At 71.8% G+C, this 55579-nt stretch carries 50 protein-coding genes and 1 pseudogene (1 of these 51 cut by a window edge); 21 read left to right on the top strand and 30 right to left on the bottom strand.

Features of this window, described 5'->3' with window-relative positions; all coding sequences use genetic code 11:
* The 7 genes from ACFWZ2_RS02235 to ACFWZ2_RS02205 all read right to left on the bottom strand — a co-directional run.
* Positions 1-675, bottom strand: the beginning of a protein-coding gene (locus ACFWZ2_RS02235) for an MFS transporter (RefSeq protein WP_384540510.1). The gene continues 756 nt to the left of window position 1, outside the view; the window shows 675 of its 1431 coding nt (coding positions 1-675); its start codon is at positions 673-675; its stop codon lies beyond the left edge, outside the window.
* A 10-nt stretch (positions 676-685) separates the two neighbouring features.
* Entirely contained in the window at positions 686-1807 is a 1122-nt protein-coding gene (locus ACFWZ2_RS02230) for a homoserine O-acetyltransferase (RefSeq protein ID WP_384540507.1), read from the bottom strand.
* A 30-nt stretch (positions 1808-1837) separates the two neighbouring features.
* The gene (locus tag ACFWZ2_RS02225) at positions 1838-3442 is read right to left on the bottom strand and encodes a long-chain-fatty-acid--CoA ligase (RefSeq protein WP_384540504.1); all 1605 of its coding nucleotides are present in this window, start codon (positions 3440-3442) and stop codon (positions 1838-1840) included.
* Positions 3439-4182: an O-methyltransferase gene (locus tag ACFWZ2_RS02220; RefSeq protein WP_384540501.1), complete on the bottom strand. Its 744-nt coding sequence runs from the start codon at positions 4180-4182 to the stop codon at positions 3439-3441. Before ACFWZ2_RS02220 ends, ACFWZ2_RS02225 begins: the two co-directional genes overlap by 4 nt.
* A 75-nt stretch (positions 4183-4257) precedes the next feature.
* Complete coding sequence (locus ACFWZ2_RS02215) at positions 4258-5211, bottom strand: 2OG-Fe(II) oxygenase family protein (RefSeq protein WP_384540498.1); 954 nt, start codon at positions 5209-5211, stop codon at positions 4258-4260.
* 61 nt (positions 5212-5272) lie between these two features.
* Positions 5273-6145 carry a CmcJ/NvfI family oxidoreductase gene (locus ACFWZ2_RS02210; RefSeq protein ID WP_384540495.1) on the bottom strand — a complete coding sequence of 291 codons (873 nt, stop codon included), beginning with the start codon at positions 6143-6145 and terminating at the stop codon, positions 5273-5275.
* 4 nt (positions 6146-6149) lie between these two features.
* Positions 6150-6860 carry a CmcI family methyltransferase gene (locus ACFWZ2_RS02205; protein ID WP_384540493.1) on the bottom strand — a complete coding sequence of 237 codons (711 nt, stop codon included), beginning with the start codon at positions 6858-6860 and terminating at the stop codon, positions 6150-6152.
* A 216-nt stretch (positions 6861-7076) separates the two neighbouring features.
* Here ACFWZ2_RS02205 and ACFWZ2_RS02200 point away from each other — a divergent pair, with 216 nt between their 5' ends.
* From ACFWZ2_RS02200 to ACFWZ2_RS02180, 5 genes are all read left to right on the top strand, one after another.
* Entirely contained in the window at positions 7077-8297 is a 1221-nt protein-coding gene (locus ACFWZ2_RS02200; protein ID WP_384540489.1) for an aminotransferase class V-fold PLP-dependent enzyme, read from the top strand.
* A complete protein-coding gene (locus ACFWZ2_RS02195; RefSeq protein ID WP_384540486.1) occupies positions 8297-9232 on the top strand; it encodes a 2OG-Fe(II) oxygenase family protein in 936 nt (311 codons plus the stop codon). The genes ACFWZ2_RS02200 and ACFWZ2_RS02195 overlap by 1 nt, the downstream gene beginning before the upstream one ends.
* A gap of 108 nt (positions 9233-9340) precedes the next feature.
* Entirely contained in the window at positions 9341-10879 is a 1539-nt protein-coding gene (locus tag ACFWZ2_RS02190) for an aldehyde dehydrogenase family protein (protein ID WP_384540483.1), read from the top strand.
* 263 nt (positions 10880-11142) lie between these two features.
* Complete coding sequence (locus ACFWZ2_RS02185) at positions 11143-12129, top strand: ABC transporter ATP-binding protein (RefSeq protein ID WP_384540480.1); 987 nt, start codon at positions 11143-11145, stop codon at positions 12127-12129.
* Positions 12126-12926, top strand: a complete 801-nt coding sequence (locus ACFWZ2_RS02180) for an ABC transporter permease (protein ID WP_384540477.1) — start codon at positions 12126-12128, stop codon at positions 12924-12926. The genes ACFWZ2_RS02185 and ACFWZ2_RS02180 overlap by 4 nt, the downstream gene beginning before the upstream one ends.
* A gap of 41 nt (positions 12927-12967) precedes the next feature.
* Here ACFWZ2_RS02180 and ACFWZ2_RS02175 read toward each other — a convergent pair whose 3' ends face one another.
* From ACFWZ2_RS02175 to ACFWZ2_RS02140, 8 genes are read right to left on the bottom strand one after another with little or no spacing between them, the layout of a single operon-like run.
* Positions 12968-14113: an FAD-dependent monooxygenase gene (locus ACFWZ2_RS02175; RefSeq protein WP_384540474.1), complete on the bottom strand. Its 1146-nt coding sequence runs from the start codon at positions 14111-14113 to the stop codon at positions 12968-12970.
* A complete protein-coding gene (locus ACFWZ2_RS02170; RefSeq protein ID WP_384540471.1) occupies positions 14110-15336 on the bottom strand; it encodes an FAD-dependent monooxygenase in 1227 nt (408 codons plus the stop codon). The genes ACFWZ2_RS02175 and ACFWZ2_RS02170 overlap by 4 nt, the downstream gene beginning before the upstream one ends.
* Positions 15333-16256, bottom strand: a complete 924-nt coding sequence (locus ACFWZ2_RS02165; RefSeq protein WP_384540468.1) for a thiopeptide-type bacteriocin biosynthesis protein — start codon at positions 16254-16256, stop codon at positions 15333-15335. The genes ACFWZ2_RS02170 and ACFWZ2_RS02165 overlap by 4 nt, the downstream gene beginning before the upstream one ends.
* Positions 16257-16271: 15 nt before the next feature.
* Positions 16272-17816 carry a hypothetical protein gene (locus ACFWZ2_RS02160; RefSeq protein WP_384540466.1) on the bottom strand — a complete coding sequence of 515 codons (1545 nt, stop codon included), beginning with the start codon at positions 17814-17816 and terminating at the stop codon, positions 16272-16274.
* Positions 17813-19750, bottom strand: a complete 1938-nt coding sequence (locus ACFWZ2_RS02155; protein ID WP_384540464.1) for a TOMM precursor leader peptide-binding protein — start codon at positions 19748-19750, stop codon at positions 17813-17815. The genes ACFWZ2_RS02160 and ACFWZ2_RS02155 overlap by 4 nt, the downstream gene beginning before the upstream one ends.
* Entirely contained in the window at positions 19740-21527 is a 1788-nt protein-coding gene (locus tag ACFWZ2_RS02150) for a hypothetical protein (protein WP_384540461.1), read from the bottom strand. Before ACFWZ2_RS02150 ends, ACFWZ2_RS02155 begins: the two co-directional genes overlap by 11 nt.
* A complete protein-coding gene (locus ACFWZ2_RS02145) occupies positions 21524-24142 on the bottom strand; it encodes a hypothetical protein (RefSeq protein WP_384540458.1) in 2619 nt (872 codons plus the stop codon). The genes ACFWZ2_RS02150 and ACFWZ2_RS02145 overlap by 4 nt, the downstream gene beginning before the upstream one ends.
* Positions 24139-25263 (bottom strand): hypothetical protein, encoded by a 1125-nt coding sequence (locus ACFWZ2_RS02140; protein WP_384540456.1) that lies wholly within the window; start codon positions 25261-25263, stop codon positions 24139-24141. The genes ACFWZ2_RS02145 and ACFWZ2_RS02140 overlap by 4 nt, the downstream gene beginning before the upstream one ends.
* 224 nt (positions 25264-25487) lie before the next feature.
* Here ACFWZ2_RS02140 and ACFWZ2_RS02135 point away from each other — a divergent pair, with 224 nt between their 5' ends.
* Complete coding sequence (locus ACFWZ2_RS02135) at positions 25488-26078, top strand: hypothetical protein (protein WP_384540453.1); 591 nt, start codon at positions 25488-25490, stop codon at positions 26076-26078.
* 137 nt (positions 26079-26215) lie between these two features.
* Here ACFWZ2_RS02135 and ACFWZ2_RS02130 read toward each other — a convergent pair whose 3' ends face one another.
* Both ACFWZ2_RS02130 and ACFWZ2_RS02125 read right to left on the bottom strand, forming a co-directional pair.
* Entirely contained in the window at positions 26216-26392 is a 177-nt protein-coding gene (locus tag ACFWZ2_RS02130) for a thiazolylpeptide-type bacteriocin (protein WP_384540450.1), read from the bottom strand.
* A 133-nt stretch (positions 26393-26525) separates the two neighbouring features.
* Positions 26526-27956: a SagB family peptide dehydrogenase gene (locus ACFWZ2_RS02125; RefSeq protein WP_384540447.1), complete on the bottom strand. Its 1431-nt coding sequence runs from the start codon at positions 27954-27956 to the stop codon at positions 26526-26528.
* 433 nt (positions 27957-28389) lie between these two features.
* Here ACFWZ2_RS02125 and ACFWZ2_RS02120 point away from each other — a divergent pair, with 433 nt between their 5' ends.
* The 3 genes from ACFWZ2_RS02120 to ACFWZ2_RS02110 are packed head-to-tail and all read left to right on the top strand — an operon-like array spanning position 28390 to position 31917.
* Positions 28390-29994 carry a class I adenylate-forming enzyme family protein gene (locus ACFWZ2_RS02120; RefSeq protein WP_384540444.1) on the top strand — a complete coding sequence of 535 codons (1605 nt, stop codon included), beginning with the start codon at positions 28390-28392 and terminating at the stop codon, positions 29992-29994.
* A complete protein-coding gene (locus tag ACFWZ2_RS02115) occupies positions 29991-30836 on the top strand; it encodes a 2-amino-3,7-dideoxy-D-threo-hept-6-ulosonate synthase (protein WP_384540442.1) in 846 nt (281 codons plus the stop codon). The genes ACFWZ2_RS02120 and ACFWZ2_RS02115 overlap by 4 nt, the downstream gene beginning before the upstream one ends.
* On the top strand, positions 30808-31917 hold the full coding sequence (locus ACFWZ2_RS02110; protein ID WP_384540440.1) for a 3-dehydroquinate synthase II family protein: 1110 nt from the start codon (positions 30808-30810) through the stop codon (positions 31915-31917). The genes ACFWZ2_RS02115 and ACFWZ2_RS02110 overlap by 29 nt, the downstream gene beginning before the upstream one ends.
* Positions 31918-31971: 54 nt before the next feature.
* On the opposite strand, the gene ACFWZ2_RS02105 is transcribed toward ACFWZ2_RS02110, so the two are convergent.
* A complete protein-coding gene (locus tag ACFWZ2_RS02105; protein WP_384540437.1) occupies positions 31972-32529 on the bottom strand; it encodes a DNA-binding response regulator in 558 nt (185 codons plus the stop codon).
* A gap of 390 nt (positions 32530-32919) precedes the next feature.
* Positions 32920-34047, bottom strand: a complete 1128-nt coding sequence (locus ACFWZ2_RS02100; RefSeq protein WP_384540435.1) for a serine hydrolase domain-containing protein — start codon at positions 34045-34047, stop codon at positions 32920-32922.
* A 156-nt stretch (positions 34048-34203) separates the two neighbouring features.
* Here ACFWZ2_RS02100 and ACFWZ2_RS02095 point away from each other — a divergent pair, with 156 nt between their 5' ends.
* Complete coding sequence (locus ACFWZ2_RS02095) at positions 34204-34863, top strand: TetR/AcrR family transcriptional regulator (protein ID WP_384540432.1); 660 nt, start codon at positions 34204-34206, stop codon at positions 34861-34863.
* A 185-nt stretch (positions 34864-35048) separates the two neighbouring features.
* Here the strand turns inward: ACFWZ2_RS02095 and argG are convergent, their stop codons facing one another.
* Positions 35049-36497 carry an argininosuccinate synthase gene (gene argG / locus ACFWZ2_RS02090; RefSeq protein WP_384540429.1) on the bottom strand — a complete coding sequence of 483 codons (1449 nt, stop codon included), beginning with the start codon at positions 36495-36497 and terminating at the stop codon, positions 35049-35051.
* 107 nt (positions 36498-36604) lie between these two features.
* Here argG and ACFWZ2_RS02085 point away from each other — a divergent pair, with 107 nt between their 5' ends.
* Both ACFWZ2_RS02085 and ACFWZ2_RS02080 read left to right on the top strand, forming a co-directional pair.
* On the top strand, positions 36605-37225 hold the full coding sequence (locus ACFWZ2_RS02085) for a TOPRIM nucleotidyl transferase/hydrolase domain-containing protein (protein ID WP_384540427.1): 621 nt from the start codon (positions 36605-36607) through the stop codon (positions 37223-37225).
* Positions 37226-37342: 117 nt separating this feature from the next.
* Positions 37343-37609 (top strand): hypothetical protein, encoded by a 267-nt coding sequence (locus ACFWZ2_RS02080; protein WP_384540424.1) that lies wholly within the window; start codon positions 37343-37345, stop codon positions 37607-37609.
* 32 nt (positions 37610-37641) lie between these two features.
* Here the strand turns inward: ACFWZ2_RS02080 and ACFWZ2_RS02075 are convergent, their stop codons facing one another.
* Positions 37642-38502 carry a DUF4239 domain-containing protein gene (locus ACFWZ2_RS02075; protein WP_384540422.1) on the bottom strand — a complete coding sequence of 287 codons (861 nt, stop codon included), beginning with the start codon at positions 38500-38502 and terminating at the stop codon, positions 37642-37644.
* Between the two features lie 37 nt (positions 38503-38539).
* Here ACFWZ2_RS02075 and ACFWZ2_RS02070 point away from each other — a divergent pair, with 37 nt between their 5' ends.
* The 5 genes and pseudogenes from ACFWZ2_RS02070 to ACFWZ2_RS02050 all read left to right on the top strand — a co-directional run.
* Positions 38540-39868 (top strand): enolase C-terminal domain-like protein, encoded by a 1329-nt coding sequence (locus tag ACFWZ2_RS02070; RefSeq protein WP_384540419.1) that lies wholly within the window; start codon positions 38540-38542, stop codon positions 39866-39868.
* 68 nt (positions 39869-39936) lie between these two features.
* On the top strand, positions 39937-40257 hold the full coding sequence (locus ACFWZ2_RS02065) for a DUF6191 domain-containing protein (RefSeq protein WP_384540416.1): 321 nt from the start codon (positions 39937-39939) through the stop codon (positions 40255-40257).
* A 170-nt stretch (positions 40258-40427) separates the two neighbouring features.
* Positions 40428-41588 (top strand): serine hydrolase domain-containing protein, encoded by a 1161-nt coding sequence (locus ACFWZ2_RS02060; protein WP_384540414.1) that lies wholly within the window; start codon positions 40428-40430, stop codon positions 41586-41588.
* 94 nt (positions 41589-41682) lie between these two features.
* Entirely contained in the window at positions 41683-42021 is a 339-nt protein-coding gene (locus ACFWZ2_RS02055) for an NAD-dependent epimerase/dehydratase family protein (protein ID WP_384540411.1), read from the top strand.
* A pseudogene (locus ACFWZ2_RS02050) lies at positions 41925-42299 on the top strand (RNA polymerase subunit sigma-24); the annotation flags it as partial. The gene ACFWZ2_RS02055 and the pseudogene ACFWZ2_RS02050, both read left to right, overlap by 97 nt.
* Here the strand turns inward: ACFWZ2_RS02050 and ACFWZ2_RS02045 are convergent.
* Entirely contained in the window at positions 42299-42775 is a 477-nt protein-coding gene (locus ACFWZ2_RS02045; RefSeq protein ID WP_384540409.1) for a (2Fe-2S)-binding protein, read from the bottom strand. The pseudogene ACFWZ2_RS02050 and the gene ACFWZ2_RS02045 sit on opposite strands and share 1 nt — an antisense overlap.
* Positions 42776-42790: 15 nt before the next feature.
* The gene (locus ACFWZ2_RS02040; protein WP_384540406.1) at positions 42791-45097 is read right to left on the bottom strand and encodes a molybdopterin cofactor-binding domain-containing protein; all 2307 of its coding nucleotides are present in this window, start codon (positions 45095-45097) and stop codon (positions 42791-42793) included.
* 159 nt (positions 45098-45256) lie between these two features.
* On the opposite strand from ACFWZ2_RS02040, the gene ACFWZ2_RS02035 reads away from it, so the two are divergent.
* A complete protein-coding gene (locus tag ACFWZ2_RS02035) occupies positions 45257-45715 on the top strand; it encodes a pyridoxamine 5'-phosphate oxidase family protein (RefSeq protein ID WP_384540404.1) in 459 nt (152 codons plus the stop codon).
* Positions 45716-45774: 59 nt separating this feature from the next.
* Here the strand turns inward: ACFWZ2_RS02035 and ACFWZ2_RS02030 are convergent, their stop codons facing one another.
* The 6 genes from ACFWZ2_RS02030 to ACFWZ2_RS02005 form a co-directional block, all read right to left on the bottom strand.
* The gene (locus ACFWZ2_RS02030; protein WP_384540401.1) at positions 45775-46842 is read right to left on the bottom strand and encodes an acyl-CoA dehydrogenase family protein; all 1068 of its coding nucleotides are present in this window, start codon (positions 46840-46842) and stop codon (positions 45775-45777) included.
* Positions 46842-48014: an acyl-CoA dehydrogenase family protein gene (locus ACFWZ2_RS02025; protein ID WP_384540398.1), complete on the bottom strand. Its 1173-nt coding sequence runs from the start codon at positions 48012-48014 to the stop codon at positions 46842-46844. The genes ACFWZ2_RS02030 and ACFWZ2_RS02025 overlap by 1 nt, the downstream gene beginning before the upstream one ends.
* A gap of 53 nt (positions 48015-48067) precedes the next feature.
* A complete protein-coding gene (locus ACFWZ2_RS02020; protein ID WP_384540396.1) occupies positions 48068-49261 on the bottom strand; it encodes a CaiB/BaiF CoA transferase family protein in 1194 nt (397 codons plus the stop codon).
* A gap of 135 nt (positions 49262-49396) precedes the next feature.
* Positions 49397-50884 carry a CoA transferase gene (locus tag ACFWZ2_RS02015; RefSeq protein ID WP_384540393.1) on the bottom strand — a complete coding sequence of 496 codons (1488 nt, stop codon included), beginning with the start codon at positions 50882-50884 and terminating at the stop codon, positions 49397-49399.
* Between the two features lie 44 nt (positions 50885-50928).
* The gene (locus ACFWZ2_RS02010) at positions 50929-51666 is read right to left on the bottom strand and encodes a helix-turn-helix domain-containing protein (RefSeq protein ID WP_384540390.1); all 738 of its coding nucleotides are present in this window, start codon (positions 51664-51666) and stop codon (positions 50929-50931) included.
* Positions 51667-51715: 49 nt separating this feature from the next.
* Positions 51716-52615 (bottom strand): YihY/virulence factor BrkB family protein, encoded by a 900-nt coding sequence (locus tag ACFWZ2_RS02005; protein WP_384540388.1) that lies wholly within the window; start codon positions 52613-52615, stop codon positions 51716-51718.
* Between the two features lie 307 nt (positions 52616-52922).
* Between ACFWZ2_RS02005 and ACFWZ2_RS02000 the strand changes: the two genes are divergently transcribed.
* The gene (locus ACFWZ2_RS02000; RefSeq protein WP_384540385.1) at positions 52923-53621 is read left to right on the top strand and encodes a pentapeptide repeat-containing protein; all 699 of its coding nucleotides are present in this window, start codon (positions 52923-52925) and stop codon (positions 53619-53621) included.
* A gap of 46 nt (positions 53622-53667) precedes the next feature.
* Here the strand turns inward: ACFWZ2_RS02000 and ACFWZ2_RS01995 are convergent, their stop codons facing one another.
* Positions 53668-54192 (bottom strand): cupin domain-containing protein, encoded by a 525-nt coding sequence (locus ACFWZ2_RS01995; RefSeq protein ID WP_384541242.1) that lies wholly within the window; start codon positions 54190-54192, stop codon positions 53668-53670.
* A 125-nt stretch (positions 54193-54317) separates the two neighbouring features.
* Between ACFWZ2_RS01995 and ACFWZ2_RS01990 the strand changes: the two genes are divergently transcribed.
* Positions 54318-55169: a LysR family transcriptional regulator gene (locus ACFWZ2_RS01990; protein ID WP_384540383.1), complete on the top strand. Its 852-nt coding sequence runs from the start codon at positions 54318-54320 to the stop codon at positions 55167-55169.
* A gap of 191 nt (positions 55170-55360) precedes the next feature.
* A complete protein-coding gene (locus ACFWZ2_RS01985) occupies positions 55361-55558 on the top strand; it encodes a hypothetical protein (protein WP_384540380.1) in 198 nt (65 codons plus the stop codon).
* The last annotated feature ends 21 nt before the right edge of the window (positions 55559-55579 follow it).

Raw genomic sequence — 55579 nt, 5'->3', positions numbered from 1 at the left:
GAGCATCGCCAGGGCCCAGCCCGGCCAGCCCACCGAGCGGCCGACCGTCAGGGGCAGCACGAGGAGCACCATGGCCACGGCGCACAGCGCGACCCCGGTGCGGTCGATGCGGCGGCTGCCGAGCCGGTCCGTCGCGGGCAGCAGGCGCGGGGCGAGCAGCAGCGCGAGCACCCCGATCGGCAGATTGATGAGGAACGCCCAACGCCAGGTCAGGCCCAGCCAGTTGAGGGTGATCAGGGCGCCGCCGAGGAACTGTCCCATGGCCATCGCGCTGCCGAGCGCCAGGCCGTAGACGCGCATCACGCGGGGGCGTTCCGCGGGCGGGTAGTGGATCTGGATGAGCGCGAGGACCTGCGGGAAGAGCACGACGGACGCGCCGCCCTGGAGGGCCCGGCCGATGATCAGCCACCAGACGTCCGGGGCGAAGCCGCACACCGCCGAGGTCGCGGTGAAGAGCGCGATGCCCACGATGAATGCCTTCTTGGGCCCCCAGTAGTCGCCGATCCAGCCGCCGAGCACCAGGAAGCAGGCGTAGACGATGGCGTAGGCGGCCACGACGAGCTGGGTCTCGCCGCCGGTCGCGGTGAGGTCCGTGCCGATGGACGGCACGGCGACATTGACGATGAAGAAGTCCAGGGTGGGCATGAAGGCGCCCAGGAGCAGCACGGCAAGCACCGGTCCGCCCCTAACCGAGCGCGAGCCGGAGCTGAGGATCCATCAGCTCGGGTGCGAACAGGAAGCCGTAGTGCCCCAGTTCCGACTCCTCGATGTGCAGCCGGGCGCCCCGGATGCCCTCGGCCAGCTCGCGCTGCGTCTCGCACGGGTAGGCGCGGTCGGTGGTGAAGCCGATGACATGGGTGGGGCAGGTGATCCTGGCGAGCGCCGCGCCGATGCTTCCTCTGCCGCGCGCCACGGTGGCCCGCAGCGCCGTCTCCGCGAGCACCAGATAGGAGTTGGCGTCGAAGCGCTCCCAGGCCTTCTCGCCCTGCGCGAAGACGTAGTCGCGGAACTTGGTGTGGCAGCCGTCCGAGTCGTCGTACCAGGCCTGCCCGCCGAACCGGCCCTGCCAGTACGCCTCGGTGCCGTAGCGGATGTGCGCGAAGTTCCGGGCGAGCGCGACACCGGCCCGGGGCCCGCAGCCCTCGGGCAGGTCGTAGAACTCGCCGCCGTGGAAGTGGGGGTCCTGGCGGATCAGCTCCAGTTCCAGATGGGTGTGGCCCGCCTGTTCGACGCGGGTGGCCGCCGCCACGGCGATCAGGAACAGCTGCCCCACCCGCTCGGGACGGGAGACCGCCCACTCCAGGGCGCGCGCCCCGCCGATGGACATGCCGATGACGGTGTGCCAGCGCTCGATCCCCAGCGCGTCCGCGAGCGCCGCCTCCGCGTTCACCTGGTCCACCACGTCGAGCGCGGGGAACCGGGAGGCCCAGGGCCTGCCCTCCGGGTCGAGACCGGTGGGTCCCGTACTGCCGTCGCAGCCGCCGAGATTGTTGGCCACGATCACATGGAAGCGGTCCGTGTCGACCGGCTTCCCGGGGCCCACCAGGGCGTCCCACCAGCCCTCCGCGCGATGCCCGGGACCCGTGGGTCCCGCCGCGTGGCTGCTCATGCTCAGCGGCGGCAGGACGAGCACGGCATTGCCCCGTTCCGCGTCGAGTTCGCCCCAGCTCTCGTACGACATCGTCACCGGGCCGAGGCGCCGGCCGCTGAGGAGTGCCAGCGGTTCCTCGGCCGAGTGGGTCCGGACGAAGTGCCGGTTCCCCGGAGGGTCACCGGGTTGCCATGCTCCGGTGTTGTGCAGTCGCATGCGTGTTCCCTCCGTGGTCTTCGCCGGGCGTCACTGATCCGCGTAGCGGCTGCGCAGCACCTTCTTGTCGAACTTGTTGGTGGCCGTCTTCGGCAGCTCGGCGACGAACTCGAAGCGGTCGGGCACCCACCACTTGGGCAGCTCGCCGCGGAGGAAGGAGCGCAGGTCGTACGCCGTCACCGAGGTACCGGCACGGGTCACCACCACGGCCAGCGGCCGCTCCTGCCACCGGGAGTCCGGCACGGCGACGACGGCCGCCTCGCGGACGTCGGGGTGCTCCATCAGCGCGGACTCGACGGCGATCGAGCTGATCCACTCGCCGCCCGACTTGATCAGGTCCTTGCTGCGGTCGGTGATGCGGATGTAGCCGTCCGGCTCGATGGACGCGATGTCCCCGCTGCGCAGCCAGCCGTCGTGGAACTTCGTGGTGTTGCTGTCGTCGCCCGGGCGTTCGTAGCGCACCGCACCCCACAGCGAGCGGACCTCCAGCTCGCCCTGCGTCACCCCGTCGTGCGGCAGGACGCCCCCCGATCCGTCGACCAGGCGCAGCTCGACACCGGGCACGGCGAGGCCCTGCGTGTGGTGCAGGTCGAGCTGCTTCTCCGCGGGCTGGGAGGCACGGCTGCTGCGCACGTTCGTCAGGGCGACGAGCGCCATGTTCTCCGTCATGCCGAGCCCCTGCTGCATGGTCACGCCGCGGTCGGCGTACCGGCGCACCAGGCCGGAGGGGATCGCGGAGCCGCCGCAGACGATCCGCTCCAGGGACGCGAAGACCTCCTTGGGCGGATCCAGTTCGTCCAGCGCGAGCCAGAACGTGGGCACGCCCGCCGACAGGGTGACCTGCTCCCGCTCAAGCGTCTCGGTGATGGCACCGGGCTTGAGATGCGGTCCGGTGAACACCAGGCCCGCGCCCGCCATCGCGGCCGCGTAGGGCAGGCCCCAGGCGGCCGCGTGGAACAGCGGCGTCAGCGGGAGGATCACATCGCTCTCCCGGATCGCGAAGGCGTCGGCCGTGCACACCGCGAGGGAGTGCAGGGCCAGCGACCGGTGCGAGTGGGCGACGGCCTTGGGATTGCCCGTGGTGCCGCCCGTGTAGCACAGGCAGGCGATGCGGTTCTCCGCCACGTCGCGCGGCTCGACGGGATCAGCACCGGCGAGCAGCTCCTCGTAGGAGAGCGCGTCGGTGAACGCCGGGTCCACGGTGCCGCCGTCGGGGATCACGACGAACCTGCGCACCGAACCGAGCCGGGGCAGCAGCGGCGCCAACTGCCCCGTCAGGGAGGCGTCGACGACCATCACCTCGGCCCGGGCGTGGGCCACGACCCAGGCGATCTGCTCGTCGGAGAACCGCACGTTGACCGGCGCGAGCACGGCGCCGGCCATCGGGACGCCGAAGAACCACTCCAGGTGCCGGGTGCTGTTCCAGGCGAACGTGGCCACCGCGGTGCCCTGGCCGACGCCCAGCCGGGGCAGCGCCCCGACCAGGCGATGGACCCGTCGGCGCAGGGCGCCCCAGGACGTGCCCGTGGGCCGCCCCGCGAGGTCCGCCTCACGTATCTCCTTGTCGGGCGCCACCGCGGCGGCCCGCCGCAGCAGCGTGCCGACCGAGAGCCCGATCCCGCCCTGGGCGGTCATGAGGCAAGCTGGACGAGGGTCATGCCGTCGTGCACGGTGAGCAGGGCGGCACGTACTCGCGGGTCCTCGGCGATGTGCTTGTTGAACTTGACGACGTCGTGCGCCCAGTTGGCGAACATCCGCTCCATCCACTCCTCGCCGGTGGTGGCCTCCTCGGCCGGCGGCAGGGTGCGCGGGTTGAGGACCTCGCCGCCCCACATGGTGTTGTCGACGACGAGCAGGCCGCGGGGGCGCAGCAGATTGCGGGCGAGGATGGTCTCGAAGTACGTGATGTAGTTCGGCTTGTCCGCGTCCAGGAAGATGAGGTCGAAGTCCCCCTCGACGTTGCGCAGACCGGAGAGGGCGTCGTCGAGGACGGGCTTGATCTTGTGCCCGTGCGCGCTGAGCGCGAACGACTGGGTGGCCACCTCCTGGGCCCGCGGGTCCGTGACATAGCTGTCGACGGTGAGGATCTCGCCGTCGTCGGGCAGGGCCGCGGCCATCGCGACGGTGCCGTGGCCGGTGAAGGTGCCCACTTCGAGCACCCGGTTCATGCGGCCGGTGGATATCAGCATCTGGAGGAAGGTCACCTGGACCGGCGCGGTCGAGATGTCCGCCCATTCGGGGGCGGACTTGGTGGTCTTCTCTGCGATGTCGACGAGTTCGGCGGAGACCGGCGTGGAGGAGCGCTCCGCGTAGTCCCGTACCCCTTCCCGGAAGATGGAGGGCTTCTCGAAGGTGGCGTCAGACCTGTATTCCATGGATTCATCCCTCGCTGTGTAACGGACGTCCGACACGTGCATCAGCGGGACCGGTGGCCGTGGGCCGCGGTCGGTTCAGCGCTGCCCGCCCTGTGACTCCTGGACCGAATGCATGGTCACGTAGTTGGTTCCGATCCACTCCCCGAACGTCGCGGTCTCGGCGTCCAGGCTGACGTCGAGTCCGTACTCCCTGGCCTTGGGCACCGAGAAGGTGAAGTCGGTCGAGGGGCGCAGGAAGAAGACGCTCGACGTGCGGTCGCTGCCCGCCCGCAGCCCCGCGCCGGGGGAGCGGACGTGGTGCTTGGGGGCGGGCACCGCACCCTGCGTGGCCAGCGGCGCGATGGCGCCGCACAGCACGATCACCGCGTCCGGCACGACGGGCAGGCTCACCATCTCCCCGCCGATCTCGGCCTGCAGGCTCACGAAGCCGTTGGCGCACGGCGTCTGGTGGATGAACGTCATGATGGACAGGTCGTAGTGCGGGGCCATCCGGCGCGGCTCCTGCTCGGCGGCGCGGTCCTCGGGGACCTCGGGGAAGTACCGCAGCCGCAGCACGGGATCGCAGTCGAGGAGGGTGTCCATGTCACCGGCGTCATAGGTGCCGGTCGACTCGAGGATCAGCCGCGCGGTCTCCTGCGCCGAGGCGTAGAGACGGTCGAAGTAGTCCGTCCACACCGTCTCGAACCGCTGCGAGGGGAAGAGGTTGTCCGAGATCCCCATCGAGAACGACATCGAATAGTCCGTGTACGTCCCGGTGTTCGTCACCTGGGCCGTGCTCTCCGCCCCCAGGGCGGAGTATCCGCGGCGCATGGTCGGGACCTTCGTGGTCACCGCCTGCTTCTCCTCGGGAGTGCCGTGCGTGAAGAAGTCCGTCGCCGTGTCCGTGGCGAGCCGGTGGTCGCTCTCCGACACCCCGGAATCGGTGAGATAGAAGACTCCCATCTCCGTCACGCACGCGCGGAACTGCTCCTGGTCGATGCCTTTTTTCAATGCGGCGAGGCTGAAGATAGGTACCGTCGTGTCCGCCATGCTCACCTGCTCCTTCGCGACGTGCTGGCACGGATGTGGTCCTCGGCTGCCGGGTCTGCGATCAGCCGTAGAAGAGTAGAGCGCGCATTTCGAGGGACGTTCGCAAATGCCCGGTGCTCGGCCCGTTCTCGTCGAGGAACGCCGTGTGCGGGCAGAGCCAGGCCACGTCGAGCAGATCGCTCCGGTCGGCGTCGCCGGTGAGGAGCGCCAGGTCCCGGCTCGCACTGTCATGGCATTTGAAAAGTATCGCTTCGTCGGGTGTCAGCGAATCCCAGTAGTGCCAACGGTGGTTGGGATTGTGCTTCACGGAATAGCTCTCGCGGTCCTTGAGCCACTCGGGAAAGTCGAGCCGGGTCGCCACCAGATCGGCCGCGAGATCGAGCGAACGGTAGTCGCACACGGCGAGCGGGAAATTGCGGACCGGCTCGACGAGGGGCCGCCATACGTTGATGATCTGGAACCTGCTGAATTCCCGTTCCCGGTCGCCGTGGCCGGCGGCGCGGTCGCGGGCGCTCCTCGGCGTCTGGTCGACGTGCACGCGCATGTGCGGGGACTGATAGGGAGAACCGGCACAGACGGCCGCGTCCTTGCTCCGCAGCGTGGTGTCGAAGAACCGCACCGTGTCGGCACCGGTGCGGGCGCGCAGCAGCTCGGCGGTCTCCTGCTGATAGCGCTCGATCGCCGAGGGCGAACTCTCCGCGAGGGCCCGGTGGTCCACGCCGGTGGGGGCGGCGACCTTCTCGAAGCCCATGGTGTCGAGGGTCGGCCCGACCGCCGCCCCGCGCAGATCGGTGACGGTCATCTCCTGGGCGACCAGGCGGAAGTTGAGGACCACCTCGGGCGGATTGGACAGCGCGTCGATGCACCAGTCGTCGTCCGCCTCCGCCGTGGCGAGCGGCGCGCCGTAGTGCAACTGCGTCGATACGGACGGCATGCCGCTACTCCTTCATGTCCGCCCGGCGGAAGACCCCGCGGTCCAGCTGGGAGCTGGCGTTGGCGTACACCATGTCCATGCTCAGCACATCGCGGAAGGCGGCGAGGTACTCGGCGAGATGCTTGGGGCTGTACCGGTCCCAGTACGGAATCATGTCCTCGATGATGAAGTAGTCGCCCTGTTCGAGGAGATGGTCGACCGCCCACTTCATGATGTTGAACGTATTGCTGTGCGCGTCGTCGATGAAGACCAGCGGGTGGGCCGCGCCGCGCAGGGGTTCAAAGGTCGCAAGGTCCGAGCAGTCGGCCTCGTACAGGGAAATGTTCGACTTCTCGGAGTCGGGGATCTGGCACCGGGAAAGGTCCTTGTCGATCCCGATGACCTGGCAGTCGATCCCCATGAGTTTCGTCAGATCACGGAACCAGACGAGGGAACCACCGCCGTACACGCCGAGCTCGACGATCGTCCGCGGCCGCAATTCACACAGCAGATCGTGCAGGGCCGCCTGCGTGTCCGGGTCCTTGAGCATCCGGAGCCCCCGCCACTGATAGCGGGAGAAATCCGAGAAACCGAGATCACGCGGTGCGTCGGTCCACCGGTCCAGCGGCCAGTCGCGCGGCCGGTCCGTCAGAACGGGAGGCTGATAGGCGGGGTCTTCTCCCAGGCCCCGGAATGTATTCAAATCCAGGAAATTTTCACGAGAGTAGTCGCTCATTACGCTCTCCCTTGAGTTCATGACTGGCTCGTCATTGTGCATCCTGCCCGGCACACCTCTTGGGGTCCTCTTCCGGCTCTCTCGGGCTTCTCTTCGCAGAGCCAAACGACAGGAAAGCACCTCTTCGAGATGGCGCGACGGCTGCTACTGTCCTGCACGTCGACCGAATGCTGACGGCCCCCCCCTTTCTTTTTCTGAATTCCGGGAGATCACGACATGGTCGTAGCCGACTGGGATGACGCCCGCGGCCACATGCTCCTCGACCCCACCGTCGTCAACCTCAACACCGGCTCGGGCGGGCCGCTGCCGCGCGGCACCTTCGAACGCGTCACCGACCTGCGGGCCCATCTCGCCGCGGCGCCGATGGACTTCCTGCTGCGCGAGGTGCCCGCGCTGCTGTGGAAGGCACGCGAGCGCCTGGCCGGCTTCCTCGGCGGCGACCCGCACCGGCTGGCCCTCGCCACCAATGTGACCGGGGCCGTCAACCTGGTCGCGGCCGCCCTGGAAACGGCCGCACCGGGCGAGATCCTGCTGACCGACCACGAGTACACGCCGATGCGCTGGTGCTGGGAGCGGGCCGCCCGGCGCGGGGGCCACGAGCTGACGACGTTCCGGCTGCCGGACCTGCCCACGGACCCCGGCGAGATCGTGGCGGCCGCCGTCGCCGCGATGACCCCGCGCACCCGGGTCCTCTTCTTCAGTCACGTCGTCTCGTCGACCGGACTCGTGCTGCCCGCACGGGAGTTGTGCGAAGAGGCGCGTCGGCGCGGCATCGTGACCGTGATCGACGGCGCCCACGCACCCGGCTTCATCGACCTGGACCTGTCCGGCATCCCCTGCGACTTCTACGCGGGCAGCGGCCACAAATGGCTCCTGGCCCCGACCGGCGTCGGCTTTCTGCACATCGGCCCCGGACAGCTGGAACGCCTCGAACCGACGCAGGTCAGCTGGGCCTACCAGCCCCCGGCGGACGGCGGCCCGCCGGACGAACGCGACCGCTACGGCAGCACCACGCGGCTGCGCAGGCTCGAATGCGAGGGGACGCGGGACCTCTGCCCCTGGCTCGCGACACCGGAGTCGATCGACTTCCAGGCGGAGCTCGGATTCGACCGGATCCGCGCCCGCAGACGGGAGTTGGCGCACCACGCGCGCCGCCGCCTGACCGGACTCGGCCTCGCCCCCGCCACGCCCGAACCGGCCGCCCTGTCCGGCGGGATGGTGGCCTTCCATCTGCCAGGGGGGACCCGGACCGACGCGCTCGACCAGGAACTCTGGGAGCGTTTCCGTATCGAGGTGGCCGTGGCGGGCGGCCCGGAGCGGCCCCTGGTGCGGGTCTCCATGAACTTCTACAACACCGAGGCGGAGATCGACCGCCTCACGGACGCGCTGCGAGAGCTGTTGCCGACCACCGGTTTCGAGAGGAGTAGTGAGTGTTGATGGACACGACGGTGCCGACGTTCAGTCTGACCGAGCTTCAGGAGGGCCTGCGCCAGGACGAGTTCCGCAGCTGCCTCGCCGACCTCGGCGTCTTCTATCTGACGGACTCCGTCCTTTCGGAGGCCGACCAGAAGTCCGCGAAGGACGTCGCGGTGGACTTCTTCGAGCACGGCACCGACGAGGAGAAGCGGGCCGTCACCTCGACGGTGCCCACCATCCGGCGCGGGTTCACGGGCCTGGAGTCGGAGAGCACGGCACAGATCACCAACACCGGTACGTACTCCGACTATTCGATGTGCTACTCGATGGGGACCTCGGACAACGTGTTCCCCACGGCGGACTTCGAGCGCATCTGGACGCACTACTTCGACCGGATGTACGAGGCGACCAGGGACGTGGCCCGGCAGGTCCTGCGCGCCACCGGCACCGAACCGGCGGGCGGCACCGAGGCGTTCATCGACTGCGAACCCCTGCTGCGGTTCCGCTACTTCCCCGAGGTCCCCGAGGACCGCAGCGCCGAGGAGCAGCCCCTGCGGATGGCGCCGCACTACGACCTGTCGACGGTGACGATCATCCAGCAGACGCCCTGCGCGAACGGCTTCGTCAGCCTGCAGTGCGAGGTCGGCGGGACCTTCGTGGACCTGCCCGCGAGGCCGGACGCGGTCCTGGTCTTCTGCGGCGCCATCGCCACCCTGGTGACCGGCGGCCAGGTGAAGGCCCCCCGGCACCACGTCGCGGCGCCGGGCCGTGACCAGATCGCGGGCAGCAGCCGCACCTCCAGCGTCTTCTTCCTGCGCCCCGACGCGGACTTCACGTTCTCCGTGCCGCTGGCCAAGGAGTGTGGATTCGACATCAGCCTGGAGGGCGAGACCGCCACCTTCCAGGACTGGATCGGCGGCAACTACGTGAACATCCGCAGGAAGTCCGAGGCATAGCGGGCCCGGCGGCCGACCAGACTCAGAGGGCGACCAGATCAACCGGCCGGCCGTATCCACCGGCCGGCCGGGCACAGGGGCCGAGCAGTCACGGAGAGTGCAATCACCATGAGTACAGCAGCAGTCAGCACCACCGACGGCATACGCGCCACGGCGGAGTCCGCCCTGACGCGCTGCGGGGTCGACCTCGCCGCGTTCAAGGGCGATGCCGTCACCGCCCGTACGCCGATCACCGGCGCCGCCCTGTTCGGGCTGCGCGCGGACACCCCGCAGGACGTCGACCGGGCCGTCGACACCGCGCGGGCCGCGTTCCACACCTGGCGGACCACCCCGGCACCGGTGCGGGGCGCGCTGGTCAAACGGCTCGGCGAACTGCTCACCGAGCACAAGCAGGACCTCGCCGACCTGGTCACCGTCGAGGCGGGCAAGATCCGCTCCGAGGCGCTCGGCGAGGTGCAGGAGATGATCGACATCTGCGACTTCGCCGTCGGCCTCTCCCGCCAGCTCTACGGCCGCACCATGCCCTCCGAACGTCCGGGCCACCGGCTGATGGAGACCTGGCACCCGCTGGGCGTGGCCGGAGTGATCACCGCCTTCAACTTCCCCGTCGCCGTCTGGGCGTGGAACACCGCGGTCGCCCTCGTCTGCGGCGACACCGTGCTCTGGAAGCCGTCCGAGCTCACCCCGCTCACCGCCCTCGCCTGCTCGGCGCTGCTCGACCGCGCCGCCGCCGACAGCGGCGCACCGGCCGGACTCAACCAGGTCGTCCTCGGCGCGGCCGACGTCGGCGAACGGCTCGTCGACTCGCCGCAGGTCGCCCTGATCAGCGCCACGGGATCGACCCGTATGGGCCGCGAGGTGGGCCCGCGCGTGGCCGCGCGGTTCGGCCGCAGCATCCTGGAGCTCGGCGGGAACAACGCCGCGGTCGTCACCGCCTCCGCCGACCTCGAACTCACCGTCAACGCGGCCGTGTTCGCCGCGTCGGGCACGGCGGGCCAGCGGTGCACGACGCTGCGCCGCCTCATCGTGCACGAGGACATCGCCGACACCGTCGTCGAGCGGCTCGTCCGCGCCTACGGCCGACTCCCCGTCGGCGACCCGTTCCAGGACGGCACCCTGGTCGGCCCGCTCGTCAACGAAGCCGCCCACACCGCGATGCGCGCCTCCCTCGAACGCGCCGAGGCGGAGGGCGGCACGCTGTGCGCGGGCGGCGAACGACAGCTGACCGACGCGGCACCCGGCGCCTACTACGTGCGGCCCGCCATCGTCCGGATGCCCGCGCAGACCGCCGTCGTACGGGAGGAGACCTTCGCACCGATCCTGTACGTCCTCACCTACCGCGACCTCGACGAGGCGATCGCGCTGCACAACGACGTGCCGCAGGGCCTCTCGTCCGGGATCTTCACCGCCGATCAGGCAGAGGCCGAGCGCTTCCTGGCCGCCGACGGCGCGGACTGCGGCATCGTCAACGTCAACATCGGCACCTCGGGCGCGGAGATCGGCGGCGCGTTCGGCGGCGAGAAGGAGACCGGCGGCGGCCGCGAGTCCGGCTCCGACGCCTGGCGGGCCTATATGCGCAGGGCGACCAACACCGTGAACTACTCGGGGCAGGTGGCACTCGCGCAGGGCGTGGACTTCTCGGCCTGAGCGCTCCGCGGGGAGGGGGAGGGGAGTGCGTCATCCGCGGGCCGGTGGGGCCTGGTCGCGCGGTTCCCCGCGCCCCTGCGGGGCACGATCCCGCGGCCGTGGCGGGCTGACATGTGTCCCCGCTTTCATGACGGAGGTCATCGCCCGCCCCGACCGGCCCCGGAACACGGCCGGGCCGCCCTAACGTCGTGCGTGCCTCGCGGTCCCCGCGAGGCACCCGACGTCGCGGGGAGCGCGGCGGTGAGGATCATGGGGCGAGCTCGGTGACAGCGGTGACGGCGGAGCGCCTGCGGAAGAGTTACGGACAGCAGGAGGTGCTGCGCGGCGTCGACTTCACGGTCGCCGAGGGGGAGATCTTCGCCCTCCTCGGGCCGAACGGCGCGGGCAAGACGACCACACTGGAGATCCTGGAGGGTTTCCGCGCACGGGACGGCGGCCGGGTCGAAGTGCTCGGCCTGGACCCCTCGGAGCGCAAGGACAGCCGCCTGCTGCGCGAGCGGATCGGCCTGGTCCTTCAGGACATCGCGGTGGAGCCCTACCTCACCGTGCGCGAGACCCTGGAGCGCAATGCCGGCTACTACCCGGCGCCCCGGCCCGTCGGCGAAGTGATCGAACTGGTCGGCCTCGAAGAGAAGCGGACCGCCCGCGTCAAGGACCTCTCCGGCGGCCAGAAGCGCCGCCTCGACCTCGCCCTCGGCGTCATCGGGGACCCCCGCCTGCTGTTCCTCGACGAACCCACCACGGGCTTCGACCCCAGCGCCCGGCGCGGCGCCTGGGACGTCGTGCGCAATCTGCGCGACACCGGCACCACCGTCGTCCTGACCACCCACTACATGGACGAGGTGCAGGCGCTCGCCGACTCCGTGGCGGTGATCGCGGGCGGCAGGATCGTCGACTCGGGCACGCCCGCGACGCTGGGGGGACGCGACAGCGCGTACACCCGCATCCGCTTCCTGCCGCCCGACGGATGCGCGCCCGGCGACATTCCCTGGCGTACGGCGTCCCGCGACGAGGCGGGCCTCGTGACCGTCGAGGTGCGGGCCGACGAGACGACCGCCGCCCTGCACCGGATCACCGGCTGGGCCCTGGGCCTGGGCGCGGAGCTGCAAGGTCTTACCGTCGAGCGCCCCTCGCTCGAAGACATCTATCTCGGCCTGACGCGCTCGTACGAGGAACACGGGACGGCCGCGCGACAGGACGGCACGACCGGCCGCACCCCGGCCACGACCCCCACCCGGAGCACGTCATGACGTCCCACCCCACCACGGCCCTCGCACACGGGCGGCGCGAGCGTCCCGTACTGCGGCTGATGCTGCATCAGATCCGATACGAGCAGCTGTCGTTCTGGCGCAACCCGCAGGCGATGATCTTCACGTTCCTGCTGCCCGTCGTCGTGGTGGTGATCTTCGGGGCGGTGTTCGGGGCCGACGACGACCAGGACTTCTTCTTCGGCCTGAGCGGCATGCAGTACTACACGCCGACCATCGCCGCGGTCTCCGTACTCGGCGCCTGCTACGCCCAGTTGGCGATCGTCCTCTCGCAGCGCCGCCAGTCCGGCATGCTCAAGCGGCTGCACGCGACGCCGCTGCCCGCCGCGGTCTACTTCACGGGCCTGCTGGTGCACTGCGTCCTCGTCAGCCTCATCGACGTGGTGCTCGTCATCGGGGTCGGCTCGCTCTACGGGGTCGAACTGCCCGCGCACTGGACCGCGATCATCCTGACCCTGCTGCTCGGGGCCGCCGCGTTCTGCGCCCTGGGCGCCGGGGTCGCCTCGCTCATCAAGAACGCGGAAGCGGCCCCGGCCGTCGTGCAGTTCATCCAGTTCCCGCTGGTCTTCGTGTCCGGCAGCTACTTCCCCATCCACGCGGACACGCTCAACACCATCGCGGGCCTGCTGCCGGTCAAGCCGTTCAACGACGCCATGCTCGCGTCCTTCGCGCACGACGGCGGCATCCAGTGGAAGGACCTCGGGGTGCTCGCCGCCTGGGGGCTGATCGGCGCCGTGGTCGCCGTGCGGCGCTTCCGCTGGGACCCGCGGCCCGAATAGCCCCCGGGCGCAACGGCTGACGGCCCACCGGGGGACGGCCGTCAGCCGTACAGCCACTCCAGATGACCGAGATCGCGATGCCCGCCCAGCAGGGCGTCGCGACGGCGCTGGAGCGGCCCGTCCGCGAAGTGGAACATGGTGGCCCTGATCCGCGACTGCCGGTGCACCTCGGCGGTGCGGGCGATGCGCTGCTTCTCGTACTGGCGCAGCGCGCTCGGCAGATCCGCGCCGGACACGACGCAGTCGGCGAGCGCGAGCGCGTCCTCCAGGGCCTGCCCCGCGCCCTGCGACAGGTAGGGGAGCATGGGGTGGGCGGCGTCGCCCATGAGCGCGACCCGCCGGTCGCAGTACCGGTCCGCGAGGTCGCGGTCGAAGAGCCCCCAGCGCGTGACGTTCCCCGCCGCGGCGAGCACATGACGCACCTCGTCGTGCCAGCCGTCGAACTCCGCCATCAACTGCCCGGTGTCCACGGCACTGGTGCGCGGCGCCGCCCCGTCCGGGTCGGCGCACACCGCGCTGAAGTGGACCGTGCGTCCGGCGGCGACCGGATAGTAGGTGATGTGCCTGCCGGGCCCGAGCCAGAACATGACGCGCGGGTCGGCCGCGAAGGAGGGCACCGCGTCCGCCGCCACCAGACCCCGGTAGACCGAGTGCCCGGAGAAGCGGGGGGCGTCCCGCACCACGGCGGCGCGCAGCGCCGAGTGGACGCCGTCGGCACCGATCACCACGTCGGCCGTGGCCGTCTCCCCGTCGGCGAGCCGCAGTTCGACATGGTCCTCGTGCTGGACGACACCGTGCACCGCACGGCCCAGGTGCAGGGCGCCGGGCGGCAGCAGCTCCACGAGACAGGACTGCAGATCGGCCCGGTGGATCAGGTAGTACGGGGCCCGGAAACGCTCCTCGCAGGCCTGGCCGTGGGGAACGCGCGACAGCAGGGAGCTGTCGTCCCAGCGCCGCGTCTCGATCGCCCGCGCCGCGATGCCGCGCCGCCGCACCAGGTGCTCGGCGCCCAACTCGTGCAGGACGCGCGCCCCGTTGGGGGCGAGCTGGATGCCCGCGCCGACCGCGCCGAGCGCCGCCGACTTCTCGTACAGATCGCAGCGCACGCCCCGGCGCCGCAGCAGGATGGCCAGGGCGAGACCGGAGACCCCGGCGCCGACCACGGCGACGCGCGTCTGCCCGCTCATGCGCTGTTCCTCTTCATCGTCGTGCTCATTTCGCTGTGCTTCGTCAGATCGGGTGCGGCCCTGTGCCCGTACAGCCAGGCCCGCTGCCGCAGCCCGGCCAGGCCCGAGGACTGGCGCAGGGCCAGGTCGCGTTCCTGGCGGCGCGGGCCGTCGGGCAGGTGCATGCTTGCGGAGTGGCCGCGCGCGCCGTGCTGGATGGCGGCGGTGCGGGAGCCGCGCGCGGCCTGGTAGGCGGCGAGCGCGGCGGGGATGCCGGACCGGTCCGTGGCGGCCAGGCGGCAGGCCAGGTCGACGGCGTCCTCGACGGCCTGGTTCGCGCCCTGCGCGAGGAACGGCAGCATCGGGTGGGCGGCGTCGCCGAGCACCGTGACGCGCCCGGCCGACCAGACGGGCAGCGCCTCCCGGTCGTACAGCGCCCATCGGCGTACGGAACGGGCCGCGTGGATCACGTCGTGGATCAGCCCGCGCCAGCCCGCGAAGTCCGCCGCGAGGTCCGCGGGGCTGCCCTCGGCCGACCAGGACTCGACGGGGGCGTCGTGCTGCGGGGCGATCGCCGCGAAACTGATCAGCCTGCCGCCGCGGACCGGATAGCACACGAAGTGCCGCCCGGGACCGAGCCACATGCGGATCAGGGGCTCGCGCGCCGCGGCGGGCAGCTCGTCGACCGGGACGAGGCCGCGGTAGACGCCGAGACCGGAGAAGACCGGGGCGTCGGCGACGAGCGTGCGCCGCACCACGGAGTGGATCCCGTCGGCACCGACCACCAGGTCCGCGTGCCGGGTGGAGCCGTCGCCGAAGTCGAGGCGGACCGATTCCCCCTCGGGCTGCACGCTCTGCAGCGTCCGCCCGAGGTCGAGCGGACCGGGCCCCACAGTGTCCAGCAGCGCGCTCTGCAGGTCGGCGCGGTGAACGGCGTAGTAGGGAGCGGCGAACAGCTTTTCGCAGGCCTGCCCCAGCGGTGTCCGGGCCAGGGGCTCGCCCGCCCAACTACGGGTCTCCATCGCCTCGATGGCCACCGCGCTCTCCTGGAGGCGTTCGCCCAGGCCCAGTTCACGAAGGGGCCGTACGGCGTTCGGCGCGAGCTGTACGCCCGCTCCCACCTCGGTGAGATGCCGTGTCTGCTCGAAGACGCGGCAGGGTACGCCCCGTTCGCGCAGGGCGGCCGCGAGGGTGAGGCCGCCGATTCCGGCGCCGATCACGGCGATCCGCGGGCTCGCGCTCATCGCCCGGCTCCGGCGCTCCCCGTGGCGGGGAAGTGGTGGGCGAGCCAGGCGTAGGTGCGCAGCTCGTCGAAGAGGCTGCGGCCGAGCCGGTTGTGCAGCATGTGCACGTGCGAGAAGACGATCTGCGCGGGATGCACCGCCGTGGTCCGGCGTATCTCGCCGACGAGGTCGCCGAGTGCCGCGTGCCAGGAGGCGAAGGGCCCGTGCCGTCCGGGATCGGTCGCCGTGGCGCCGCCGGTCCCTGCCACGGAGCAGAGCCGGTCGAGCTGTTCGGGCGTGCAGCCGAAGCCCGCGGCCCAGGCACGCCACGCCACCACGCTGTTCGCGTAGTACGCCGCCTGCTCCTCGGGACCGCCGAGCGCCGCTGCCGCGGACATCGTGGCGCGCAGCGCCAGGGCGGAGCGGGCGCCCGCCGACGTGATGTGGGGGAGCAGCGCGATGACCAGCTCGCTGGAGAGCTGGAACAGCTCCTCGGTGCGGGGCATCAGGGCCGCGCCGCCGTAGCGCTCCGTCTCGGGCTCGTACGTGGCGGGGTGCACGCCGGGCGGACGCAGGTCCTGGACATGCCGGTCCACTCCGCTCTCGTTCGCCGCGAACCGCGTCGCGTCGGCCCGGTAGTCGCTCTCGCCCAGCGGTTCCTCACCGGCCCGCAGCCGCCCGGCCGCCGCGAGACGCCGCGTCAGTTCGGCCTCGACGCGGGGCAGTTCCGCCGCGTCGAGGTCCGCGAGCCGCAGCCGTACGTGCGGACCGCCCTGCCAGTAGCGGATGAAGAACCAGGGCCGGCCGCCCGCCACCGGGCCGACGGCCTCGGCCACGACCCGGTCGACGACGGACTGGGAGTTCGAGGCCACATGCAGATGGAAGGACGTCCAACGGGAGTGGCCGACGGGGACCGCCGCGGACGGCGCCGGAAGGGTCATGCTGATGTTCCTCGCTCACAGTCTGATGTCCAGCAGCGCCCCGGTGGCGTGGCGCGGAGTGCCGACCACGGCCGCCAGGGTGATCATTTCGTCCTCTTCGAGGTCGAGGAGGCCTTGCACCGGGATCTCGTTGAAGGCGCGCACGGGCCTGGCGAACATGCCGAAGGCGGCGGCCGACAGCGAGAGGCCGTGCAGCGCCCAGCCGCAGGCGTACTGCAGCGCGCTCCAGCCCGCGGGCCCGAACCGGTCGACGACCTGCCGGGGGCGCGCGGTCAGGAACCACAGGCCGGAGGCGTGCCGGATGTCGCACCCGGCGTCCGGACCCAGCGGATACCCGTACTCGCGCTCCAGGGACGCCGCGACCGATGGATCACGGCGGTGCAGCTCGGCCCGCCCGGCACGGATCCGGTAGATCCCGTCGTCGTGACCGTCGACGGCCTGCACGACGGCGGTGACGCGGACCGCGTCGAACGCCGCCCGGGCCGTCGCGCCGGGCGGCGGCACGCTCAGCCAGTCGACCGCGTCCCGCAGCGCATCGGCGGGCGTCCTGCGCAGCCGTCCGTTCATGCCGAGGAGTCCGCGCGGCATGCGGCCCGAGTTCCGCTGCCACATGAGGTCGGCCCAGGACGGTGTCCTGGCCGACGGGCGGGCCCCGGGGGCGATGCCGGTGCCCAGGCGCGCGGGGGGATCGGGGAAGAGCTGGCTGCGGTTGAGGCGTACGAGGTCGGTGAGGGACGCGTCCGCGCGGGCCGGGCCCCCGGTGCCGGGCGGTGGTGCGGCGGGCGGGGCGTCCCGGCGTACGTCCGTGTCGAGGTCGATGACCAACGGGAGCGACCATTGCGCTGTCTCGCCGAGGCCCAGCTCGGCGAGGAGCGCGGGGGATCCCGCGTCCGGCAGCCGCAGTCGGGCCTCGATCCCGAAGAGTTCGAGGGCGATCGCCAACGACCGCAGCACGAAGCCGAGTTCGATGCTGACCAGCGAGCCGCGGAACCACTTGTAGCCCCGGGGGATGCGCGTGTACCGGCCGGTCAGGATGATCCGCCGCCCCTCGCGCGGGGTGCTCGGCGGGTCGAGGTCGACGAGGGCGTGCGTCTGCGGGGAGACGAGCTGTCGGCGCCCGTCGCGCTCCAGGAACGCCTGCACGGGATACAGGCACCGCGGCGACGCATAGCCGCGGTGCGGGTTGTAGGCGTTGTCGGGGTCGACCCACTGGGCGCCGAGCGCGGCGACCAGTGCGTGCCCGAGCGGGTCGAACTCCGCTGAGGTGTCGGCGAGTTGCTGCCGGACGGGTCGGCCGTCGGGGTACCGGGCCGCCGTCAGGAGTTCCGTGGTGCCGAAGGGCAGCGGCGTGCGCGCGCCGCGGCGGACCGCGTCGGGCGCGGGCGGATGGGTGTGCTCCGTCATCGGCGGCTCGACCGTCCAGGTCCACGGCGGGACCGGCGGCTGATCGTCCCCGGCGGCGAACGCGTACCAGAGGGGCTCGCGTTCGATGTTGTTGTCGCCGTGCGGCGCCGGCAGGTCGACCGGGGCGCGCCGCGCGGGAAGCGGGGCGCGCGTCACGGGAACGGGTGGGGGTCGTAGGGGGCACGCCGGGACGCCTGCGGGGTGCCCGCGAGAGCCGCGGTGAGCCGCGGCAGGTTCGTCAGACGCTGCTGGGCGTGGCCGAAGCACATCGGCAGGATGCCGGGGACGACCGCCTTGGCGACCGAGATCCCGGCGTCCCGGTGCTCGCGCGTGCTCTGGTCGACCAGCACGATCCGGTCGAGGCCCGCCGCCGCGTACAGGCCGCGGACGTGGTCGAGCGCGCCCTTGACGTGGCCGCCCGCCGCCCGGCGCAGCGTGTCCGGCCAGCCGGGGAAGGCCTCGGCGAGGGTGACGCGCGGCCCGCCGAGGGCCGCGGTGGCCCGCTCCAGGTTCTGCGGCAGTGTGTACAGCCGCAGATGGTGTTCGAGTTCTTCAAGGAGCCACGGGTCGTCGGCCATCGGCTCGACGTCCGCCCGCTCCCACTCGGCGTTGTTGGTGACCAGCTGCGCGACCTCGCGCAGCGCGCCGCGCACGGCGGTGTCCGGGTCGGCGCCCGAGCCTCCCGACGAGTACGTGGCGGGGAACGGGTTCTCCCGGTTGACCACCAGGACCCACACGATGGGCAGCGCGATGTCCTGCGTCGCCACCAGCACATGGACGTCGAAGCCGCGGGCGCGGACGAGGTCCACGAGCGCCCGGCTCTCGGCGTCGGCGAGGGAGTCGGGGTCGACGGACGGCAGGGGCCGCGCCCGGTGCCAGGCGAGCAGGAACGCGTCGCGCTCCGCCAGTTCGAGCAGCGAGTGCAGGGCGGCCTCTTCGAGGCTCGCGCCCGCCGCGCAGCCGCTGGAGGAGTCGTGGAAGAACTTGCGGAACCGGCCGGGTCCCGCGGACTTGTCCGCGCGGGCCCGGTGCCGGTTGAGCCGGTACCGGTACTCGTACTGGAAGAAGCCGATCTCCGCGGGGACGAGCAGCGGAGCCCCCGTGTCCAGGTCGTGCCCCCACACCCAGTCCATGGCGGTGCTCGCCGAGAACGGCTCGACCTTGCAGCTGGGATGGGCGAGTTGCTCCTCGGTGAGCAGCCCGAACGAGGCCGGGTCGAGCGCGTGCCCGCGCACCTGCTCGGCGGACCTGTCCATGAGGACCGGGGCCTCGAAGGGGAAACCGCCGAGCCGCTCGTACGCCTCGATGATCGCGACCGGCTCGGTCTCCGCGAACGTCCTCGCGCGCCCGTGCCCCATGGCGGGGGCGTCGAGCTCCAGGGCCATGCTCATCGCGAACGGCACCGCCGACTCCCGCATGATGGTCTGGACGGGCCCGAAACGGGCGTCGACCAGTGAGCGGCGCAGCGCGCCGGGTGCCACAAGCGCGGCGCCGTCCGTGCCGCGCGTGGGATCGCGCGGCGACGCGGGCAGCGGCCGCAGGTCGAGCGGCTCGGGCCGCCACAGGTCGTCGGGCTCCCGCCGCTCCGGCGCACAGACGGGACAGTGGAAACTGCGCGCGATCCGGTGGCGCCGGGTTCCTTCACCGCCCACCGCGTACAACTGCCCGGGCTCCAGCGGACGTTCGGCCAGGTGGGCCGCCGCCGCGTCCAGGAGTTCGGGCAGCAGGGGGTGCTCGGCTCCCGGCCGGGTCCGCGGCCGTGCCACGAACTCGACCAGCGGGTGTTCGAGGCTCGTGCGCTCGCGGACCTCGGCGCACCCCGCGCACCCGGAGTCGGTCCCGGGCGTCCAGCGCGGACCGATGAGGACCTCGTCGTCATACAGGCGTACGGAGATCAGCCCGCGGCCCTCGGCGGCGCTGTGCCGCCACCGCTGCCGCTCCCAGGCGAGCTCCCAGCCCCGGTTGACCGCGATGTCGCAGTCCGTGGCGCGGGCGAGGTCCGTGAGTCCCACGGGCAGGGCCAGGGGAGGCCCGTCGGTGAGGGCGGGGCTGAGCAGCAGGGCGATGTCGGTGTCGATGTCAGTGCTCATGGTTCTCCTTGGCCGCCGACGGACGCGCGGAACCGGCCCGAACCGGTCCGTGCCAGAAGGGGAGTTCACCCAGGACGGGGTCCTGGCGCAGGGGCCGTCCCTCGTAGCCGATGCGGTGGGCGTGTGCGTGCGCGGTGACCTGGGCGTGCAGCGCGGTGAGAGCGTCCGCGTCGGCCAGGAGGAGCGCGTTCGTGCACAGCGCGGCGACCGGGCTCTCGCCGTCGGCGCCGGGGACCTGCGCCCTGGCGATGGCGGTGCTGACGCCGTCGCGCACCGCGCCGTCGGCGTCCGGCGCCCAGGCGGCACCGAGAAGCGCGCCCGTGGCGGTGTCCGTCACCGTGCTCAAGTACCAGGAGATGCCCGGCACGTGGAGCAGGCGTGGATGGTGGGATGCGGGCAGCAGCCCGTCGAGTATCGCGCGCAGGCGCGACGTCTCGGGCCGCAGTACGTCGTCGGCCGCGAGGTCCGACTCCGTGGCCAGGTCGACGAGGATCCGCAACGCGCCGTCGAGGAGCCACTGTTGCTCACCGATACCGGCGGCGGGCATCTCGTCGACCGCGTCGTGCGCCGTCGGGCACGACCCCCGCAGCGCTTCCAGGGCCGCCGCGAGGGTGGCCGCCTGCTGATGCGGGGCCCAGACCGTGATCGGTCCCATGTCCCGCTCCACGGCGGTCAGTTCGCGCAGGGACAGCGGCATCTGCGGCAGCTGATCCTCGCGCGGGGTGCGCTCGAAGAGGCCCGTCCAGCGCCGCGTGAGGACTCCGGCGGCTTCGACGGCGTCGTCGAGTTCGGGGGGCGGGGGCGTGGCGGCTCCGGGCTCGACGAGGCGTACGAGACCCAATTCCGGTGCGGAATCCGCCCGTGCGACCGAGACGCGGTCGCTCCGCAGTTCGGCGCCGTGGACGACGTGCGCCGTGCCGTCGTCGTCGAGACCGGCGAGGACGTCGAAGGCCAGCTGCGCGGCGAGCGCCCCGGCCAGCGCGTCGGCGACGGGCCGTGCGGCAGGACCCGCCTGGGCCGACCCGGCCCAGGAGTGCGCCCGGTCGAACAGCGCCGAGCAGGCGTCGGGCCCGCACCGGCGCGCACCGGACCCGATCGCGGGACCGACCAGCAGCACCTGATCGTCGAGGCGCACCGGAAGCACGACGGTCCCGGTGCGGGACGCCTCGGCAGCGAGGTCCCGCAGCCGCGCCGCATGCTCCGCGCGGTCCCCGGGCGCCGCACACCAGATGACGACGTCCATGTCACCGGCTCCCACCACGGCCTCGACCGTGGCGTCGGCAGCCGTCCCGTCGGCGCCCGGGGCGACCACGCGCCCCACACCGGCCCGCGTGAGGCCGCGCAGCGCGGGCCGCAGCGCCGCATCGGGCCCGAGCACGGCCACGCCCCCGGACCGCACCCGCGCGAAGGCGGCGTACGGATCGGGGTGCACCGACTCCAGGTGGGCGAGCTGCCCCGCGTACCGCTCGCGCACCGCGTCGCCCGGCGCGGGCACCGTCCACCGCGCGGGGTCGAGGAGCATGCCGTGGGCGCGCAGTCCGTCGACCATGCGGCGCACCACGGGCCTGGCCCGCTCGGAGCCCAGGGCCGACACCAGTGCGTCCTCGCTGGTGCCGTCCTCGAGGAGGGGCACGCAGACGTCGGCGACCTGGAAGAGCCGGTCCCAGCCGCGCAGCGTGAACTGCGCGCGGGCGCCGCTGAAGTAGACGCCGTCCGGCAAGGGCGCACAGTGCAGGTACGGCTTGGCACGGAGCGGCGAGTCCGCCGTGAGCGTCATGATCCGAAATCCCCCTCGTAGTGGAAGAGCCCGCCGGGGCTCCGGCCGATCTCCACCACCCATTCGTATGCGTGCGTGCCGTCCACGACCGCGGGCAGCGCTTCTTCCAGGTAGTTCACGGCGCGCTCGTCCGTCGTCCTGCGGTCCAGCATCCGGGGCAGCACACGGGTGCCGAGCGCGCTGGTCAGGTCGACGTACTGCGGCTTGAACTGGTGGCGGCGCGGCAGCATGTCGGCGGGGTCGAGCGTGCGCGGCGACACCTGCTCGAAGGCGGTCTTGACGACGACCTCCTCCGGTACGCCGTGCCGGCCGCGCCACTCGGTGAGGGCCGTCAACCGCTCGTGCTCCGCGCCCGGTTCGAGGGCGGCCGTCAGCTCCGCCCCGCCGTACCAGCGGCGCCGGGCGAGCACCACGTCGCCGACGGAGATGCGGGGCGCCGTGCGGGTGGTGCGTGCGTCCCACGGCAGCGAGCGGTGCCACCCGTCGAGCAGGTCGTTGTTCAGGCGCCCGCCGGTGGCCAGGCACGAGGCCAGGGACAGTGGCGGGGGGAACAGGCCGGGGTGCCCGGTGCCGAGCGGCAGGATGCGCAGGGGCGTGCCGTCGGCGTCCTCCACGCGGAGCTGGTCCGTGTCCGTGTCGTGCGCGAGGCTCAGCGAGAACCAGTCGTCGGGGTGCAGGCCGTGCGGCAGGATCCGCGGGTGGGCGTTGACGTTCAGACGGTGCAGGCCGAGGTCCTCGACGACCCGGCTGCCGTCCCAGCCGTACCGGTCGGTGAGCCGCTCGGCGAGGCGGGCGACCGCGTCCCCGCCCAGGCGCCGGTCGGCGTCCAGGAAGCGGGCGTAGAGCATGCCGTGGCCGGGCAGCCCGTCGTTGAGGACGACCCGTCCTGCGCCCGCGGACTGCACGAGGACGCCGTAGCTCAGCGGGTCCCGCCGCAGCCGCTCGGGCAGTGCGCGCGTCAGCTCCCGCGCCTCGTCGACGGGCAGTCGTACGTCGGGGTGCCCGTCGGCGGCCGCGATGTGCCGCTGGGTGGCGTCGATGATCGTGCGGCGCAGGGCGTGCAGCCGCTCCAGGCTGCCGTCGGCGGGGCCGAGACCGGTCAACGCCGTGGCGTCGCCGTCGAGATACACCTCGCCCATGACGGCGGCGCGCCGCGACACCTCCTGGACGAGGGCCTCGGCGTGCTCGGCCAGGGGCACCCGGGCGCCCGCGCCGAACCGGTCGACGAACGCGGCCGTCGTGATCACCCGGACGTCGTGCAGCCAGTCGAAGACGGACAGCAACTCCACGACGGGGCCGAGGTCTTCGAGCGGTTGCCGCCAGTCGTCCGCGGCCACCCGCGCGGGGGAGAGGACGAAGTCCTCCTCGACGGTGACCTTGGCGGGCCGCCGGGCGATCCGGCTGACCTCCGCGAAGTCGTCGCGCAGGGCGGCCAGTTCGGCGCCGCGCGCCGCGGCGGGCGCGGCACCGAGCCGGGGCAGCCGGTCCCGCACGTCGTCGAGGGCGTCACCGGCCGCGGGGGCCGAGCGTTCGAGGAGCCCCGCGAGGTCGGCGGCGCCGTCCTCCGCCTCGTCGTAGGTGCACAGCATGCCCTGGCGCACCGCGCCGACGACGGCCTTCGCGGCGTCCTCGGGGGTGCGGCCGGTGCGTGCCGCGAGGTCGCCGATGACGGAGCGGACCGGGCGCGGGCCCATGACGGTGGCGTCCACGAGGGCACGGACGGTGCCTTTGACCGGGGCGGCAAGACGCTGGAACCCCGTCTCGGTCGGCTTGAGGAAGAACAGCCTGCCGTCCGGCTCCAGCGCGGAGGTCGGGGAGAGCCCCACCCACGCGTCGAGGATCCCGGCGCCGACGGGCGGACGCAGCCCGCCGAGGACGTACCCCAGCATGACCCGGTCGAGCCCGGTGAAGGACGTGGCAGGGGTGTAGTGGGGGTCCTCGGGGGACGCGCCCGCCGGGTCGGGCACCGCGATGCCGACCGCGGTGAAGCGGGCCAGCGGACTGGTGCGGACCATGGCGCGCGTCACGTACTGCACCAGGCCGCGCTCCGACTTGCGGGCCCGCGCCGTCAGCGGCTTGCCCGCGGCCGTCGCGGAGCGGTAGCGCAGGGACTCCTGGTAGACCTCGGGGGAGACCAGGGCCAGGGACCGGGCGAGCTCCTCGTCGCCGAGCAGCCCCGCGAGCGTCCCGCGCTCCCGGTCGGCCGCCGCCGTGTACGCCCCGGCCACCTCGGTCCGCAGCGCGGCGCGGTGCTCACGCGCGGCGTCCCACTGGGCGACGGCCGGGGTGGCGGCGTCCCAAGGGGCCTTGGGCGTGCGGTCGTTGTGGATGGCGCGGCGCAGCGCGACGAGCCGGCGCCTGCTCTCCTCGTCGGCGGCCGCGCCGATCGCGGCGTAGAGCTCGTCGGAGCAGCGCAGCGCGGCCTCGCGCACGGCGCGTTCCGCGTCGGCGAGTTGCCCGAGGAGCCCGCGCAGTGTGCCGTCGCTGAGCCGGGCGCGTTCCAGCGGGTTGATCCGCAGGACCCACAGGGGCCCTGCGGTGTGCCGCTCGGCGGACGGGGCGAGGAGCGCACCCGTGGCGGTCCCGGTCGGCCGGAGTGCGGACGGCGTGCTCATACGAACTCCCCACGGGCCATGCGGGCCTGACCGTCCGCCAGGCGCTGCTGCCAGGTCTCGCCGAGCACGTCGTCGACCGTCTCGGCCAGGGCGTAGCACATGTAGTAGCGCTGCATCGGCGGCACGGTCAGGAGCGGCAGCTGCTCGTAGAAGAGATTGATCAGCATGCGGTACGAGGCGAACCACGGCGTGGGCGTGTCGATGACGCCCGACGCCACCACCGCGCGGTGGAAGTCCGAGTCGGGGTGCGCGCCCTGGGGGACGTCCCGGACCGCTCCGGGCGGTCCCATGCGGGTGTTGTCGACGGACGCGGTGACGGAGTCCAGCATCGGCACGGTGAGCCTGCCGTCCCTGACCGCGCCGTCCAGGGCGCCGGTGGCGTACGCGAACGCGGTGCGCCAGGACCCGGCGAGCGCGCCGACGCGACCGGAGAGCCGCTCCTCGACGACCTTGCGCATCTGGGGCGCGTCCTTTTCGAGGCGGGCGGCGAAGGCCGGGCGCACGTCCTTGGTGGGGGCGGCCCAGGAGAGGAACGCCTCGGCGTGCGAGCGGAAGGAGTACACGCCGTGCGCGAGCCCGAGGAAGTACGAGTCGGCGAGCGCGGCGAACGCCTCGGCGAGCCGCACGGTCGCCTCGCCCGGCCGCTGCGCAAGGGCTTCGACCGTGTCGAGGAGCGGTACGCACAGGGCGCTGTTGACGACCTCGATCTCCCGCAGATCGCGCAGGAGTTCATCGCGGGGCAGCACGTCGGCGGCGCCCAGATACTCCACCGTGCCGTGCTCGCGCAGCGGCAGATAGGGCGGGGCGACGTTCTCCAGACGCCCGAACTCCCGTGCCTGGGCGAGGTACTGCTCCTCGGAGAGCGCCCCCGCCGCGCCCTGCGGACCCGCGTCGAACTGCTCGGCGAGCCGGTCCCACAGCGGGGACCTGCCCATGCCGCCGTGCGCCAGGAGATCGACATGCGGGCCGTGCAGCCACCCGCGGCGCAGCCGCACGACGGCGCCGTCCTGAGCGCGTACGGCTCGGGCCATCGGGATCACGGATCGCGAGAGCCACGGCAGTGTCACGGGGTTCCTCGTGAAGAACCGCAGACCTGCCACGTCGGCCATTTCAGCCCTCATGCTCACACATCTTTCGAAAATCGAGGACGGGTCCAAATGGGACGGAGACTTGTCCCGAATTATTGGCAGCCGGGCACACCGATGACAATGTCGGCGGGCGGTATTCCTGACATGTGTCACGGACGGCGTGACATCGGTGGGGATGGCTGCGCGGGTCCACGCTCCGGTAGGCTCGCGAAATGATGCAAGAAGCTGGAAACCCGCGGCCGCGCCGAGGCGGGCTCATGATCGGCGTACTCATTCTTACCGTATTCGCGACGCTGTGGGCCGCGGTCGGAATTTCTGGGATTCAAGGCGGCCCCGCCCTGGTGACGGGCGCCGCGGTACTCGCCGCGGGTGTCACCGCCGCCGTCGTCGTGCTTTCCCGTCGTTCCGTACGTCAGGCCGGGGCGCGGCCCGTTGCGTACGAAGAGCAGGCGGAAGAGCAGGCGGCGGACCCGGAACCGCATGCAGGACCGGAATCGGCGGGCGGCCGGGGCGATGAAGGCGCGGGCAATTACCGGCGCTTCGGTCTCATCAATATCGCCCAGACGGTGGCGATCGTCGCGGCCGTCATGATTCTCGGCCGCCTCGGCGAGTGGATTCTCGTGCCGCCCGCCGTCTGTCTGATCGTGGGCCTGCATTTCCTGCCGCTCGCCGGGGTGTTCGGACAGCCGCCGTACCGCTGGGCGGGACTGCTCCTGGTGGCCGTCGCGGCCGCCGGGATCCTTGCCTTCGCCGTCGGCTCCGCCCCGGGCACCGTGCGCGCCCTGGTGGGCATCGGGGCGGCCCTCGTGCTGTGGGCGACGGCGCTGCGGGTGGCCCGCAGCCGCTGACCAGGGGGCTGTCCCCGACCCCTGGCCAGCAGTTCTGTCAGGACGGCACCCGCGGTGTCGTCACGACTGCGCCCGCCCAGGTGCGGACGGGCGGGCGCAGTCGTCCCGGCGCGCTGCCGGTCAGTGCGGTGACCTGGTCAGCAGGTGCAGGACGAGCAGGTCGAGGAGGAGGACGAGGTGCCGGAGTTGCCGCCGGACGCGCCCATCTCGGGCAGGGCGACGCCCTGCGAGACCTCGAGAACCTCGAGCTCGTCGATGTCGAAGCCCTCGAAGATCTGCTCGACGTCGCCCATGTTCATCGTGTCGATGCTCATTTCATTTCCTTTTCTCGATGTATACGGTGCGGCCGGTCGACCGCACCGCTCATGATTCCGAATTCTCCCGCGCATGGCCAGGGGTAAATGCCATTGCTTGACATTTGTCATGCCTGAAGGGAATTCGGAAGAATTAGTTCCCGTTCAGCCGGGAACCCGCCCAGGCGGCCCATTCCGCGTCGTTGACGTAATTCCAGCCCTGCGCCGCATCCCAGATGCCGGGATCCCCGCCCGGACGGCTGCCGATGATGAAGTCGCCGACGGACGACTCCCGCAGATAGTCGAGGCCGAGCACCCGCGCAGCGAGATCGGCGTTCCCGATCCCCAGCCCGCACGGGGCGAGCCGCATCGCCGCCGCGACCAGGTACATCGTCTGGTAGAGCACACCGGTGTGCCGCAGCGTCGTGGCGTACGCGATGCCGCTGTACTTCCACGACATGCGCTGGAACCGCGACGTCATGGTGATGAGCACGTCCGGGTCCGTGGCAAGGCCCGCCGAGAGGGCGGCGACGGTGAGCATCGCCTGCCGGTCCCCGGGGTCCGTGTTGACGAGGATCAGCCGGTGGCCCACGGGGTCGTAGTAGTAGATGCCGGGAGCCACCCCCTCGCACCGGCGGATCGTGAGGTACAGCTCAAGCTCGTACGCCGAACCGCCGTTGGGATAGGGCCGGCCGACGATCTCGCCGCCCGGCTGCTCACCGGGCGCGGGCTCGAAGTGCACCCGCACCCGGCCCGTCCGGTAGAGGAACTCGCCGAGCTGCTCCGCGGTCGGCGGGCTCTCGCCGTACTCCCGCAGGGACCTGCGCCCCTCGATCGCCGCCGTCAGGACCGGGTCGCGGGCGGCGATGTCCTCCAGGGACGGCCGGTGCAGGGGGACCACGGGGCCCTCCGGCACGGGCTTCACCGCGGGCTGCGGGTCGAGCTCTCCCAGATGGGGGAAGACGCCGCCCACCGGGGCGTCGTCGCGGCCCGTGCGGATCCGCGAGTGGAACAGGAGGTCGTGGAAGTCCCACTGCCGCAGCGTCGGATCGGCGTCCTCGCCGAAGCCCGCACCGGGCGCGCCCACCTCCACGAACCCCGCGCCGACCAGATGCCCGAGGAGCCCGGCGAGCTCGGCGACCGCGTCGGCCGAGAGCCGCTCGGCCCTCAACTGCCCGAGCGCGGACGGCGAACCGAGGGTGGTCACCAGTTCCCGGGCCTCGGCCGTGACCAGGAGCATGCGCACCTTGCACAGCGGGGACTCGAGGACCAGCGTGTCCGCGCGGGAGCGGCAGAAAGCGAAGCGGGAGAGCCGCAGCAGGCTGTCGGCCGGAAGCCCGGACAGCTCCGCGACCTCGTACGCGGCGTCGCGCGCGGTGTCCTCCACGCGCAAGACCTCACGTCCGCCGATGACGACGCCGCGCGCCAGGAGGTGTCCGATCCGGCCGAGGACCGCGTCGAACTGGGGCCGCTCGCCCGGGGCCAGGGCCCGCGTCACCTCGGCGAGCGGCACAGGCCCGGTGGCCAGGCGCCGCAGGGCGTCGCGCACCCCTTGGCGCACGCCGCGCAGGGTGAAGGTGCTCACGGGGCTCGCCAACGTGACCGACGCGCCGTCGACTTCGAGGCGGACGTCGTCGCGGAAGGCGAGCCGAACGTCCGGGGAAGAGCGAGTGTTTCCTTGCCGCATACTGCTCCCTTTTCGCGCACTGCTTTCGCACACCGATTTCGTGTGCCGCTTTTCGCGCAGTGCCGTCGGATCGCAGCAACGGTAGGCATTGCCGAGGCGTCTCTGTCACCCCGTGACGACAGGTGTATGACATTCATCAGGTGACCGGTGACGGCAGTCACCGGGCGGCGCCGAATGACGCTTGTTGCGCACTCGATGATGAATGTCACGGCCATGCCCGACAGGGGTTGTCCCCTTCGCGGCGTACGGCGCAGCATGCGTGTGTTCCCGTATTTCCGCAACAGGCGGATACGGGTCGAACCACAGGCACACGCATGTCGATTGGACGGTCATGCCCTCCGCGAACCCTCCGCATGACCACTACGCGCAGCGCATCGTCGACGCGCTCCTGCGTGAACCGGAACGCGTCGTGATCCGTACGCCGGACACCGCGATCACCGCCCATGACTTCCTGGCCTCCGTGGCGGGAACGGCCGGGGCGCTGCGCCGCGCGGGTGCGACGCCCGACGACACCGTCGCGATCATGACGGAGCCCAACAGCCCTGCCCTGCTCGCCGCGCGCTACGCCGCGCATCTGCTCGGCGCGGCCGTCACCCACATCCGCTCCATGAACGCCCGCTCCGACAGGGAGAGTCTGTCGCGGGCCGCGCAGGCGGACGTGCTCAGGCGGACCGGCGCCCGGTTCCTCGCGGTGGACGCGGCCGACGCCGCGCGCGCGGAGCAACTCCGGGGCGACGTCGACGGGTTGACGCTGGTCGACGTCCCGTCACCCGGCGAGACGCCCCAGGCGGCGCACATCCCCACGGCCGCGCCCTACGCCCCCGACCGCCCCGCCGTCATTGACCTCACCAGCGGCACGGGCGGCGAACCCAAGCTCGTCCGGCGCTCGTTCCGGGCGCGCGGCGCACAGATCGACCTGTCGGCGGGGGCCGCACGGCCCGACCGCCCCCTGACCCTCCTCGCCGTCACCCCGATCAGCCACGCCACCGCCACCATGGTCGACTCCGTGCTCGCCCACGGCGGCACACTGGTGCTCCACCAGGACTTCGACCTGACCGCCGTGCTGCACGCGCTGACCCAACAGGACGTCACCGACGTGTACTTGGCGGTCCCGCACCTCTATCAGCTCCTCGACGAACCGGGCATCGAACGGCGCCACTTCCCTCAGCTGCGCCAGGTCCTCTACAGCGGGACGGCGGCCGCCCCGGCCCGGATCCAGCAGGCCGCCGACCTGTTCGGCGGCACGCTCACCCAGCTGTACGGCAGCACCGAGGCGGGCGGGATCTGCGCGATGACGCCCCTGGACCATCAGGAGCCCGAACTGCTCGGCTCCGTGGGCAGGCCCTTCCCCTGGGTGGGGATCGAGATCCGCGACCCGGACACCGGCGCCGAGGTGCCGCGCGGCGAGGTCGGCGAGATCTGTGTGCGCTCGCCCACGGTCATGGACGGCTACGTCGACGACGCCGCGCTCACCCGGAGCGTGCTGCGCGGCGACGGCATGCTGCGCACCGGGGACCTCGGCCACTGGGACCGGTACGGCTACCTCCATCTCGTGGACCGGATCGGGAGCATCGTCAAGAGCCACGGCCTGAAGCTGTATCCCGCCACGATCCAGCGCGTCCTGCAGTCCCACCCGCTGGTCGCCGACGCGGCCGTGTACGGCGTGCGCGACAGCGGATACGCCGAACACGTCCACGCGGCCGTGCAGTTGCGTACCCGGCCCGGACCGGTCGACGACCAGGCCGACCCGGACGTACGCAACGACCTGGACGCACGCAACGACCCGGACGTACTGAACGACCTGAAGTCCTACGTCGCCGCGGCGCTCTCCGACGCGCACGTGCCCGCCGCCCTCCACCTCTGGCCGGCGCTTCCGCTCAACGAGTCGGGAAAGCCCGACCTCGCCATCCTGCGAAACCGAAAGGGCGCATCATGACCTCGGCAGGACACTTCGCGCGGTCGCTGCGGCTGCGCCGGCTCTACCACCACGGCACGGCGGGCCTGATGGTCACGCCGCTCGACCACTCGATCAGCGACGGGCCCGTCATCGCCCGGGGCACCTCCATCGACGCGCTGGCCGGGCAGCTCGCGGCCGGCGGCGTGGACGCCGTCGTGGTCCACAAGGGCAGCGTGCGGCACATCCGCCCGGACCGCTTCGCCGACATGTCGCTGATCGTCCACCTCAACGCCAGTACGGCACAGGCGCCCGACCCCGACGCCAAGTACCTCGTCACCGGGGTCGAGGACGCCCTGCGCATCGGCGCCGACGCGGTCAGCGTGCACGTCAACCTCGGCTCGGACGACGAGCGTCGGCAGATCGCCGACCTCGGCAAGGTCGCGGACGCGTGCGACCGGTGGAACCTGCCGCTGCTGGCCATGATGTATCCGCGCGGCCCCCGCATCGCCGACCCGTACGACCCGGCCCTGATCGCCCACGCGGTGACGGTCGCCGTCGACCTCGGCGCCGACCTGGTCAAGACGTACTTCCCGGGGACCGTCCCCGACATGCTCGACCTCGCCGCGTCCTGTCCCGTGCCCGTCCTGGTAGCCGGGGGACCGGCGCGCGCGGACGAGGCGGCGGTCGTCGACTTCGCCGGCGCGGCGCTCGACGGCGGCGCGGGCGGGGTCGCGATGGGCCGCAACATCTTCAGGTCCGCCGACCCGCGGCGGCTCGCCGCGCAGGTGGCCCGCCTCGTTCACCGGCATCCCGCCGCGGAACTCGACCACACGATCAGGGGACAGCTCCACCATGACGGACAGCAAACTGTGCTGGCTTGACATCCGCACCGCGGGCACCGCGACGCCCGCCATCCTGGAGGAGGCGGTGCACCAGCGCATCGACGGCATCGTCACCGACGACCCGGCCCTCCTCGCCGATCTGCCGCCGACCGTGCGCAAGGTGCTCGTGCACCGCCCCGGGGGCGGCACGGAGGGCTTCGACGCGTCGGACCTGGTCCTGACCGGCGCCGACCCCACCGGGCGGGCCGAGCTGGTCAAGGCGTACCCGGGCGTCGAGTTCGGCCGGTACGTCGAGATCGTCGACGCCGACTCGCTCGACGTCGCCTGCGAGGCGGCGCGGACCGAGGAGTGGAGCCTGCTCGACTTCCGGGACCCCACGAAGATCCCGCTCGAGATCGTGCTCGCCGCCGCCGCGGGCGCCAAGGGCACCATCGTGACGATGGCCGCCGATGTCGAGGAGGCCCAGATCGTGTACGGCGTCCTGGAGTTGGGCTCGGACGGGGTGCTGATGCCCGCCAGGGCCGTCGGCGACGCCACCGCGCTGCGGCGTGCGGCCGGGTCGACGGCGGGTGCCATCGCCCTGGTGGAACTCGAGGTCACCGCCACCTCCCACATCGGCATGGGCGAGCGGGCCTGCGTGGACACGTGCAGCTATCTCGGCAAGGACGAGGGGATCCTGGTGGGGTCCCACTCCAAGGGCATGATCCTCTGCGTCAGTGAGACGCATCCGCTGCCGTACATGCCGACGAGGCCCTTCCGGGTCAACGCGGGGGCCATCCACTCGTACACGATCGCCGACCAGGGCCGTACGCATTACCTGAGCGAACTCACCGCGGGCAGCAAGGTCCTCGCCGTCGACACCCAGGGCAGGACGCGGGTGGTGAGCGTGGGCCGGGTGAAGATCGAGACCCGCCCGCTGATCTCCGTGGACGCGGTGGCGCCCGACGGCCGCACGGTGAACCTCATCCTCCAGGACGACTGGCATGTGCGGGTGCTCGGACCGGGAGGTGCGGTCCTCAACAGCACCGAACTCGCCCCGGGGGACAAGGTGTTGGGCCACATGCCCCTCGCCGACCGGCATGTCGGCTATCCCATCGACGAGTTCTGCCGCGAGCAGTGAGGCACGTCCCTCGGTCCGGGGCGTCGTCGTCCGCCCCGGACCGGGAACCGTGGCTCAGATCCAGGACTGCTCCCTGGCGATCCGCACGGCGTCGTACCTGTTGCGGGCCTCCAGCTTCTTGATCGCGGCCGAGGCCAGATTGCGGATGGTCCCCGCGGAGAGGAACAGGTTCTGCGACATCTCCTTCACCGAGGCCCCCGACGCGGTCAGCCGCAGCACATCCGCCTCGCGTTCGGTCAACGGGCCGCCGGGACCGCCCGCGAGCAGCCGCGGGTCCATGATCACGTGGCCCGCGGCGGCCGCGCGCACCGACTCGACGAGCGTGCGCAGTCCCGCCGACTTCGGCACGATGCTGAGCACGCCCGCCTTGAGCGCACGGTCGACGAACACCCGGGTCGGCATGTCAACGGTCAACGCCACCCCGCAGGTTGGGCGCACCCGTCTCACCTCGGCGGCCAGCGCGACGGCGTCCTCGTCGAGGCGTTCGGTGTCCACCAGGGCGAGCGCGGGGGCCCGGTCCGTGACCGCGGCGATGAAGTCATGACGGTCGCCCACCACGGGGGCCACACTCAGCCCGGCCACATGCCGCAGTGACTCGGCGAGGGTCTCCACGGTCAGCTGACACCGGCCGGTTATGACGACGTGACTTTCCAATGTGCTGCCCCCGTTGAGCTGTGGTGAGTTGGTGCCGCCGTGCGCACCTGATGGATCTTGTGTAAGTACGCCAGCATATGCACCTTATGCACGTTTCCTTCATAAGTGATCTCTCGCGGGCAAACTTGGGAAAGTCTTTCCGTGCCGCGAGGCGTGAAGTCGCCGTACGTGCATGCCTGATCGCGGCAGGCTCCCGGCCTGCCGATCGGGCTGCGGCGCGTCGGGGCGGCCCCAGTGGCTTGAATTCTACAGCAGTGTAGATTCTGCGAAAGTCGGGGACGCCGTGCGCTCAACGGGGAAGAGCGGCAACCGACTTGGCCCACGTCGCAGCAGCCCGTGGGGGTCCGCTCAGCCGTACATCGCCACCCGGTACAGCGCCGCGAGCGCCTCGTCGATGGGGTGGGGCTGCGGCGTGCCCGAGGCGTCGAGCCTGTGCCACCTCTGCAGGTTCACCGCGACCGCCAGCTGCCGCCGGCCGTCGGCGCGGATCATGGCAAGCGCTCCGCCGCCCCAGACCGTGCCGCCGTGGCCCCAGAAGGTGTCCTGGCCGGGAGCCTCCATCGGGTACAGGCCGAGGGCGTAGCCGATCAGCTTCTCCTCCTGGGAGATGATCGGGACGGTGCGCCGCATCTGCGCCAGCGACGACGGGTTGACGATCTTCCCGGCCAGCAGCATCCGGTAGAAGCGGTTGAGGTCCGCGACGGTCGAGACCAGCGAGGCCGAAGGGCCCACGAACGACATGTCGTAGACGCTGAAGTCGCGCGGCGGGTCGATCGTGCCGAACCATGCCTCGTAGAGCCGCGAGTGCGGCCCGTCGATGTGCGGCTCCGTGGGGAATCCGGTGTCCCGGAGCCCGGCGCGCTCGATGACGTTCCGGGTGATGCACTGCTCCGCCGTCATGTCGGTGACCTCTTCCAGGAGTTGGGCGAGGAGCAGGTAGTTGGTGTTGGAGTACAGCCCTGGAGTGCCGCCCGGGGTGCCGACGGGAGGTGCGGTGACCCCCATCTCGATCAGCTCGATGGGGTCGAACCGCGTGAACCGGTGCTCGTCCAGGCTCTCGGGCCGGGTGTCCGCGGGGGAGGGGAACCCCTTGAGCGACGGATAGGCGTAGGGCAGGTACTCGGGGAGTCCGCTGGTGTGGTTGATCAGCATCCGGACCGTGATCGCGTCGCCGCGCTCCCCGGGAACCAGCTTCGGCAGGTACCGGCCGATCGGTGCGTCGAGACCGATCCGGCCGCTCTCGGCCTGCTGCAGGACGGCGGCGGCGGTGAAGGTCTTGGTGATGCTGCCGACGCGGTGCCGCAGGTCGGCGGTGACGGGGCGGCCGGTGTCGACATCGGCGACCCCCGCGGCGCCGCTCCAGACCTGGTCGCCGTCCCGCACCTCGGCGAACAGGCCCGGTACACCGGCGCGATGGACGTTCTCGACGGCCTCGTCCAGCGCCGCGGAATCCAGTGAGGTCAGTGGGTTCGTCACGTCATGCGTCCTCTCGTCTCCCCCCGAGGCATGCTCTTGCCCTCATTATGCACGCGGTGCGTGCATCACCAAGTGCATAGTCGGGTGCATTGCTGGGCGCACCGTCGGGTGCCTGGGTTAGGGTGAGATCGGGAAAGACCCGGTGAGAGGGGCGAAATGGCAGGCCGAAGGCGCTGGACGACCGACGAGATCCTGGACGCGGCGGCGGAGTTGCTGCGCACGAGCGACGCGGATTCGTTCAGCGTGCGCAAGCTGGCCGTGGCCCTCGGGACCGATTCCTCCAGCCTCTACCGGCACTTCCGCAGCAAGACCGAACTGCTGCGGGCGGTCGCCGACCGGGTCCTGCTCGCCGCCATGGAGGGCCACCGCCCCGAGGGCGACTGGAAGCAGCGCATCACGGCCCTGGCCTTGTGTGCGCGTGACGCCTTCGGGCAGCAGCCCCAACTCGCGGCGGTCTGGGGGCGGTACGCGTCGAGTGGTGCCGGTTCCCGTCTCGTCATGGAAGAGGTGCTGCAGGCGCTGCGCGCGGCGGGGCTGCCCGACGAGAAGATCCCCGTGCGCTACCACCGGCTCGTGGTCCTCATCGCCGCGCTGATCGCCTCCGAGGCCGGGGTCAGCACCATCACCCCCGAGGAGTACGAGCAGGGCATGGAGCTGTTCCGTGTCGCGGTCCTGGGCGCCGACCCCGAACGCTTCCCCGCCCTGGCCCACTTCGCCCGCGACGTCCGCCCCCTCGGCGTGGACCGCCGCGCCGCGTTCGAGGAGATCCTCGCCGCCCAACTCGCCCAGATCGAGGCCGAGATCGACCCGACCTGAGCGGTGCCCCGAAGGGGTGCGGGGAGCTGCGCGACCGGCCACGAAGTATCCGCAGACGTAGTCCGTTGTCCCGCGGGGTGCTGAGCCGCACGGCACGGATGGGCCACGCCCGGAAACGGGAAGACCCCGTGCCCGGCATGTCGGGCACGGGGCCATCACCGTGGGGACGGTGGCGCATGCGCCGCTCAGTCGGTGCCGGACTCCATCGCGGCGCGGTCCAGGAGCTCGTCGTCGCCGGAGACCTCGCCGCGGGACGCGATGGCCTCGGCGCCGCCCTCCGGCATGGTGCCGATCAGGCCGGTCGCCGCGGCCTGGGCGGCGCCGATCAGTTCGGGGTGGGTGGTGCCCACGATGCCGAGGCCCGCGTACTGCTCGAGCCGGGCGCGTGAGTCGGCGATGTCGAGGTTGCGCATGGTGAGCTGGCCGATCCGGTCGACCGGGCCGAACGCCGAGTCCTCGGTCCGCTCCATAGACAGCTTGTCCGGGTGGTAGCTGAACGCCGGGCCCGTGGTGTCGAGGATCGAGTAGTCCTCGCCGCGCCGCAGCCGCAGCGTCACCTCGCCGGTGACCGCCGAACCGACCCACCGCTGCAGCGACTCGCGGACCATCAGCGCCTGCGGGTCCAGCCAGCGGCCCTCGTACATCAGCCGCCCGAGGCGCCGACCCTCGTTGTGGTACTGGGCGAGGGTGTCCTCGTTGTGGATCGCGTTGACGAGCCGCTCGTACGCGGCGTGCAGCAGGGCCATGCCGGGCGCCTCGTAGATGCCGCGGCTCTTCGCCTCGATGATCCGGTTCTCGATCTGGTCCGACATGCCGAGGCCGTGCCGTCCGCCGATCGCGTTCGCCTCCATCACCAGGTCGACGGCGGTGGCGAACTTCGTGCCGTTGATCGTCACCGGGCGGCCCTGCTCGAAGCCGATGGTGACGTCCTCGGCGGCGATCTCCACTGAGGGGTCCCAGAACCGCACGCCCATGATCGGGCTCACGGTCTCCACGCCGGTGTCGAGGTGTTCGAGGGTCTTCGCCTCGTGGGTGGCGCCCCAGATGTTGGCGTCGGTGGAGTACGCCTTCTCGGTGCTGTCGCGGTAGGGCAGGTCGTGGGCGACCAGCCACTCCGACATCTCCTTGCGGCCGCCGAGCTCGGTCACGAAGTCGGCGTCGAGCCACGGCTTGTAGATCCGCAGCTGGGGGTTGGCGAGCAGGCCGTAGCGGTAGAACCGCTCGATGTCGTTGCCCTTGAACGTCGAGCCGTCGCCCCAGATCTGGACGTCGTCCTCGAGCATCGCCCGGACGAGGAGGGTGCCGGTGACGGCCCGGCCCAGGGGAGTGGTGTTGAAGTAGGCGCGGCCGCCGGAGCGGATGTGGAACGCGCCGCAGGCCAGCGCGGCAAGGCCCTCCTCGACCAGTGCCGCTCGGCAGTCGACCAGGCGCGCGACCTCGGCGCCGTAGGACTTGGCGCGACCGGGCACCGACGCGATGTCGGGCTCGTCGTACTGGCCGATGTCGGCGGTGTAGGTGCACGGGACGGCACCCTTGTCGCGCATCCACGCGACCGCGACGGAGGTGTCGAGGCCGCCGGAGAAAGCGATGCCGACGCGCTCGCCGGTGGGCAGGGAGGTGAGAACCTTGGACATGGGAAGAGTATGTATCGAAGCGCATGATTATGCAAGCCGGGTCCGTCGGCGGACACGAGTGTCGAAAATTGAGTGCCGTACCGTCGGCGGCCGTTCAGACTCGCCCCATGGCGGACATGCGAGCGTTCCGGGACGAGGTCATACGGTGGGCGGCCGGTGGCCCCGGCGAGACGGCGGGTGAGCTGGCCGCGCAGGTGGGGGTGCGGACGGCCGTGCTCCTGGAGGGGCCGAGTGATCTGGCGGCCGTCGACGCGCTCGCCGCCCGGCGCGGCAGGGACCTGGCCGCCGAAGGCGTCTGCGTGGTGCCGATGGGCGGGGCGATGAGCGTCGGCCGCTACGCCGGTCTCCTCGGACCGACCGGCCTCGGCCTGCGCCTCGCGGGGCTGTGCGACGTACGCGAACAGGGCTTCTACGACCGGGGCCTGGAGCGGGCGGGGGCCTCGCGCGAGGACGTCTTCGTCTGCGCCGCCGACCTGGAGGACGAACTCATCCGCGCCCTCGGCGCGGCACGGGTCGAGGAGATCGTCGAGACCGAGGGCGACCTCCGCGCCTGGCGGACCCTGCTGCGTCAGCCCGCCCACCACGGCAGGCCCAGGGAACAGTCGCTGCGGCGCTTCCTCGGCACGAAGAAGGGCCGCAAGATTCGCTACGGCCACCTCCTGGTCGAGGCCCTCGGCCCCGACCAGGTCCCGGCCCCGCTCGACGGCCTCTTCGCGAGCCTGTCTTGAGACGTCGTTGAGGTTCGGGTGCGACTTCAAATGTTTCCCGATGGGATGGTCAACTCGGCCATGGAACAGGGCGGTTCGGGAACTCTCTCCCCGTTGATGCGACCCGGGGGAGGACACATGGCAGAGGCCGACGCGGGATCGGTGCAGCGGTGCGGTGCGGCTCATGAGGAGGATCGGACGCCCTGCGAGGGGCCGTTGATGGCGGCGACGATCGTCACCCGTGACGGAGAGGAGATCACCGGATGCGTCAGGCACAGCGCGCGACGGCTCGCGAGCCTTCCGCAGGCCAGGCTGCACCCGCTGTGCTGCCTGTCGCCCTGGGCGGTGGCGATCTACTGCCAGGCGGCGACCCTGCCCCCGTTCGCCTGGGAGGCGGGGCTCTGAACGGTCGCGGTGAGGCCCGTGCGACCGTACGGCTAGTTCAGTGATCTGATCCGGTCCAGGGCGAGTTCGAAGGCCGTGGGGCTGACCTTCAGGGGGCCGCTGAAGGGGTAGTTGAACTCATAGACGATCAGCAGCATCACGCCCACGGTGGCCGAGAGGGAGAAGACGACCCCGGCGTGCGCGCGCACGCTGTCCATGCCGAAGAGCTGTGCGAAGCCGATGGTGACCAGGGCGCCCACGAGGAGTGCCACCCACAGCAGGGTGGGCACTCCCGCGGTCGCCGCCTCGTTCACGCGTTCCCTGCGGGCGTCGCCGAGCGACGCGACGGCGTCGAGCGCGCCCTGGTAGCGGGCCGCGTCGGCGTCGCCCGTCGGCTCCTGGGTGTTGACGAGTTCCCGGATGGCGGTGAACTCCCGCCAGGCGGCGGGGTCGTCGTGCTGCCGCGCGAGGAGCGGCCACTCGTGGCGGATGACGGTCTCGGTGTACTGCTCGACGAGCCCGCCGAGCCGGTCCCTGTCGGGCTGCGGGAGGCTGCGGGCGTACCAGGTCAGCTGGAGCAGGGCGTTGGTCTCCGTGTATGTGTTCTCATGGGCCTGCGCGCGGGTGTCCCACACGCCGACGACGACCATGGCGAGCACGACGGCATAGATCACCCCGATCTCCGCGTAGACGAAACCCAGTACGTCGTTGTGGGCCTTGCGCTTCTCGACGGGGACGACGCGGACGACGGCGAGCAGCACACCCGTCAGGGCCACGGCGCCGAGCAGGACCAGCAGACTTCCGATGAGCGGCACCACAGCAGTGTCCAGGGCGACGGCGACGGTGATCCATTCCCCGGGAGAGTGATCGGGCCATTGACCCGCCAGGTCCGCCGACTTAGCCTCCATCTGCATACATAGACAGCATTCGCATACAGGGACTTCGACCAGAATGAGCCAGCCGATCGTCACCCGCTTCGCGGTCTATCCCGTGGCCGGCCGCGACTGCATGGAGTTGAACCTCTCCGGCGCGCACGGCCCGTACTTCACCCGCAACGTCGTCGTACTCGAAGACTCCGAAGGCCGTACGGGACTGGGGGAGGTGCCCGGCGGCGAGAAGATCACGCAGACGCTCCGCGACGCCGAACCCCTCGTCGTCGGCGCGCGGTTGGGCGACCACAAGCGCGTCCTGCGCGCGATCGGCGACCGGTTTGCCGACCGCGACTCCGGTGGCCGCGGCGCCCAGACCTTCGACCTGCGCACCACGGTGCACGCGGTCACGGCCGTCGAGTCGGCGCTGCTCGACCTGCTCGGCCAGCACCTCGACGTGCCGGTCGCCGCACTCCTCGGGGACGGTCAACAACGCGATTCCGTACGGGTGTTGGGCTATCTCTTCTACGTCGGCGACCCCGGCCGCACCGACCTGGAGTACGTCCGTGAACCCGAGGCGGACGTCGACTGGTACCGCCTGCGGCACGAGGAGGCCCTCACGCCCGAAGCGATCGTGCGCCGGGCCGAGGCCGCCCACGACCTGTACGGCTTCCGCGACTTCAAGCTCAAGGGCGGCGTCCTCGCGGGCGCCGAGGAGGTCAAGGCCGTACAGGCGCTGAAGGACCGGTTCCCCGAGGCACGGATCACCCTCGACCCGAACGGCGCCTGGTCGCTGCGCGAGGCCGTCGAGCTGTGCGGTCCCCTCGCCGGCACGCTCGCCTACGCCGAGGACCCCTGCGGGGCGCAGGACGGCTACTCGGGGCGCGAGATCCTGGCCGAATTCCGCCGCGCCACCGGCCTCCCCACCGCGACCAACATGATCGCCACCGACTGGCGCCAGCTCACGCACGCCCTGGCCCTGCAGTCGGTCTCCATCCCGCTCGCCGACCCGCACTTCTGGACCATGCAGGGCTCGGTGCGCGTGGCCCAGCTGTGCAACGCGATGGGCCTGACCTGGGGCTGCCACTCCAACAACCACTTCGACATCTCACTGGCCATGATCACCCACTGCGGCGCCGCGGCCCCCGGCGACTACAACGCCCTCGACACCCACTGGATCTGGCAGGAGGGCCTGGAACGCCTGACGACCGCCCCGCCCCGCATCGTCGACGGCGAGATACCCGTCCCCGACGCCCCCGGCCTCGGCATCACCCTGGACATGGACCGCCTCCTCGCGGCCCACGACCTCTACCGGACCAAGGCCCTGGGCGCGAGGGACGACGCCATCGGCATGCGCTACCTGATCCCCGACTGGACCTTCGACGCCCACCGCCCCTGCCTGGTGCGCTGACCGGGCGCGCGGCCCACGGCGTACGACGGGAACGCGGACATACGACAGGGGGCGCGGATACTGGAGTCATGGAGTTCACCGTGTTCATGACCCTGCCCGGACTGGTCATCCTGCTGACCGTCATCGCCTTCGTGGACCAGCTGCTGCTCCGTGCCGGGCGTGCCGGGCTGCTGCCGTGGCGCAACAGCGCGCGGCAGGGCCAGATATCGGCGACCGGGTTCGAGCAGCTCCACGCGAGCTTCTCGCCCGGCAAACAGAACGAGCTCAAGGAACGCCAGTCGGCGCTGGTCCTGCGCGACGACGAGGAGGACGGGGCGCCGCCGCACCGGACATCCGTGGACCTCGAAGGAGGCGTCGCGGTGGTGCGGATGCCGCAGGCCGACCGGTAGCAGCTCCTCCACCGCCTTGGACAGCCATCCGGTACGCCCCTCTCAACCATGACGCCCCGTTTGCGGTCTCGGTCCACAAGCGGCCCTTCCGGAACGCGGCCCACCGCACCCGCAGTTGACACCGCGCCGCACGGGCAGGGGCCGACATGGACGACCGTGAGGGGCACGGAATGGCGTTACGGAAGAGCACACAGGTCGGCATGGCCGGGATCGCGGCGGCGGTACTGGCGGCCACCGCCCTCGCCGCACCCGCAGGGGCGGCGTCGGACACCTCGTCCGCGGCGACGGGCCACCGGGCCACGCAGCGCGCGATGGATGCGGCCGTGCGGGCGGGCATCCCCGGCATCACGGCCCAGGCGCGCGACTCCGCGGGGGTCTGGAAGGCCTCGTCGGGCGTCGGCGACCTGAACAGCGGTGCGCCGCGCGGCAAGGACGACAAGTTCCGCGTCGGCAGCATCACCAAGACGTTCGTGGCGACCGTCCTGCTCCAGATGGAGGCGGAGGGCAGACTCGACCTCGACGACACCGTGGAGACCCATCTGCCCGGCCTGGTGAAGGGCAACGGCAACGACGGCGGCAGGATCACCGTCCGGCAGCTGCTCAGCCACACCAGCGGTCTGTTCGACTACCTGTCCGACGAGGAGTACGCCAGGACATACCTGGGCGAGGGCTACCTCAAGCACCGCTACGACACGCTGCCGCCCGAGAAGCACGTGAAGGTGGCGCTCTCCCACAAGCCCCTGTTCGAGCCCGGCAGCAAGTTCTCGTACTCCAACACCAATTACATCCTGGCCGGTCTCATCGTCGAGAAGGTCGGCGGCCGGACGTACGAGAAGGAGGTCAGGGACCGCATCATCAAGCCGCTGGGCCTGAAGAACACCACCAACCCCGGCAACAGCGTCCACCTGCCACGGCCCAGCAGCCGCGGCTACGCCAAGCTGTTCGAGGCGAGCCCCGACCGGATCGACGACATCACCGAGATGAACGGGTCGCAGGGCTGGGCCGACGGCGACATCATCTCCACCGCGGGCGATCTGAACCGCTTCTACAGGGCCCTGCTGCGCGGCAAGCTCCTGCCGCCCGAGCAACTGAAGGCGATGAAGACCATCGCGGCCCCCGGGACCTCCACCACGTCCTACGGCCTCGGCCTCACCCGCTTCGACACGAGCTGCGGCACCACCCTCTGGGGCCACGGCGGCGGCATGGTCGGCTGGCTCTCCCTGGCCGTGACCACCGCGGACGGCCGCCATCAGCTCGCCTACAACTTCAACGGCGACTGGGACGCGGCGTCCATGCCCAAGATCATGGAAGCCGAGTTCTGCGGCAAGTAGCCACGAAGCACCCCCGGCCCCGCCATGCCACAGACGCGCGGGCTGTCTCGTCTCCGGCCCGAAGAGGCAGTTCGCGAAGAGGAGAGTGACGGTGATGCGCGTGTTCGTGGCGGGCGGGACCGGGGTGTTGGGACGGCGGCTCGTGCCGCAGCTCGTGGCCAGGGGGCACTGGGTGACGGCCACCACGACGAGCGCCGCCAAGCCCGGGCCGCTGGAGCGGCTCGGCGCGGAAGCCGTCGTGATGGACGGCCTGGACGCGCTGTCGGTCGGCGAGACGGTCGCAGCGGCCCGCCCCGACGCGATCGTGCACCAGATGACCGCGATCTCCCCGGCCCACGCGGGCAAGCCCGATCTGAAGCACATCGACTGCCCCGCTTCGAGGCCGACCGGCGCGAGCGCGAGGAACTCGCCGGGCGGTTCTTCAACGTCTTGAGGGAAGGCGACGTCGACGGGCTGCGGGACCTGCTCGCCGCCGACGCGTCGCTGCTCGGCGACGGCGGCGGCAAGGCCCCGCAGTGGGCCAAGGGCATCTTCGGCGCGGCGGACGTGGCCCGGATGCTCGCGGCGACCGCCGCGCCGTTCGCGAGGATCGGCATCGTCCTCGACGGACGGATCCAGACGATCCGCTCGGTGATCAACCCGGACAAGCCCGGGCACGTGGGCCTGGTAGCGGACGCCTGGTCGGTGCTGCGAGAGGCACAGCGGGCCCGTCACATCTTCTCGGCGCCCACCCTGATCGCCTCCCGTATGCGGAAGTACGTGCCGCAGCGGCAGATGTTGCGGATGCCGTCGAGGTCCTCGTCGGTGACCTTGCGGCCTTCCTCCGCGACCCGGCGGACCAGGGCGACGGCGGCCATGATCTGCCCGGGCTGGCAGTAGCCGCACTGCGCGACGTCCTGTTCGAGCCAGGCCTCCTGCATGGGGTGCAGGTCCGCGCCGACGGTGGCGGGCAGCCCCTCGATGGTGGTGACCTCGTCGGTAGGCTTCAGGTCCCCCACGGGGATCGCGCAGGGATTGGCGGCCCTGCCGTTGACATGGCTGGTGCAGGCCTTGCAGACGTTGATGCCGCAGCCGTACTTGGGTCCGGTCACGCCGAGGATGTCCCGCAGGACCCACAACAGGCGCTCGTCGTCCGCCGCGTCGACGGTGACCTGTTCGCCGTTGAGTCGGAAGGTGTGCTTGGGCACGGGTTCTCCAGGAGGTCAGCGGACGTGGTCCAGGCCGTCGGTGGGCGACGGGGGGATGGGCGGGACGGTCGGCTTGGGCTCGAAGGAGAGCGTGCCGTGGTTGATGGGGAAGTCGGTCGGCATGGTGCCGGTGGCCCGGCCGTAGGCGCAGGCGACCGCGGCCATGGAGGCGGCGACCCCGAGTTCACCGGCGCCGCCGGGCTTTCCGGTGGTCGTCGGCATGACGATGATCTCCAGCTCGGGCGGTGAGTTCCACTGCCGGGTGTAGAAGTAGTTGTCCCAGCTGGCCTCGAGGAAGTGGCCGTCCTTCAGGTGCAGGCTCGAGGTCAGGGTCTGCGCGATGCCGTCCATGACGCAGCCCATCATCTGGGCCTCCAGGCCCCGCGGGTTGACGGCGAGACCCACGTCCACGGCGAACACGGCCTTGGTGACGCGCGGCCCGGCCACGCCGTCGCGGATGGGGCGGTTGACGGTCTCGGGGCGGCAGTCGATCTCCATGAGCACGGCGCTGGTGGCGCGGTACTCGGAGTGGAAGGCGATGCCCTGCGCGGTGCCCGCGGGCATCTCCCTGCCCCACTTGCCGACCTCGGCGACCTTGTCGAGGACAGCCCGCGCCCGTTCGTCGCGCAGGAAGTCGCGGCGGAACCGGTAGGGGTCCTTGTGCATCTTCTCGGCGAGCCGGTCGACGATCAGCTCGCGGGCGCACGTGACGTCGGGGGAGTAGACGTTGCGCATGCTGCCGGTGTTGAAGCCCTTGTCGGTCTCGTTGAGCAGCCGGCTGTGCAGGCCGAAGTCGTACGGCATCGACTGGGTGAGATGGAAGAAGGTCTGCGAGAAGCCCATGTCGCCCACCGGCAGCTTCGCCGCGAGGGCGGTGAACACCTCGCCGAGCCCGTGGCTGAAGTCGGTGGAGACGCTCGTGTGCCGCTGCTTGTAGGCGAGCACGGAGCCGCCGAGGTAGTCGGCGCGCACCCGCGATGTGGCCATGGGGTGGGCGCGTCCCTGCCGGGAGTCGTCGGCCCGGTGCCACATGAGCTTGACGGGCTTGCCGACCTTCTGGGAGATCTCGGCGGCCTCCAGCGCGGCGTCGAAGAACAGCTTGCGCCCGAAGGAGCCGCCGCCCTCGACGACATGCACGGTGACCGCGTGCTGCGCAAGCCCGAGCCGCGCTGCGATGGCCTGCCGTGCGACGATCGGCGCCTTGAGGCCGCACCAGATCTCCGCGCGGTCGGAACGCACGTCCGCTATCGCGCAGTTGGGCTCCAGCGCGCTGTTGCTGCGGAAGCGGAAGGTGAACTTGGCCTCCACCGACGGGGTCACCGCGGGGAGTCCCATGGGCGGTTCGGCGGCCCGCAGTTCCTGGAGCACGGACTCGTCGGACTTGCCCTCCGCGCTGCCGGGCCGCCACGTCACCTTCAGGGCGCGTACGGCGTCGATGCACCGGCCGAAGGTCCGCGCGCGCACCGCGACGCCGGTGGAGATCTCCACGACGTCGGTGACGCCGTGCATGGCGCGCACCTCGTCGAGGTTGGCGACGGAGCCGACCTTGCCGTTGATGGTCGGCGGACGGCACACCATGGTCGGTGCGGCGTCCGGGACATCGAGGTCCATGGCGAACTGCTTGCGTCCGGTGACGGCGGCGCGGGCGTCGATGCGGTTCTGCGGCGTGCCGATGACGGTGAACCGCTCGCGCTCCTTGAGTTCCACGGACACCTGCCGCGGCTTCTCACTCGCGGCCTTCTCGGCGAGGGCCCCGATGTCGATGTGACCGCCCGTCAAGTCGCTGACGACACCGGCCTTCAGGCTGAGATCGGCGACCGCCGAGCCGAGTTCGGCCGCCGCGGCCTCCAAGAGCCGCCCACGGGCGACCGCCGCGGCGACCCGGACGGGCGTGTAGGTCGAGATGGTCGTGTTCGACGCGCCGGTGAGCTGGTTGAACACCAACTCGGGCCGCGCGTCGGCCAGGGTGACCCGCACCCGGTCGAGCGGCACGTCCAGTTCCTCGGCGATCAGCATGGCCGTCGACGTGGTGATGCCCTGCCCGACCTCGGCCCGGGGCAGCGCGAACGACACGGTGCCGTCCTTGTTGACCTCGACCTTGATCAGGTTCGCCGTCGGCTTGGCGGCCAGGGTCATCACGTCGTTGAGGTCGACCAGATCGGTGATGTCCGCCGAAGGGAGCGCGGCGGGCGACGCCGACGCCGGAGTGATCTGGGCGGCGGTCACCAGGGTCGGCGCGGCCAGCACGAAGCCGAGGAACCGGCGCCGTCCGATGCCGGGCGCGGCGGCCTCGGCCCGCTCTGTGCGATCGGACCTGCTCATGTCGTCCCCTATCCCGTCGGTCGAGCCGGCGATCACCTTATCGGTCGACTCCGCTTTGTCGGCGGGCGTGGGGGCATGGGACGTAGGACCGCAGTCCCATACGTACGACGGACCAGGGCCCCATGTCCGTGATACGCACGCCGACTAGGCTCGACGACCATGCAGAACGAGGAGAACGCCGGTCGCAAGGTGGCCGACCGCAGGCGCGACACGCTGGCTCGGCTCGACGCGGAGCGGGACATCTGGCTGGCGACGGCCCACCCCGAACACGGCCCGCATCTGGTGGCGTTGTGGTTCGTGTGGCATGAACAGGCGCTGTGGATGTGCACCGGCGCGACCACCGCGACCGCACGCAACGTCCGTACGGAGCCCCGCGTCCGCCTGTCGCTGCCGGACACCGACGACGTGGTGCTCATCCAGGGAGAGGCCCGGGGCTTCTCCGCCGACGACGTACCGGTGTCCGCCGCCGACGCGTTCGCCGCCAAGTTCGGCTGGGACCCGCGGAAGGAGGAAGGTCCCTTCCTGTACCTGCGTGTGGTGCCGGGGACGGTGCGCGCCTGGCGCGGCACGGTGGAGTTGGGGCGTGGGCGCGCATTTCATCTGTTCCCTGCTCCTTGACCATGGCCGGTGTCCGGCCCACCGCACGGGGGCGATGGGCCGGTCGGCGACGCGATGGATCAGGGTGTGGCGGTGAGGGCGGGCCAGAGGGTGCCGGCGCTGAGGGGCCTGGCCAGGCGGCGTGCCCAGTAGGTCTCGTCGCCGTCCTCGTCGCGCCAGGACCACAGGCGCGTGGTGGCGAGGTGGAGCGGGCTGAGCCGGGTGATGCCGATGGCGCCGTGGAGTTGATGGGCGATGCGGGCGATCTCGGCGGCCGACGCGGATGCCTGGGTCTTGGCGGCGGCCACGGCGAAGTGCGCGGCCGGGCCGCCGCTGTCCAGCGGGGTGGCGGCGGCCTGCACGGCGGCGCGGACCAGGGCGGCCTCCTCGACCAGCCGCGCCTCCTCCTGCTTGACGGCCTGGAAACGGCTGAGCGGACGGCCGAACTGCGTACGGGCGGAGGTATGGGCGACCGTCAGGCCGACGCAGCGTTCCGCGGCACCGGCGATCAGCGCGGAGCGGGCGAGGGCCGCGCGGAGCCGGGCCTCGTCGAGCAGTTCGGGGGAGATCCGGCGGACCTGCGAGGCGGGAATCTCAAGGGAGTTGAGGTGCAGGTCGTCGCGGGGTTCATCGGCGAGGTTGCCGCCGGGGGAGAGGACGGCCCGGTCCGGCGTGAGGGTGAACAGGACGGGCCCGAAGGGGGCGGTGGCCAGGACGACCACCGCGGTCGCTGCACGGCCCCAGGGGACACGGCGCAGGGTGCCGGTGACCAGCAGGGTGTCGTCGTCGCCCAGGCAGCCGGCCGAGCCCACCGCGGAGGCGGCCGGGTGTGCGTGACGGATCGTCAGCTCGGGTGCGACGGCGTAGCTGAGCGCGCCGTCCGGGACGGGGAGGCCGACGCGGCGCAACAGCGGGCGGGCGACCAGGGCGGTCTCGGCGAGGGAGGCGGGGACGGCGCGGCGCCCTGCTTCCTGGGCGGCGGCGAGCAGTTCGGCGGTGGGGGCGTCCGGGGACGGGAGGGCCACCGCGTCGGGCGCGGTGGTGTTGGCGACGACGGCGATGGCGTCCGCATCGGCGTAGAAGGCGGTGGTGTCGTAGGCGTCCGCGGAGATGACGGGGGCGCCGGTGTCGATCGTGTGCGTGTTCATCAGTGCTGCTCCAGACCGCGCGTGATGATGCCGCGAAGGATTTCGTTGGTGCCGCCGCGCAGCGTGTAGCCGGGGCCGTGCAGCAGGGCGAAGGCGAGCAGTTCGGGGTGGCTGCCGGGCGTGGCGTGCGGATCGGCCGCGGTCGGCAGGATGCCGCGGACGGTGTCGACCAGCGCACCCTCCAGCCGGGTGCCGAGATCCTTGACCAGGGCGGCCTGGGTGTCGGGCGAGGCCCCGGAGTCCAGGGCCGCGGCCACACCGAGGGAGAGGCGGCGGATGCTGTGCAGACGGGCCGTCAGAAGGCCGACCTGGGTGAGCTGTTCGGCCGTGACCGAGCTGTGCTCCGCCAGCTCGCGGAGCAGGGAGACCAGCAGAGGGAACGTGGACAGATAGCGTTCCGGGCCGCTGCGCTCGAAGGCGAGTTCGCCGGTGACCTGCTGCCAGCCGTCGCCCTGCCGCCCGAGCAGCATGCCGTCGGGGACGTCGACGCCTTCGAGGTGCAGGGCGTTGAAACGGTGCTCGCCGCTTATCAGATGGATCGGCTCGACCCGTACGCCAGGGGCGCGCAGGTCGACGATGAACTGACTGAGGCCCGCGTGCCGGTCCTCGGCGTCGTCGGTGCGGGCGAGCACGATGGCGTAGTCATTGGCATGGGCGCCGCCGGTCCACATCTTGGTGCCGGTCAACCGCCAGCCACCGGCGGTGCGTTCGGCACGCGTGGCGACCGAGGCGAGATCGGAGCCGCTGCTCTTCTCGCTCATGCCGATAGAGAAGAAGCAACGCCCGGCGGCGATCTCCGGCAGGAAGAAGCGGCGCTGCTCCTCGGTGCCGTGCTGGAGGATGGAGGGCCCGGCCTGCCGGTCGGACACCCAGTGGGCGCTGACCGGGGCACCGGCGGCGAGCAGTTCCTCGATCACCACATAGCGCTCCAGGAAGCCGCGGCCCGCGCCCCCGTACTCGGTGGGCAGGGCCATGCCGACCCAGCCGCGCCCGGCGAGGCGGCGGCTGAAGCCGGGATCCCACCCGGCCAGCCAGGAGTCGGGGCGGCCGAGCACGGTGCCGCGGGCGCGCTCCTCGTCGACGAAGGCGCGGACCTCGGCGCGGAGTCGGCGGGCCGATGCGGGCAGGGCGACATCGGGGAACGCGATCGGTGAAGGTGTCGAAGGGGACATGGTTCATTCGCTCCCGGGGGTTGCTCGATACGTGTGGGGGTGCGGGAAGGCGGTCAGCCCGCGGGCCGCAGCAGAGAAGGGTCGAACCCCGCCTCGCGCAGCACCTCGTCGGTGTGCTGCCCGATGCCCGGGCAGGGCCGCAGCTCGGGCTCCGGGTCCGCCGAGTAGCGCACCGGGCGGCCGATGACCCGGTAGCGGCCCTCGGTGGGGTGCTCGGCCTCGTACAGCAGGCCGCCCTCTCGGGCGTACGGGGTGGTGGCGGCGGAGGCGAGGTCGAGCACGGGGGCGGCGGCGATGCCCACCCGGTCGCAGAACTCCTGCCACTCGGCGTTGGTATGACGCGGCGTAAGCCCCGCGAGCAGCGGATAGAACGCGTCGGCGTTGCGGGCCCGGTCGGGCCCTGTGGCGAACCGCGGCTCCGCGGCGAGTTCGGGGCGGCCCACGAAGGCGGTGAAGTCCCGCCAGTTGCGGTCGCTCTGCGGCAGGATGCACATCCAGCCGTCGGCGGTACGCAGGGCGCGGCGCTCCGGGCTGAGCGAACGGGCCGAACCGAACTCCCCGTCGGCCTCAAGAGCGGCCTCGCCCAAGTGCTCGACCAGGTTGAAGGCGAGCATGGTGTCGGCCATCGGGACCTCGACGTGCTGCCCGGTGCCGCCGTGCTCCCGGTAGTGCAGCGCGGCAAGGACCGACTGGGCGATCTGCATGCCGCAGATCTTGTCGGCGAGCACGGTGGGTACGTAGTGCGGTCGGCCGGAGACCTGGTGGTTGAGCCAGACCAGACCGCTGGCCGCCTGGATGATGTCGTCGTACGCGGCGTGGGTGCCGTAGCTGCTCTCGCTGCGGAAGCCCTGCGCATTGGCGTAGATCAGGCCGGGGTTGACGGCCGCGACCTCGTCGTATCCGAGGCGGAGCCTCTCCAGGGCCTGCGGGCGCAGGTTGGTGATGAAGACGTCGGCGGTGCGCAGCAGGGCGAGCAGGGCGTCACGGCCGTGCGGGCCCTTGAGGTCGATGGCGGCGCTGCGTTTGTTGCGGTTCAGATTGAGCGCGGGGCCGCCCATGCCGGGGTTGCGCCGCGGCGGGTAATGCCGCGTCATGTCACCCGCGGGCGGCTCGACCTTGACCACGTCCGCGCCCAGGTCACCGAGCTGCTGGGCGGCGTACGGGGCCATGATGACGCTGGCCAGTTCGATGACGCGGACTCCGGCGAGGAGCCCGCGTCCGGACGGGTTGTTCGACTTCTGAGACATCTTCTGGTGCCTCCTGAGGCATGGGCAGGTGGATGGGATGGTCCGGTGAGGGATCGCGCCCCGAAGGGGCGCGGGGAACTGCGCGACCGGCCACGACGGACCCGCGGATGACGTACGGCGCGGGCCGCGGAGCGCCTAACTCCACTGGAGCGGGGCGGACCCGAGCGGCGCCCGCCGCCCCGGCTGGGGAACCCCCCGCCCGCTGTAAGAGAACGGCGTGGCCGGTTCAGTAACCGGCCCGAAATCCGTTGCGGTGGTGACCAGTTCGGCGAACGCCACACCCCCGGGCCGGGGCAGGTCGCGTACGTCCTCCCGCTCGAGCAGCCCAAGTTCCCGCACCCAGTGGCACACCCCGGCCAAGGTCACCCGGATCCGCCAGGAGCCGCCCTCCGTCGCACGCCGTCGCAGGACCGTCGCCACGGCGGCGGATCCGAGGTAGGCGGCGAGGTAGTCGTTGAGCAGGTATGTCGGCGGAAGGGATGGCCGGTCGGTCCACTCCTCGACGGCGAATCCCGTTGCGGAGCAGGCGAGTTGGTCGAACCCGCCGCGTTCGCCCCAGGGGCCTTCGGCGCCCCAGGCGTGGTATTCGAGGGTGATGAGTCCGGGGCGGCGCCGCACGAGTTCCTCGGTCGAGGCCCCGTGCCGGGCAAGTCCCCGGTAGGCGTGCACGAAGACGTCCGCTTCCTGGAGCGCGTCGTGGAAGGCCGCACGGTCGTGGTCGTCGCGCAGGTCGCAGTAGGCGTTGCGCTTGCCGCCGCCGGTCATCGCGATCATCGGGATCGGGTCGGGGCGGTCGGGACGCGACAGGTGCAGCACGTCGGCGCCGAACTGGGCGAGGAGCCGGGCTGCGACGGGACCCGCGATGACATGGGTGAGGTCGAGCACCCGTACGCCCGTGAGCGCCTCGTCGGCCGCACCGATCGGCTCCAGGGGCTGGACAGGCCCGTCACCGACGCGTTCGATCTCGACGACGGGGCGCCGCGCGACGAACCGCCCCGCGGGGTGCGCGAGCCACTCGTCCCGGCCGCGCACCACGCAGGCGACGCCGCCCCGCGCGCAGATGGCCTCCTCCAGCGTGAAGGCGTCCCAGTCGGCCACGGCCTTCGCGATGCCCACCTTGTCGAGCCCGCACCTCAGCACGGAGCAGACGGCGTCCCGCAGATGCGGATAGGTGGTGATGACGAAGATCCACCGGCCGTCGCGCGCCCGGTAGAAGTCGTTGTTGCCGAGCAGCGTCGGGTCGTCGAGCAGATCACCGAGGCGGCGCCCCGAGAGCGTCGTGTGGTACGTCGCCATGAGCTGGTCGATCGCGGCCCCGGCCCGCACCTCCACCGTCTGGTGCGGGTGACCGCGCTGTTCGCCGAGCGCCGCGGTCTGTCGTCCGAAGACCCCGATCGCGGCCGACATGGCATCGGCGAGGCGGTGCACCGAGGGCACCAGGGGATCGGCCCCGACGACGGTGATGTCGTCGGTTCCCCGGGCCGGATCGGGGTCGCCGAGGGTGTGGAGGAGGTGGGAGACGATCTCACCGGTGGGGGGCGTTGTGGTCGACGCCGGCGTCGACCGCCCCGGCGTTGTCCGCGTGGTGGTTGTAATGCCGGGATTCTCGGTACCTTTACGCATGTCCCCCCCCATTCACGGATATCCGTGAATCGATGCGCACGCCGTCAGGTCCGCTCCTCCTGGATGTGCGCGAGGAGCCGGGCGGCCGCCCGGTCCAGGCTCAGCCGTTCCGAGCGGCCGCGACGCCGGTGCATGAGGGCGAGGGCGCCGGTGACGACGGGGCCGTCGGTGACGGGGATCGCGAGCGCGCTGACCTCGGGATCGGCGAGACCCTCGCTGCGGCTGATCCGCGACGCACGGATCGCCGGAAGAGCGCGGCGGAACTCGGCGACCGCCTCGGGGTCGTGGCGGGCCAGCTCGTCGAGCAGCCCGCGGCGCTCCGCCTCGTCGGTGAAGGCAAGGAGCAGACGGCCCGCGGCGGTACGCAGGAGTGGCCTGGCCATGTGCCGGTCGGCGACCGGAACCAGGCGGGGAATCTCGTCCTCGCCGCCGCGCGCGAGGTACACGGCGTCGAGCCCGACCCGCACCGTGAGCAGCACCGGGGTCCCCGCCACGCGGCTCAGTCCGTCGAGTTCGGCCTGACCGATCCGCGGCACGACGCGGCCCGCGATGAGGTTGAGGACGTGCGGGGCGGGCCCGAGCCTGAAGCGCCCGTGCTGTTCCAGCAGGAAGCCGGTCGCGGCAAGGCCGTTGACCAGATCCTGCACCGAACTCGCCGGCGCCCCGACCGTCCGCGCCACCTCGGCCACGGTCACCCCGCCGGGCGCCCGCGCGGCGGCCTCCAGGATCCATGCGACCCGGTCCACCGTGCGGTGCCGCCGCCGTCGCCCGTGCTCACTCATCCCGCCCCCACCTCGCTGAACCTGCCATTGCCTCCGCACCGACCACCCGTCACACGCGAGGGCACACGGGCGGAGCCGTCTCCGGCGCGACCGTCCTCGCGGCCCGCGCGCGGGACAGCTCCACCGTGAACTGCGCCCCGGCGAGCAGCGACAGATTCGACACCCACAGCCATACGAGGAAGACGACCACGCCCGCGAGCGAACCGTAGAGCTTGCCGTACGTCCCGAACCCCGAGGCGTACACCGTGAAAAGGCCCGAGGAGAACAGCCAGAGCAGCGCGGCCACCACGCCGCCCGGCAGGATCTGCCGCCAGCCCCGGGCGGCGGGCGGCGCGTTGCGGAAGAGCACGAAGACGAGCAGCGCGACCAGACAGACGAGGGCGGGCCAGCGCAGCACGCTCCAGGCGGTCTGCCCCGCGTCGCCGAAGCCGAAGCTGCGCCCCACGCTCTCCGCGATCGAGCCGCTGACCACGAGGAGCAGTGCGCTGGAGACAAGGAGCGCGAGGAGCATCAGCGCGGTCATCAGTACGCGGTGCGCCTTGCGCCAGACGGGCCGCGCGTCCTCCACCCCGTGGATCGCGTGCAGGGCCCGCCGGAAGACGGCCGAGTAGCTGGACGCGGACCACACGGCACTGACCCCGCCGGCGATCACCACCGTGAGGGCGGCGGAGCGGGCGTCCGCCATCTCGCTGAGCGCCGCGTGCAAGGACCGCCCCGACTCCGCGGGCGCCCAGTCCGTCACCTCGGCGATCAGCGCCTGCGTCGTACCCGGGCTGACCAGACTGATCAGGCTGACCGTGACGAGCAGGGCCGGGAGCAGTGCGAGTATCGCGTAGTACGTCAGTGCCGCCGCCCAGTCCGACACGTCGTCGTTCCACATCGATATGGGGGTACGGCGCAACGCGGTGAGCTGCGGGGACCCCTGCGAGGGCGGCGGTGAACTGTCCATGCGCCCCAGACTTTCATGCCGGACGAACGCGTTCTTACCTGGGCAGACCATGGCGTACCGCCGCCGCGCCTCCGCCGGGGTGTCAGCGCATCGCGTGACCCGGGCGGCCGGAGCAACGGGCGCTGGGGTGAGACGAGTTCAGGTGGAGCACGGCGGCCCGCCATGTGGCGGAAGGGCGGCCCCGATCAGCCGCCGACCAGTGGGCGGACGCTGTGTTTCCCGGGGGTTGCACAGCGGGTCGCACGGCGTTGACGTGACCGCGCCTGGTTCACTCCAGGCTCCCCCTGGTCCCTTTCGAAAGGCCGCTATGCGCGACCGCCGCCGTACCCTGCTCCACGCCGCGATCACCGCCACCGCCACCGCCGCGGCCGCCTTCACACTGGCCCCGGCCGTGCACGCGGCGTCCGCCGACGTGTCCGAGCACCATGACCCCTCCGAGCCCGCGGCCGCGGCGCCCGATGCCGGGCCAGGACCCAGCGCGGACGAGCAGATCGGCGTGATCCGGCAGGGCGCGCTCGCCTGGAACGCCTGGCGCAGCCGGCACCCCGTCGTCCGCCCCGACTTCCGCGGCGCGAACCTGACGGACCTGGACCTCGCGGGCGCCGACCTGCGCGGCGCCGACCTCCGTGGCGCGGACTTGAGAGGGTCGGGCCTGCTCGCCGCGGACCTGGCGGGGGCGGACCTCTCGGACGCGTCGCTGCCCGATGTCGCCCTGGCCGGAGCCGACCTGACGAACGCCGACCTCACCAGGGCCGACCTGAGGGGCGCCCGGCTGACCGAGGCGGACCTCACCGGCGCACTGCTGTCCCGCACCAGGCTCGCCGGAGCCAATCTGACCCGGGCGGACGCGACCACCGCCGTGCTCGCCGACGCCGATCTCACCGGGGCGAATCTCACCGGCGCGGACCTGGACCGCGCGGACCTGACCGGCGCCGAGCTGACGGACGCGATCCTGACGGGCGCCGACCTCAACTGCCACGGGCACTACATGTGCGAACTCCAGTGACACCGGCCCCGGCGCGCACACGGCCGTCGAGTCCCGTGAGCGGCCGTCAGACGAAGTCGGTGGCGGGCTCGGTGGCGTAGCGGCTCATCGTCCGCAGGGTCGCCTGCGGAGTCATCGCCCGGCCGCTCGCGATCATGTCCCGCAGATCCCGGAAGTACTGCACATACAGGTCCGGCGTGAACGTGCTGAGCATGACGGCCGGTTGGTCGGTCGGGTTGGCGAAGGTGTGCGGGGCACCTGTCGGGACCATCAGGAACGTGCCCGCGGTCGCGTCGTGATCCTGGTCCCCGATCGTGAAGCGCACGGTGCCGGAGATGACGTAGAAGCCCTCGTCGTGCTGGGCGTGCCGGTGCTGCGGCGGCCCGGGTGTGTGCGGCGCGAGCACGGATTCGGCGAGGCCCAGGCGGTGCCCGGTGTTGCTGCCGTCCTCCAGGACGCGCAGCCGTGTGGTGCCGAGCATGATCGTCTCGCCGTCGCCGGGCCGGACCACCGAGACGGCGGGGTCGGCGACCGGCTCGCCGTTCTCCGGTCCGTGGGCGGCGGGCTGCTCGTCGATGGATTCGTCGGCCATGGACCGGCCGTTGGTGGCTCTGCCGTTGATGGGTTCGTCGGTCATGCCTCGATTCCACCGCCGGGGCCCCGCGGCCGTCCAAGACCCCTTCCGACGGGCCGATACCGTACGGGTATCGTCGCTGCATGGAGCTGCGTACGCTGGGCTACTTCGTGGCGGTCGCCGAGGAACTCCACTTCGGCAGGGCCGCCACCCGGCTGCACATGACCCAGCCGCCGCTGAGCCGGGCGATCAAACGCCTTGAGACCGAGGTCGGCGCCGCGCTGTTCGACCGGTCCGCCACCGGTGTCGCGCTCACCCCGGTCGGGGCGGTGCTCCTGGACGAGGCACGCGCCCTGCTCGACCGGGCCGATCTGGCGCGCGTGCGCGTGGCCGCGGCGGCCGGTACCGCGGCCGTCACCGTCGGCATGCTGGGCGACAGCACCGACCCGGCCGCGCCACGCCTCGCCGCCGCGTTCCGCCGCAGGCATCCGCACGTCGAGGTCCGCGTCCGCGAGACCGACCTGGCCGACCCCACGTGCGGGCTGCGCGCCGGTCTGGTCGATGTCGCCCTGACCCGCGGGCCGTTCGACGAGACCGGCCTGACCGTACGGGAGCTGCGCAGCGACCCGGTCGGCGCCCTCCTGCGCGCCGACGACCCGCTGGCCCGCCGCCCCGCCCTGAAACTGGCCGACCTCGCCGACCGCCGCTGGTTCCTGTTCCCGCGGGGCACCGACCCCGCCTGGCAGACGTACTGGAACGGCGGAGAGCCCCGCGAGGGCCCCGTGGTCCGCGCCGTCCAGGAATGCCGACAAGCCGTCCTCTGGAACGGCACCATCGGCATGACTCTCCTCGACCACGATCCGGGCGAGGGGCTCACCGTGGTCCCACTGGCCGACATGCCGCCGAGCCGCGTGGTCGCGGCGTGGCAGGAGGGCGACACGAATCCACTGATCCGCTCGTTCGTACGGATCGCGGCCGCGGCGTACCGGGACTGAGGCCCTGCCCGCGCCGCGCGCCGTCTCGTATTCGGGTCGCGATCAGCCTTCCCACCAGGGGCGATGACGGATCGTTACCTCAGTCACGTATGGGTGAGAGGGGGCATGTCGGTCAACTGTCCCGGGCAGCCACGGAACGGTTCGAACCAGCCACCGAGTCGACAACTCCACGTACGAAAAGGAGAGTTCACATGCGCCGTTCCGCCGCACTCGCCCTCATGGCCGCCTCGTTGCTCGGAGCCTTCGCCGCGCCCGCCGCCGCCGTTCCCGACCCCGTCGGGACCGTCACCTGTGTGACGGAGGCCGCCGGAGACATCACCGCGCTCGTCGACCCCGCGAGCCCCGGCGTGCCGAGCGAGCTGCCGGGCGCGGCCTGCCTCGCCCCGTGACATGAGCGCCCGGCCGCTTCC

Source organism: Streptomyces sp. NPDC059002 (assembly GCF_042740435.1).
Classification (GTDB): Bacteria; Actinomycetota; Actinomycetes; order Streptomycetales; family Streptomycetaceae; genus Streptomyces.
Note: the sequence above shows the minus strand (reverse complement) of the source record. Positions and strands in the feature narration are given on the sequence as shown.

Excerpts from the sequence above, each read along its gene's own strand:
- ACFWZ2_RS02230 (WP_384540507.1), bottom strand. The coding sequence starts at position 1,807 with ATGCGACTGCACAACACCGGAGCATGGCAACCCGGTGACCCTCCGGGG.
- ACFWZ2_RS02225 (WP_384540504.1), bottom strand. The coding sequence starts at position 3,442 with ATGACCGCCCAGGGCGGGATCGGGCTCTCGGTCGGCACGCTGCTGCGG.
- ACFWZ2_RS02220 (WP_384540501.1), bottom strand. The coding sequence starts at position 4,182 with ATGGAATACAGGTCTGACGCCACCTTCGAGAAGCCCTCCATCTTCCGG.
- ACFWZ2_RS02215 (WP_384540498.1), bottom strand. The coding sequence starts at position 5,211 with ATGGCGGACACGACGGTACCTATCTTCAGCCTCGCCGCATTGAAAAAA.
- ACFWZ2_RS02210 (WP_384540495.1), bottom strand. The coding sequence starts at position 6,145 with ATGCCGTCCGTATCGACGCAGTTGCACTACGGCGCGCCGCTCGCCACG.
- ACFWZ2_RS02205 (WP_384540493.1), bottom strand. The coding sequence starts at position 6,860 with ATGAGCGACTACTCTCGTGAAAATTTCCTGGATTTGAATACATTCCGG.
- ACFWZ2_RS02200 (WP_384540489.1), top strand. The coding sequence starts at position 7,077 with ATGGTCGTAGCCGACTGGGATGACGCCCGCGGCCACATGCTCCTCGAC.
- ACFWZ2_RS02195 (WP_384540486.1), top strand. The coding sequence starts at position 8,297 with ATGGACACGACGGTGCCGACGTTCAGTCTGACCGAGCTTCAGGAGGGC.
- ACFWZ2_RS02190 (WP_384540483.1), top strand. The coding sequence starts at position 9,341 with ATGAGTACAGCAGCAGTCAGCACCACCGACGGCATACGCGCCACGGCG.
- ACFWZ2_RS02180 (WP_384540477.1), top strand. The coding sequence starts at position 12,126 with ATGACGTCCCACCCCACCACGGCCCTCGCACACGGGCGGCGCGAGCGT.
- ACFWZ2_RS02175 (WP_384540474.1), bottom strand. The coding sequence starts at position 14,113 with ATGAGCGGGCAGACGCGCGTCGCCGTGGTCGGCGCCGGGGTCTCCGGT.
- ACFWZ2_RS02170 (WP_384540471.1), bottom strand. The coding sequence starts at position 15,336 with ATGAGCGCGAGCCCGCGGATCGCCGTGATCGGCGCCGGAATCGGCGGC.
- ACFWZ2_RS02165 (WP_384540468.1), bottom strand. The coding sequence starts at position 16,256 with ATGACCCTTCCGGCGCCGTCCGCGGCGGTCCCCGTCGGCCACTCCCGT.
- ACFWZ2_RS02155 (WP_384540464.1), bottom strand. The coding sequence starts at position 19,750 with ATGAGCACTGACATCGACACCGACATCGCCCTGCTGCTCAGCCCCGCC.
- ACFWZ2_RS02150 (WP_384540461.1), bottom strand. The coding sequence starts at position 21,527 with ATGACGCTCACGGCGGACTCGCCGCTCCGTGCCAAGCCGTACCTGCAC.
- ACFWZ2_RS02145 (WP_384540458.1), bottom strand. The coding sequence starts at position 24,142 with ATGAGCACGCCGTCCGCACTCCGGCCGACCGGGACCGCCACGGGTGCG.
- ACFWZ2_RS02140 (WP_384540456.1), bottom strand. The coding sequence starts at position 25,263 with ATGAGGGCTGAAATGGCCGACGTGGCAGGTCTGCGGTTCTTCACGAGG.
- ACFWZ2_RS02135 (WP_384540453.1), top strand. The coding sequence starts at position 25,488 with ATGATCGGCGTACTCATTCTTACCGTATTCGCGACGCTGTGGGCCGCG.
- ACFWZ2_RS02130 (WP_384540450.1), bottom strand. The coding sequence starts at position 26,392 with ATGAGCATCGACACGATGAACATGGGCGACGTCGAGCAGATCTTCGAG.
- ACFWZ2_RS02120 (WP_384540444.1), top strand. The coding sequence starts at position 28,390 with ATGCCCTCCGCGAACCCTCCGCATGACCACTACGCGCAGCGCATCGTC.
- ACFWZ2_RS02115 (WP_384540442.1), top strand. The coding sequence starts at position 29,991 with ATGACCTCGGCAGGACACTTCGCGCGGTCGCTGCGGCTGCGCCGGCTC.
- ACFWZ2_RS02110 (WP_384540440.1), top strand. The coding sequence starts at position 30,808 with ATGACGGACAGCAAACTGTGCTGGCTTGACATCCGCACCGCGGGCACC.
- ACFWZ2_RS02095 (WP_384540432.1), top strand. The coding sequence starts at position 34,204 with ATGGCAGGCCGAAGGCGCTGGACGACCGACGAGATCCTGGACGCGGCG.
- argG (WP_384540429.1), bottom strand. The coding sequence starts at position 36,497 with ATGTCCAAGGTTCTCACCTCCCTGCCCACCGGCGAGCGCGTCGGCATC.
- ACFWZ2_RS02085 (WP_384540427.1), top strand. The coding sequence starts at position 36,605 with ATGGCGGACATGCGAGCGTTCCGGGACGAGGTCATACGGTGGGCGGCC.
- ACFWZ2_RS02080 (WP_384540424.1), top strand. The coding sequence starts at position 37,343 with ATGGCAGAGGCCGACGCGGGATCGGTGCAGCGGTGCGGTGCGGCTCAT.
- ACFWZ2_RS02075 (WP_384540422.1), bottom strand. The coding sequence starts at position 38,502 with ATGCAGATGGAGGCTAAGTCGGCGGACCTGGCGGGTCAATGGCCCGAT.
- ACFWZ2_RS02070 (WP_384540419.1), top strand. The coding sequence starts at position 38,540 with ATGAGCCAGCCGATCGTCACCCGCTTCGCGGTCTATCCCGTGGCCGGC.
- ACFWZ2_RS02065 (WP_384540416.1), top strand. The coding sequence starts at position 39,937 with ATGGAGTTCACCGTGTTCATGACCCTGCCCGGACTGGTCATCCTGCTG.
- ACFWZ2_RS02060 (WP_384540414.1), top strand. The coding sequence starts at position 40,428 with ATGGCGTTACGGAAGAGCACACAGGTCGGCATGGCCGGGATCGCGGCG.
- ACFWZ2_RS02055 (WP_384540411.1), top strand. The coding sequence starts at position 41,683 with ATGCGCGTGTTCGTGGCGGGCGGGACCGGGGTGTTGGGACGGCGGCTC.
- ACFWZ2_RS02040 (WP_384540406.1), bottom strand. The coding sequence starts at position 45,097 with ATGAGCAGGTCCGATCGCACAGAGCGGGCCGAGGCCGCCGCGCCCGGC.
- ACFWZ2_RS02035 (WP_384540404.1), top strand. The coding sequence starts at position 45,257 with ATGCAGAACGAGGAGAACGCCGGTCGCAAGGTGGCCGACCGCAGGCGC.
- ACFWZ2_RS02030 (WP_384540401.1), bottom strand. The coding sequence starts at position 46,842 with ATGAACACGCACACGATCGACACCGGCGCCCCCGTCATCTCCGCGGAC.
- ACFWZ2_RS02025 (WP_384540398.1), bottom strand. The coding sequence starts at position 48,014 with ATGTCCCCTTCGACACCTTCACCGATCGCGTTCCCCGATGTCGCCCTG.
- ACFWZ2_RS02020 (WP_384540396.1), bottom strand. The coding sequence starts at position 49,261 with ATGTCTCAGAAGTCGAACAACCCGTCCGGACGCGGGCTCCTCGCCGGA.
- ACFWZ2_RS02015 (WP_384540393.1), bottom strand. The coding sequence starts at position 50,884 with ATGCGTAAAGGTACCGAGAATCCCGGCATTACAACCACCACGCGGACA.
- ACFWZ2_RS02010 (WP_384540390.1), bottom strand. The coding sequence starts at position 51,666 with ATGAGTGAGCACGGGCGACGGCGGCGGCACCGCACGGTGGACCGGGTC.
- ACFWZ2_RS02005 (WP_384540388.1), bottom strand. The coding sequence starts at position 52,615 with ATGGACAGTTCACCGCCGCCCTCGCAGGGGTCCCCGCAGCTCACCGCG.
- ACFWZ2_RS02000 (WP_384540385.1), top strand. The coding sequence starts at position 52,923 with ATGCGCGACCGCCGCCGTACCCTGCTCCACGCCGCGATCACCGCCACC.
- ACFWZ2_RS01995 (WP_384541242.1), bottom strand. The coding sequence starts at position 54,192 with ATGGCCGACGAATCCATCGACGAGCAGCCCGCCGCCCACGGACCGGAG.
- ACFWZ2_RS01990 (WP_384540383.1), top strand. The coding sequence starts at position 54,318 with ATGGAGCTGCGTACGCTGGGCTACTTCGTGGCGGTCGCCGAGGAACTC.
- ACFWZ2_RS01985 (WP_384540380.1), top strand. The coding sequence starts at position 55,361 with ATGCGCCGTTCCGCCGCACTCGCCCTCATGGCCGCCTCGTTGCTCGGA.